This window comes from Faecalibacterium sp. OF04-11AC (assembly GCF_003460645.1).
GTDB lineage: Bacteria > Bacillota > Clostridia > Oscillospirales > Ruminococcaceae > Faecalibacterium > Faecalibacterium prausnitzii_I.
This window is the reverse complement of record NZ_QTVP01000003.1, coordinates 1-55,181: the sequence shown is the minus strand read 5'-3', so window position 1 is coordinate 55,181 and position 55,181 is coordinate 1. Positions and strand designations below refer to the sequence as shown.

The window sequence follows — 55,181 nt, the reverse complement described above, 5'->3', positions numbered from 1 at the left end:
CGGTCATGCCGGACAGCGTCCAGGCGAGGGTCAGGATCAGCATGGGGCTGACCATGGCCTTGAAGCCTCGGGGATGCAGGCGGCAAAGTCCTGGAACGTCATCACTCCCCGCACGCGGTAGAACACAAAGGTAAAGAACAGGGCAATGCTGCTGCCCATGACAAGGCCCATGGAAGCGTTGCAGTCCGCAAAGGCGGTAATGAAATCGGTGCCCTCAAAGAAGCCGCCGGTGTACACCATGCCAAAGATGCAGGCCGCAATGAGGACGATGACCGGGGCCACCAGGTCGATGACATGGCCCTTGGTGTCGGTGCCGTCGTCCACATCATCGCCGTAGGGGCGGTCCTCGGTGGTGAAGAGGTCGCCGTTCATGGCGTTGGTCTCATTCAGCTTCATGGGGCCGTAGTCCGTCCCGGTAAAGATGACGAACAGGCTCATGACCATGGTGAGGATGGCGTAATAGTTATACGGGATGGTGCGCAGGAACATGGTAAAGCCGTTGATGCCGGAGCCATCGGGCACCGAGGAAGTAACAGCAGCAGCCCAGCTGGACACCGGCGCAATGATGCAGACGGGGGCCGCCGTGGCGTCAATCAGGTAGGCCAGCTTGGCGCGGGAGACTTTCTGACGGTCAGTGACCGGGCGCATGACCGAGCCGACGGTCAGGCAGTTGAAGTAGTCGTCCACAAAGATCATGATCCCCAGCAGCAGGGTGGCAAACTGTGCCCCGGCCCGGGTGTGGATATGGGTGGAGGCCCACCGGCCAAAGGCCGCGCTGCCGCCGGCCTTGTTCATCAGGGCCACCAGAATGCCCAGCATGACCAGGAAGACCAGGATCCCCACATTGCTGCTGTCGGACAGTTTGGAGATCATGCCGCCGTCCTCATTGAAGAACAGGGTGGTCAGAGCCAGCTCCAGGTTGCCGTTGGCGTAAAGCAGGGCACCGGTGGCAATGCCCACCAGCAGGGAAGTGTAGACCTCCTTGGTGTTCAGGGCCAGCACGATGGCCACCACCGGAGGCAGCAGGGAAAGTGCCGTGCTGTACACGGCGCAGGTGTAAGTAGACGGGTCCGCGATCTTGCCCGGTGTGGCAGAAGTGCACCACAACAACAGGGCGAAGACGAGCAGAGCGCCCACCCAGGAGAGATTGTTCTTTTTCATAAAAATGATTCCTCTTGAAGATCAGGTTTGTTTTGGGGTGCGGCGGGGCAGACTATCCCCCAGAAAGGAAGAAAGGGGGTGTTTGCCGCGCCGGATTATAAAGCGTTGTATTTTGAGCTGTTCCGCGCCAGCGAGCAGGCCGCCCGCCTGTTGTGGGAGGCCCAGCAGAAAGCCGAGCAGGAGGCCCTGCGGGCCGACCCGCCGCCGCTGGAACTGGAACCTCTCCGTCATCGCTCACGCGATGCCACCTCCCCTGTCGAGGGGAGGCCTTGGCAGTCGGATGAAAGTTGATCTATTTGCCAAAGGCTCCCCTGTTAGGGGAGCTGGCGAGCGAAGTTCGACTGAGAGGTTTAATTCTTTTTGCTCTCGGCCTTGGCCGCAAACTTGGCGTTGTTGATGACAAAGCGCTCGTGGGTGCCGCCGCCAACGGGGCCTTTCTCGTCGTGGAGCGAGACCTTGAACACCAGCTTGCGGCCCTCCACGGCCACCAGCTCGCTCTCGCAGGTCACGGTCATGCCCACGGGAGTAGGGGCCGTGTGCTCCAGCTCCAGTTTTGTGCCCACGGTGCCGCAGCCCTCGTCCAGAGCCTCGGCCACGCTCATCCAGCAGGTCTTCTCGGCCAGTGCCACCAGAGCGGGAGTCGCAAACACGTCCAGCGTGCCGCTTCCCATGGTTTTCGCGGTGTTTTCGTTGGTCACAGCCACGGACTGCTCGCCGTGGATCCCAGTTGTCAGAGTCATAAAAATTCTCCTTTTCTTTGTGTGTGTGCAAGATGTCGAAACGACATGAATTTACAAACCAACAGTAGAATACCACATTTTGCGCCGCTGTGCACCTGTTTTGGAGATTTTTCCGCCAAAACACTTTCCTTTTGGATCGAACGAGCCCATAATAAAGGCAAAAAAGGCGGTGGAGCAGATGAGTGAGTTCTGGATGTCGTATGAAATGATCGCCCGGCGGTATGGCCCGGGGTATCAGGGCTATCCGCTGTTTGGAGCGGTGCACCTGGGAGAGCTGGAGGCAGTGGCGGTCTGCATCCTGCTGGCCGCCCGCTGGTACCGCCGCAGCCCGGAACGCACCCGGCGGCGCATCATGTGGGGCGTTACGGTTTTGCTGTTGACAGATGAAGCCGTGCTGGTCATTGCCATGCTGGCCACCGGGCAGTGGAACTGGAGCTACCTGCCTCTCCACCTGTGCAGCATCCATATTTTCCTCTGCACAACCTGCACCCTGACCGGAAAGGACTGGTGCAAAGAGGAGCTCTACGCCCTCTGCGCACCGGGGGCCGCCATTGCGCTGCTCTGCCCCGGTTGGCTGGGGACAAAGGCGTGGAGCCTCATCAACCTGCATTCTGTTACCCTCCATGGGCTGTTGGTGCTTTACCCGGTTCTGCTGGTAGCAGGCGGGTTCCGCCCGCAGGTGCGGCGGCTCCCGGCGGTGCTGGCATTCCTGTTTGGCTCGGCGCTGCCCATTTACTTTTTAAATAAAGTGCTGTACACAAACTTTTACTTTCTGAACGGCCCCACCAGCAGCCCGGTGACGGCGCTGTTTACCCAGTGGTTTGGGGAACAGTGGTATCTCCTGGGCTTTCTCCCCGCCGTGGCGCTGGTGCTGGCGGGGATGTATCTGCCGTGGGTTCTTCCCGGAAAAAGGCGGCCTTGAAACCGCACCCTTTTTGCAAAATAAAAATGCCACTTTTTTGCGTATTGGGGCAAAAAATATCTTTTTTGAAATTCCAGCAAAATTCTTCTCCAAACCCCTTGACAGGAGCCTTTCCCCATGCTATCATGAACACATGAACAAACGTTCATATAAAACCGACCCGAGAGGAGATGTCCAGATGCCGCAGCAGGAACCCGAAAAGAAAAGCGCCCCCGCCGCACAGCCCATTGATATGCCCGATGACGAGGTGCTCTACGAGCTGGCCGACCTGTTCCGGGTATTTGGCGACTCCACCCGCATCAAGATCCTGTACGCGCTCCACGATAACGAGCTGTGCGTGCAGGACATCGCCAACGCGGTGCAGCTGAGCCAGTCCGCCGTGAGCCATCAGCTCCGGGTGCTCAAGGACTGCAAACTGGTGCGGTTCCGCCGGGAGGGCAAAACTGTTTACTACGCACTGGACGATGACCATGTGCGCAGCATCCTCTCCATGGGGATGGATCATATTGAAGAATGAGAAAGGCTGGTACTTACGATGAAGAAGACCTATAAGATCGAAGTGGACTGCGCAAACTGCGCCGCCAAGATGGAAGACGCTGCCAACACCGTTTCCGGCGTGGCAAAGGCAACCGTCAGCTTTATGACCCAGAAGATGAACGTGGAGTTTGCTGAGGGTGCAGACCCCAAGGCCACCATGCAGGAAGTGCTGACCGCCTGCAAGAAAGTGGAGGACGACTGCGAGATTTTCGGCATCTGATCTTCCGGAACCTCGGAGCCCCTCCCCCGGGAGGGGCCTTTTTATACAACGGAACGCTTTTGTGGAAAAAGAAACAGGTTTTCCACAGTTTCCACCTGGTTTTCAACATTTCTTGCGGAAAAGTGCAAAAAGAGACGCCAAACAGCCTCTTTTTGTCGGGAAAAGTCTGTGGAAAAGGCGGAGGAAAACGTGGAAAAAACCACTTACTGTGGAAAACAGGTGGAATCGGACGAAAACTCCCCCCTGAAAACCCGTGCCGAGATCCGCACAAAAGGAGAGACTGAGATGAACAAAAAACAAAAGAAAATGCTCAAGCAGATCATCGCAGCGGTGATCCTTGTAGCCATTTTGAAACTGCTGCCCAGCTTCCCCACGCCGGTGGAGCTGGCGCTGTACTGCATCCCGTATCTGGTGGTCGGCTGGGACGTGCTCCGCAAGGCCATCAAGGGCATCAAGAACCGCCAGCCCTTTGACGAGTGCTTCCTGATGGCGGTTGCCACCGTGGGCGCCTTTGCCCTGGGCGATTATGTTGAGGGCTGCGCCGTTATCATCTTCTATCAGATCGGCGAGCTGTTCCAGAGCGTGGCCGTGGGCAAGAGCCGCCAGAGCATTTCCAGCCTGATGGACATCCGCCCGGACTACGCCAATATTGAGGGCGAGGACGGCAAGCTGGAACAGGTAGACCCGGATGAGGTCGAGATCGGCACCACCATCGTGGTCCAGCCCGGCGAGCGCATCCCCATTGACGGCATCATTCTGGAGGGCGCTTCGGCCCTGAACACCGCCGCCCTCACCGGCGAGAGCCTGCCCCGGGACGTCAAGGCCGGGGATGAGGTCATCAGCGGCTGTGTCAACGTCACCGGCCTGCTGAAGATTCAGACCACCAAGGAATTTGGCGAATCCACCGTCTCCAAAATTCTGGACCTCGTGGAAAACTCCAGCATGAAGAAAGCCCGGGCCGAGAACTTCATCACCCGCTTTGCCCGGGTGTACACCCCCGCTGTCTGCTACGGCGCTCTGGCACTGGCATTCCTGCCGCCCATCGTTCTGCTGTTGACGGGCCAGTCCGCCCGCTTTGGCGACTGGATCTACCGCGCCCTGACGTTCCTCGTCATCAGCTGCCCCTGCGCGCTGGTCATCTCCATCCCTCTGAGCTTCTTCGGCGGCATTGGCGGCGCTTCCGCCTGCGGCATCCTCGTCAAGGGCTCTACCTATCTGGAAGAGCTGGCCCGTACCGGTGTGGTGGTCTTTGATAAGACCGGCACCCTGACGCAGGGCACCTTTAAAGTCACCGGCATTTATCCCACGGAGGGCACCTCGCAAGACGCTCTGGTGGAGGCCGCGGCCCTGACCGAGAGCTGGTCCAAGCATCCCATCTCCCTGAGCGTCAAGGCCGCTTATGGCAAGGAGATCGACCAGAGCCGCGTCACCGACGTGGAGGAGCTTGGCGGCTACGGTGTTACGGCCAAGGTGGACGGCAAAGCCGTGGCCTGCGGCAATGCCCGCCTGATGGCAAAGCTGAACCTGACCGTCCCTGCTGTAACGGAGGCCGGCACCATCGTTCATGTGGCCATTGACGGCAAGTATGCAGGCTACCTGCTCATTGCCGATGTGGTCAAACCCCACAGCGCACAGGCCATCAAGGGCCTGAAACAGGCCGGTGTCCGCAAGACCGTCATGCTGACGGGCGACGCCGAGCCGGTGGCAAAAGCCGTTTCCGCCGAGCTGGGCCTGGACGAGTACCACGCTGGCCTGCTGCCGGGCGACAAGGTCGATCAGATCGAGAAGCTTCTGGCCTCCAAGCAGCCCAAAGAGAACCTCGCCTTTGTGGGCGACGGCGTCAACGACGCCCCTGTTCTGTCCCGCGCGGACATCGGCATTGCCATGGGTGCTCTGGGCTCCGACGCTGCCATTGAGGCCGCGGACGTTGTCCTGATGGACGACGACCCGGCCAAGATCGCTCTGGCCATGCGGATCGCGCGCCGCACCAACGGCATCGTGTATCAGAACATCGTCTTTGCGCTGGGCGTCAAGGGCATCTGCCTCATCCTCGGCGCGCTGGGCATCGCCAGCATGTGGACGGCCATCTTCGCCGACGTCGGCGTCATGGTCATCGCCGTCCTCAACGCCACCCGTGCCCTCTACACCAAAGACCTTGCCAAAAAGAACGAAGCCTAAGATCCCCTTTCTCATCAAAATACAACACCCCCGCCGGGAGCTTTCCAAAAGCTTTCAGCGGGGGTGTTTTGCATCCGGAAACCGCCTCTTGCAAAGCAGGATAAACCTGTTATAATACTAGATTGGAGGGTTGAATAAAATGCAACAGACGAATCAAACCGTTTTGACCCCGTCCCGCGATTCCTCCGGGGCGGTTTTGGCGGCGCTGAAAGCCGCGTTCCCCCAACCATTCCGGTGCTGACGGGGTATTTTGTGCTGGGGCTAGGCTACGGCATCTATGTGCAGTCGTTGGGCCTGCCCATCTGGCTGCCGCCCCTGATGGGCACCGTGGTGTACGGCGGAAGCCTGGAATTTGTGCTGGCCTCCCTGCTGCTGGGCAGCTTTTCGCCCCTCTCTGCCTTTTTGATGGCGCTCATGATCCAGGCCCGGCACCTGTTCTACGGCCTGACCATGCTGGAGCGCTATCAGGGTTACGGCCCGCGCGGCTTTTACATGATCTACGCCATGAGCGACGAGACGTTTTCCATCACCTGTTCGGCCGAGCCGCCCGAGGGGGTAGACCGTGGGTGGTTCATGTTCTTCATCACCCTGCTGGACCAGATCTATTGGGTGGCCAGCGCTTTTCTGGGGGCAGCGGTGGGCTCCATCCTGCCGTTCAGCACCGAGGGCGTGGATTTTGTCATGACCGCCATGTTCGTGGTCATCTTCCTCAACCAGTGGGAGAAAGAAAAGCAGCACTACTCCGGCTTCATCGGGCTGGCGGTGCCGTTTGTCTGCCTGCTGGTGTTTGGCTCCGGCAGTTTTCTGATCCCGTCCATGATCTGCATTCTGGTGCTGCTGCTCGTGCTGCGCAAGCCCATTGAGCAGGCTGATAAAACCGAGGAGGTGGCCCCATGAGCGGAGTCCAGTTTGGCATCACCATTGCCGCCTGCACGGCAGCCACCATGCTCACCCGGTTTCTGCCGTTCCTGATCTTCTCGTCCAAGGACCAGCAGCCGCCGGAAGTCGTCCGGTATCTGGGGCGGGTGCTGCCCGCCGCCATCTTCGGAATGCTCATCATCTACTGCCTCAAAGGCGTCAGCGTCTTTACGGGCAGCCACGGCATCCCGGAGGCCATCGCCATCGGCGTGACCATCGCGCTCCACAAGTGGAAGCACGAAACACTGGGATCCATTGCAGGCGGCACGCTTTGCTATGTGCTGCTGGTGCAGCTTGTATTTTAACGTTTGTACCGCAAAAAGGACACGGCGCGCTGCCGTGTCCTTTTTTGCTGCCAACCGATCAATGATAAAATGTGTCAAAATTGATCTGACGGTAGAACCGCTGCTGGAGCTGGTCGAAGCTCTCGCAGTTCTGGGCCAGCAGCCACATCACCTTGGTGATGACCGCCTCAATGGTCATGTCATGGGCTTCCAGGAAACGGAAGCGGTTCTTGACCCGTTTGCCCACCTCGTAAATGCCCACATCGCTGCCCTCGTAGGTGACCTGAGTGGTCAGGATCAGGATTTTGTGGGTCTGGTCGTAGTCGCCCAACCCCTCGGCAAAGGCGTCCATCAGCCGCTGCGGGATGCCGCCCACGCCAAAGCTTTCCACGATCACACAGTCGTAATGTTGAAAGATGGCCGGGATGAGCTCCGGCCCGAGGCCGGGAGTCAGCTTGAGCAGGAAGACTTTGGGGTTGAGCGCCCGGCCAAACTCCACCGGGCCGGTGGGCCAGGGAGAGGGGACATACCGCACCAGCCGGTCGCCCTGCACCAGGGCCAGCGCCGGGAAGTTGACCGACGCAAAGGCGTCATAGCTGATGGTCTTGTTCTTTTTGGCCCGGGTGCCCGCGATGACATGCCCGCCGAACACCACCATCACGCCCCGGCTCCCGGAGTCCAGCGCACAGATCACGCTGTCCCGCAGGTTTTTCTTGGCGTCGGTGATCTCGTTGGAGATGGGCTGCTGGGCACCCGTCAGGATGATGGGTTTGTCCGCGTTCTGAATGAGGTAAGAAAGGGCCGCCGCCGAGTAGGCCAGCGTATCGGTGCCATGGCAGATGATGAAGCCATCATAAAGGGCGTAGTTTTCCTGCACGGCCTTGGCCATCATGAGCCAGTGCTCGGGGCCGAGGTCGGTGCTGTCGATGCTGCACAGGGCCAGCGTTTCCGGGCAGCAGAGCTCCTGCAGCTCCGGCAGGTGAGCCAGCAGCTCCTCGCTGGAAAGGACGGGTTTGAGCCCCTGGGCCGTGCGTACACTGGCAATGGTGCCGCCCGTGGTGATGAAAAGCAGGCGTTGCTTGGACATAAAATGGAAGCCTCCAGAAAAAACACAAAAATCAGACAGGCTCAGTATAACACAATCGAAAACTTTTTGGAACTCAGTCACGGAAAACGGGCAGATTTTGTGTATAATAGAGGTGTAAGCAAACATCGGACCTGAAAAGGAGAATATAAATGTCGAACATTGTCATTATCGGTTCCGGCCCGGCGGGCGTATCGGCTGCACTGTACGCCGCGCGGGCAGGCGTGGACACCACCATCCTGACCAAGGGCCCGGGCGCCCTGGACCGCGCCGAGCTCATCCAGAATTACTACGGCTTTGCCGAGCCCATCTCCGGGGCAGAGCTGGAGCGCCGGGGCATGGAGGGTGCCAGGGCTGTAGGCGTGAAATTCGTCACCGCCGAGGCCGTTGGCCTGACCTACACGGATAAACTCACGGTCGAAACGCTGGACGGCGATTACCCGGCAGACGCTGTCATTCTGGCCACGGGGGCCTCCCGTGCCGTGCCCCGCATCCCCGGCCTGACCGGGCTGGAGGGCCACGGCGTGAGCTACTGCGCCACCTGCGACGCGTTTTTCTACCGTGGCAAAGATGTGGCTGTGCTGGGCAGCGGAGAATATGCCCTCCATGAGGCCCAGGCGCTGCTCCCGGTGGCGAAGCATGTCACCCTGCTGACCAACGGAATGCCTCTGACGGCAGAGTTTCCGCCGGAAGTGACCGTCCGCCCGGAAAAAGTGGAAGCCATCCTGGGAGAACAGCGGGTCTCCGGGGTCCAGCTGGCAGGCGGGGAGACGCTGGCGCTGGACGGTGTGTTCGTCGCATTGGGCGTGGCAGGCAGCACCGCTCTGGCCCGCAAGCTGGGGGCCGAAGTGGACGGGAACCGCATCGTCACCGATGAGCACATGATGACCACTCTGCCCGGCCTTTACGCGGCAGGCGACTGCACCGGCGGCCTGCTGCAGGTCGCCAAGGCCGTGTACGAGGGTGCCCTTGCGGGCAGCGAGGCCGCCAAGGCCCTGCGGAAAGGATGAATCATGCCGGAATTGGATAAAAAGTCCCCTGTCTGCCCGGACTGCCTGGCCTGCGGCTTCCCGTTCTGGGAGCAGCTGACCCCGGAGGAGCAGGAGTTTCTCTGCCGCACCACCCGGCCGGTCAAGTACAAAAAAGGGGAGCGGGTGCACAGCCCCGTGGAAAACTGCGTGGGCATCCTGCTCCTCCGCACCGGCCAGCTGCGAGCCTATCTCCTCTCCGAGGATGGCCGGGACGTGACCCTTTACCGCCTCTTCCCGGGGGAGGTCTGCATCCTCTCGGCCTCCTGTGTGCTGGATTCGGTCAATTTTGATCTGTACATCGACGCCGAGGAGGACACCGAGGCCTACTGCATCGGCGCTGGAACGTTCCGCCGCCTGATGCAGCAGAATGTTCACGTCCGCTGCTTTGCCTACCAGATGACCGCGGAGCGCTTCTCTGATACCATGTGGACGATGCAGCAAATTCTGTTTATGAGCGCCGATCGCCGCCTTGCCATCTTCCTCACCGACGAGCTGGCCAAGACCGGCGGCAGCAATGTCCGCATGACCCACGACCAGATGGCCCGCTATATGGGCTCCGCCCGCGAGGTGGTCAGCCGCCTGCTGAAATATTTCGCGCAGGAGGGCTGGGTGCGCCTCTACCGTGGCGGCGTGGAGGTGCTGGATCAGCAGAAGTTGCAGGAGATCGCGAGAGGGCAATAACATCAACGAAAACGAGCCATTTACAAGTACAGCTGTAAATGGCTCGTTTTTTCACTTTGCTACTGTGATCCGGACTCTTGCCGCAGCCTGTCCGGCGGGCTGTTCCGTTTCCAGATCGTATGCTGTAAACAGTGCTGTTGCCGTATAGCTGCCGCCGGGCAGGACTGTCTCCAGCGGCACCGCCTGAATGTGATATCCCGGTTCTATGAGGCCGGAGGCATACAGCACCTCCCCGGTATCATCCCGGCTCAGAGTGACGCTCATCAGATGGTGATTGGCCGGAATATTTTCCACCCGCAGCTCCGCTTCCGCTCTGCCGCTGGTCATTCGGATATCCGGGTTGATGGAGATGTTGAACATCCCTTCCTGCACGACTTTGTCCAGTTCTGCCTGAATCTCCGCCTCCGACTTTCCCTCGTACTGACCTACCGTTGCATTGGGGTCACGGGCTCCCGGAGCAGAGGCCTGCTTTGCGCTGTCCGGCGTCTTCAGCAGGAAAACGCCTGCCGCCGCGGCAGAAACCAGCACCAGCGGAAGCCCACGGGACAGGAGAAATTTCAGGCCAAGGAGGACTTGTTTGTGATACTCCCGCATCCAATGCACCCACTTTCTCAAACGATAAAAACACCGGGGCGGGCGAACCCCCGCTCCGGTGGAAACAGTTTATCCTTTTGGATTTGGCCCATATATCTCGCCTGGCTCTATGGTATACGCAATCGTGAAGAGTTCCTGCTTGTCGGCCCACTCCGCACTGATGCCATTCACTTTTCCTTTAAACTCAAATTCAATTTTTCCGCCCTGATAGACATTCCAGGTGTTATATGTATATTGTTCTGTGCCAAACGATTGTTTTGTATTATCACTCCCAGACACAAAGGTAACAGTATCCGAAATAGGACTCATACTGCCCGGATTTGTTCCAGTCATCGTCAGATAAATCTGCCGATCCTGCAAATTCTTATCACTCTCTACAAAAGAATATGCTGCATCGAGCATGGTTACGCGGATATCCGAAACATGAAAAATTTCAGAGCCCGTATTGGTAATTGCATAGCCCTTTGGACAAACAAAATCACCATTGCGTTTGACTGCAAAAGTGACATTGAGAGGAACTGTTGCAGAAAGATTTGCCGGTACTGCAACGACGCTGAATGTAGTTTGGGCTTCATTGTTCTGGAACAGATTGTCCTCCCCCGTAACTTCCTGCCCATAGCCTTCTTCTGCTAAGGCAGTCAGGCTGAGGCTCAACGCCAAAACAAATGCGAGGACAATGGTAACAAGCTTCTGCAAATGTTTCATAGGATAGCCCTCTCACAGCAAAGCAGCAGGCGAATATTTACAAAATTATTATACATTAACGCAAAATTATATGCAATACATTTTAACAAAATTTTTGTTCGCACTTTTAATTTTTTGAGAAAAACGCCGTCATGGCTGCGGTGGGTGATAATATCCGCACCCTGCACAGCCGGCTTGCAGAGCGTGGCGCAGACTGCATCCTTGAATGGAACAGCGGCGGGCATTTCAAAGAAGCCGCCCTGCGTACCGCAAGAGCATTTCAGTGGGCGAATGACATACCTGAAATGGATGATGCCGCTTGCAGACGGCTCAAACGGTGCAGAAGAATTTACCACCAAGCAGTTGGAAAAGGACTTCCGCAACGCTGCGTATGCCACCATTCGATTTGTAATGAAATTCCACGAAATGGGACTGTTGGCTGCACGGAAGGCTGGAAATCGGGTATTCTACAAAGTCCATTGATCATCCTGAACGAACGGGACTGCGCCACATCACTGTGAGGCAGTCCCGTTTGAAATGTTGGACTTTCCACCAGCAGATTCGCAGAAAATTCCGTTTTCGGCGCAAACAGCCTGAAAAAACTGGAACCCCGAATTGGAATCCTCTGTAATGATTGCCGTTGGTTTTAGTTTCTCCAGTCCCATCGGCTTTCCGTAAATTCGGAAAAACTCATTGTAGGTCTGTTTCAAGTATCCGAAGTGTTTGGATGCCCGGATGCCGTAAATTGTAAGCGTTTTTTCTGATGAATGTCAACCTGTTTTTCATTCATTTCGGAGGGATGGATAGTTTTCCACATGAACACACCCATGCAGTTGAAAATCCGAGGTCACACTAAATGATGCTGGACTACTTCTATGGTCAGTCGGGCGAATACCTCTCCGGTAAACATCGGAGCAGGTGCCTTTATTGCCCCCGGCGTCATCGCTGCGGGGGTGCCCTGCAAGGTGATCCGCCCCATTACCGAAAAAGATAAGTTCAAGCCGGAGGATATTCTGTTCTGAGAAATTCAGATCGGAAACGCTGGAAAAACATACGTACAAGCCCTCCGGAGACATTTTTGTTTTTCGCCATGCTTTTCTGCGGGGAGAAAGCATGGTATACTGAGAGCGACAACTCGGAATTTATAAAGGAGAATATTGATGAAACTATTTTTATGTTCGCACTTTTCAAGTGTAGGAAGTCTGATAAAGGAAGAAATTGAAAATAAGAAAGTCGCATTTATTCCAACAGCTTCACTGCGTGAAGGCTACACCGGTTATGTCGGCTCGGCTCGAAAATTATTCAAAAAGTTGGGAGCAATCGTAACTGAAATTGATATTTCAACGGAGGCTTATTCAACGATACAGTCTGTTTTTGAAGAAGCAGATGTGATATATTTTACCGGCGGAAATTCTTTCTTTCTTATGGACCAGCTCCGTAAAACGGGAACTGATGGGCTACTGAAAAAGGAATTGGCAAATGGAAAATTGATGATCGGCGAGTCGGCAGGCGCAATTATATGCGCTCCAAGCATCCAATATATCGAGCAAATGGATGAAAAGCCAGAGGACTACTCACAAGAAGATGATGCAGGGCTTGATTTGATTGATTTCTATGTTCTTCCGCATTATCTTACAGCACCATTTAAGAAAGTTACCGAGAAAATAATGACTGAGTTTTCGGATTTGAATCTATGCCCGATTAACAACCGTCAGGGAATTGTAATTGATGGTGAAGATTCAAAGGTTATTTGCAAAGGCTAATTTGAAAATTCGCGTTTGTGGAGCGAAGCGGAACAATGAAAGCCCCAGTGGGGCTTTTAAGTGACAGAACGGTCTTGCGGCAGCAAGATGGAGGGGCCTTGCCCCGACAAGTTCCAGTTTGTCGATGATTGTCAACTGGGATAATGTCATAGGGTATTGTTCCGAAATTTCTTGATTGTCAGTCATTGATTTGCTTGCCACTGCTATGAAAGCCTTTTGAATTGCAAAATAATTTTTCAGTTGCTATACTGAGCTTATCAAATCTTTTCGGGAGGCTGCTGCAATGACCGCACAGACAATGCAAATCGGGAGCAGACCTTGCCGCATTTATGGCGAAGCCCATGCAGAATACCTGCTGCTCCAAATGACCGGCGAACATGAGCTGCAAAGCATGGAAAGCGAGATTGCCGCTATCGCACAGAGTGCGCACCACTTTCTGTTTGCGGCCATCCCGGTGGAAAGCTGGAACGATGCACTTTCTCCGTGGAAGTCTCCTGCCGTGTGGGGAAAGCAAGGCTTTGGAGGCAAGGCTGCGGACACTTTGCGCTTCCTGACAGAGCAGGTCATTCCGTCACTGAAACAACAGTTTGATCTCCCGGAAAACGTCAAAATCATTCTGGGTGGCTACTCGCTGGCCGGGCTATTTGCGCTGTGGGCATCCACTCAGACAAAGCTGTTCTACGGTGTCGCCGCCGCATCCCCCTCTGTGTGGTTTCCGGACTGGATGGAGTTTGAACAGCAGCACCCGATGCAGGCACAGCGCGTTTATCTGAGCCTTGGCGACAAGGAAGAGCGCACGAAAAACGCCGTCATGGCTGCGGTAGGGGATAATATCCGCACCCTGCACAGCCGACTTGCAGAGCGTGGCGCAGACTGCACCCTTGAATGGAACAGCGGCGGGCATTTCAAAGACGCCGACCTGCGCACGGCGAAAGCCTTTCAGTGGGTGATGGAGGGACACGCATGACCATTTTGATTGATGCAGACGGCTGCCCGGTGGTGGACCTGACATTGCAGATCGCAAAGCGGTTCAGCGTTCCTGTCATCATCCTGTGCGACACCGCTCACCAGATTGAGCGGGAAGGTGCGCAGACGCTGGTGTTCGATAAAGGGACAGACAGCGTGGACTTTGCTCTCGTCAACCGGGTAAAACCGGGTGATATTGTCGTAACACAGGACTACGGGCTGGCGAGTATGTGTCTTGCCAAGTGCGCACGAGTGCTGAACCAGAACGGTTTGGAATACACCGCCGACAACATAGACGCTCTCATGCTGCGGCGTTATGAAAACAAAAAACTCCTCCGTGCCGGAAAGCATCCCAAGGGGAGCCCAAAGCGGACGAAGGAGCAGGATGTCAGGTTTGCGGACACGCTTGAGAAGATTCTGAGCAAAAATTATTGATACATCCTTTTGGAAGGCTGGAGAAATCCAGCTTTCTTTTTTGGCGAATATCGATAAGGCATACCGTGATGAAGCAAAAGCGGTCTTTCTCTGCTTGATGCAAAAGAAAAAGTCGCAGATTCGTTTGAATCTGCAACTTCTGGCGGAGATGGTGGGCATTCTCCCGCGGGCTAAGCAACAGCCCGCAGGGCTGATTGCTTGCGGTCTGCGGACCGCCGCCCTGTTCTCATCCGCACCATCTTGGCCGCAAAAAAGGCACCAGCCTGAGCTGATGCCTTTTGTTGGCGGAGATGGTGGGATTCGAACCCACGTGCCCGATTAAGGACAAAACGATTTCGAGTCGTTCTCGTTACGACCACTTCGATACATCTCCATATTCTGTTCTGCTCAAATCTCACGGGAAACTCATCTCCCGCACCATTCAAGCCTAATTATTATAACAAAAACTCCGCTTTCCGTCAACCGTTTTTCATCTGTCCCGCTCCACGCCGGAATGCACCGTGCTTTTCTATTTTGCATTATAACAAAACCGGCGTCTGCCGCTCGGATGAGTCTGGCAGACGCCGGTTTCTGTTTTTGAAAAGAACATTATTTTCCGCCCAGCAAGATGGCCAGAACGGCTTTCTGGACATGGAGGCGGTTCTCAGCCTCGTCAAAGATCTCATCCGCATGGCCTTCAAAAACGGCCGTGGAGATCTCCTCGCCGCGGTGGGCGGGCAGGCAGTGGAGCACCATGTGGTCGGGCTTGGCCGCTGCCAGCAGACTGCTGGTGAGCTGGTAGCCTGCGAAATCCCGCAGGCGCTGCTCGCTGTCCTGGGTGCCGGGGCGGGCCGTGTTCCAGACAGCCGTTACCACCACGTCGGCGTCCTTGACGCCCTCGGCGGGGTCGGTCGTCAGGTGGAATTTTTCGCCGTACTTGTGGGCGAACATCACCACATCGGCCGCCGGGCGGTAGTCCCGGGGACAGACACAGGTCACGCTCATTCCGGCCAGCAGGCCGCCCACGATGAGGCTGTTGGCCATACTGCTGCCGTCGCCCACAAAGCAGAGCTTCTGGCCCGCCAGCGTGCCCCGGCGCTCCCGAATGGTCATCAGGTCGGCCAGCACCTGGCAGGGGTGGGCGTAATCGGTCAGGCCGTTGATGACGGGCACGCCCGCCAGTTCAGCAAATTCTTCCAGATCGCACTGACGGTAAGTGCGCCAGACGACGCAATCGTAATAGCGGCCCAGCACCCGTGCGGTGTCCTTGAGGGGCTCGCCACGGCCGGACTGCTGCAGCTCGGTGGCCGCGTTCATGTAGTGGCCCAGACCGCCCAGCTGGTAGACGCCCACTTCAAAGCTGTTGCGGGTGCGGGTGGAGTTCTTGGAGAACATCAGCGCCACGCTTTTTCCCGCCAGCAGGGGAGGGGTGCCCCCGGCTTTCTGCTGGGCTTTGAGCTGGTCGGCCACATCCAGGATGTGGGTCACCTCGCCGGGGGTGAGGTCGCTCATTTTCAGCAGATGTTTCATGCTGTTTCCTCCACCGTCTTGGGCTGCATCCCGGTGAGCACCTCGCCCAGAATTTCCAGCGCCATGTCCACATCGTGGGCGGTGAGGGTCAGCGGGGGCAGCAGGCGGAGACGGGTCTTGGCCGTCAGCACCAGCAGGCCCTTTTCACGGCAGGCAGCCAGCACATCGGCGGCCTGGATGCCCTCCAGGAAATCAATGCCCACCATCAGGCCAATGCCCGAAAGGCTTTTGACCCGGGGCAGCTTGGCAAGGCCGGTGCGGAGCTGGACGGCCCGCTCATTGACATTGGAGAGGAACGCGGCGTCCATCCGGTCCACCACCACGTTGGCACCGGCGCAGACCACCGGGTTGCCGCCAAAGGTGGAGCCGTGGCTGCCGGGGCCCATGCCCTCGGCCACTTTTTCATTCATCAGCACCGCGCCAATGGGCAGGCCGCCGCCCAGGCCTTTGGCCAGCGTAACGATATCCGGCTTGAGGTTGTAGTGCTCACAGCAGAGGAATGTACCCGTGCGGCCCACACCGGTCTGCACCTCGTCCACAATGAGGATGAGGTCTTTTTCATCGCAGAGCGCGCGGACGGCCTGCACATATTCAGGGTCCAGCGCCATGACACCGCCCTCGCCCTGCACCAGCTCCAGCAGGATGGCGCAGGTGTGGCGGTCCACCAGCTCGGTCAGAGAGTTGATATCCCCCGCCGGGACATACTGGAAACCGTCGTTGAACGGGCCGAAGTACTGGTGGAAGACCTCCTGACCGGTGGCGGTCAGGGTGGCGATGGTACGGCCATGGAAGCTGTTGACCAGCGTGATGATCGTATCACGGCCCTTGCCGTAGTGGTCAAAGCTGTATTTGCGGGCCGCCTTGATGGCACCCTCGTTGGCCTCGGCACCCGAGTTGCCAAAGAAGACTTTGCTCATGCCGGTGCGCTTGCAGAGCTTTTTGGCCAGCTTGCCGCAGGGGGCAGTGTAATACAGGTTGGAGGTGTGCTGCAGCTTGTGGGCCTGCTCCGACACGGCCTCGGCCCAGGTCAGGTCGCAGTAGCCCAGACTGTTGACGCCGATGCCGCTGGTAAAATCAAGGTATTTCTGGCCCTCGGGGCCCTCGGCATAGAGGCCGTGGCCTTTTTCGAGGACAACAGGGTTGCGGCCATAGGTATGCAGGACATATTCGTTGTCCCGCTTGATGACTTTTTCGGAATCCATAATGTTACCTCCTGATCGTAGGGCTTCTCTTGCTCTCTATTATATCGCCCTACTGTGCTTTCCGCAATCCTTATTCCCGATGGCTGCGGCGGTAGAAACGGGTACCGGAGCCGCGGTCCGAGAACAGCTCCAGAAGGATGGAGTGGGGCACACGGCCATCAATGATGACAGCCTCGTGCACGCCCTGATAGATGGCATCGGCCATGCCGCCGATCTTGGGGATCATGCCGCCTGCAATGATGCCTGCGGATTTGTAGCCCTCGATCTCGGAGACTTCCACCTCGGGGATGAGGGTGGTCTCATCGTCCTTATCCCGCAGCAGGCCGGCAATATCGGTCATGGAGACCAGCTTCTCGGCCTTGAGGGCAATGGCGATCTGGGCTGCGGCCGTATCGGCGTTGACATTGTACGCCTGGCCCAGGTCGTCCATGCCAACAGTGGCGATGACCGGGATGAAGCCGCCGTCCAGCAGGCTGGAGATCAGGGTTGCGTCCACATGGACGATCTCGCCCACATGGCCCAGCTGGGGGTCCAGCTCGGTGCAGCGGAGCATCTGGCCGTCCATGCCGCACAGGCCCACGCCGCGGCCCCGGAGCTTGGCCACGAGGTCTTTATTCACCTTACCGGCCAGCACCTGCTGGACGATCTCCATGGTGGCGTCATCCGTCACCCGGAGGCCGTTGGCAAAATGGCTCTCGACGCCCACTTTTTTGAGCATCTCATTGATGGCCGGGCCGCCGCCATGCACCAGCACCACCCGGACGCCCAGCAGGGTCAGGGTGACGAGGTCGTTCATGACCGCATTTTTCAGCTCTTCGTTGATCATGGCGTTGCCGCCGTATTTTACCACCATGGTTTTGCCATGGTATTTCTGGATGTAAGGGGTGGCCTCTGAAAACAGGCGGGCCATTTCTTCATTTTTCATATACTCTCCTTGCCGCCAGCACACTTGCTCCGGCATTTGCTTCCCACCAGACAAACTCCTTCCGTCATCGCTGCGCGATGCCACCTCCCTCAAGGAGGGAGGCTTTCAGGCTCCCTCTGTGAGGGGGCTGTCGCCGCAGGCGACTGGGGGAGTTTCATTAAGTTCTATAATCGCCGTTGATCTTGACGTAATCGTAGGTCAGGTCGCAGCCCCAGGCTTTTGCGCTGGCGTCGCCCGTGCCCATATCCACCTTGACCAGCACATCGTGCTCGGCCAGCACCTTGGCAGCTTCTTCCTCGCTGTAGGGGTGGTAGGCGGCGTTCTCGCAGACATAGACCTCGCCTGCTTTGCTCGAAAGCCAGACGCAGACCTTATCGATGGAGAAATCGCCGGGGGTGTAGCCGATGGCGCAGAGGATGCGGCCCCAGTTGGCGTCACGGCCAAAGACCGCCGCCTTGAACAGGTTGGAGCAGACCACGCTGCGGGAAACGGCACGGGCTGTTTTGAGGTCGGGGGCGTGGGTCACTTCGCAGGTGATGAGGTGGGTCGCGCCCTCGCCGTCGCCTGCATGTTCGGCACACATGTGCTCCGCAATGGCGGTCAGGGCCGCCACAAAGGCGTCATAATCGGCGTTTTCCTCGGTGATCTCCGGGTTGCCCGCCAGACCGGAGGCCATGATGATCAGGGTGTCGTTGGTGGAAGTATCCAGATCCACGCTCATCTGGTTGTAAGTGCCCGGGACCACCGTCTTGAGGGCCTTTTCCAGCAGAGCGGGGGAGACGGCGGCATCCGTGGTGTAGAACGCCAGCATGGTGGCCATGTTGGGGGCGATCATGCCGCTGCCCTTGCCGATGGCACCCACGGTGCAGGTCTTGCCGCCCAGCTCGAACTGGATGGCGTACTCCTTTTTGTGGGTGTCGGTCGTCATGATGGCCGTTGCCGCGTCGGTGCTGCCCTGCTCGGTAGCGGCCAGCTTGGCGGCTGCCGCCGGGATGCCTCTGGCAAACGGGTCAATGACCATGGGCTGGCCGATGACGCCCGTGGAAGCCGGGAGCACGTCCTCGGCCGGGAGGTCCAGTGCCTTGCCCACCAGCTCACAGCACTCCTCGGCCAGGGCCACGCCGTTGGCGGCGCAGGTATTGGCGTTGCCGCTGTTGACGAGGATGGCCTGTGCATAGCCGTCTTTCAGGTGGGCGCGGTCCACCTTGATGGGAGCGCCGCAGACTTTATTGGTGGTGTAAACGCCCGCTGCCGCGCAGCGCACGTCCGCCTTAATGAGGGCCAGATCGTATTTCTCGGTGTGGCCCGCCCGGATGCCGCAGCAGACGCCTGCGGCTGCAAAACCCTTGGGCGCGCAGATGCCGCCCGCTACTTCCTTGTAACCCATTTTGTTTCCCCCTATTTTCGGAACATTACTCTAATCCAGCCACTTCATCCAGACCCAGCATCAGGTTCATGCACTGGATGGCAGCGCCCGAGGAACCCTTGCCGAGGTTATCGAACAGGGAGACCAGCATCATCTGGTCTCCCGCCGCGTTGACCGTCAGGTACAGCCCCATCCGGTCGCTGCCCGCCATGGCATTGGAGTACAGGCCGTTTTCCGGCAGGGTCTCATTGAGGCCGTGCACCTTGACCGTGGCACCGCCCTGATAGTACTCCGCCAGCCCTTTGGCCACGGCTTCGGCGGTGGTGCCTGCCAGCTTGAGGTCCAGCGGCACCAGCACCTGCATTCCGGAGTAATAATCGCACACGACCGGCACAAAGGCGGGCGTGCGGGCCAGGCCGCTGATCTTCTGCATTTCCGGCAGGTGCTTATGGCCCAGTGTCAGGCCGTAGCTCTTGGGTGCATCGATCTTGCTGTGGGCCGGGCGGTCCGGGCTTTCATACTCGGCGATCATCTTTTTGCCGCCGCCGGAGTAGCCCGAAATGCCCGTGCAGCTGAACGGATAATCCGCCGGGGCAAGGCCCAGCTCCACCAGAGGCCGGGCAATGCTGATGAAACCGCTGGCATAGCAGCCGGGCACAGCCACCCGGTAAGAATTTTGGATCTTCTCTTTCTGGCCGTTCAGCTCCGGGAAACCGTAATCCCAGGCCGGGTCGGTGCGGAACGCCGTAGAGGTATCCAGCACTTTCACATCCGGGCGGAGCAGAGGCATGACCTCTTTGGAAGCCGCGTCCGGCAGGCAGAGGAATGCCAGGTCGGCAGAATTGATGACCTTTGCCCGCTCGTTCACGTCCTTGCGGCCCTCGGCGGAGATGCTCAGCAGCTCGATCTCCGGCCGGGCGGCCAGACGGTCGGCGATGCGCAGGCCCGTGGTGCCTGAAGAGCCGTCAATAAATACTTTCACGCTCATGCGTTGTTCGCCTCCCATGCGGCCAGCTGGGCATTTGCCAGCTCGATCTGGTGGTTGACGCTGCCCTCGCTGGGGCCGCCGTAGCTGGTACGGCCCTCGCAGCACTTGATGAGGTCGATGGCGTCATAAATGTCGTTCTCAAACAGGGCGCTGTAACCCTTGAACTCGTCGAGGGTCAGCTCTTCCAGCGTCTGATCCTTGGCGATGCAGTCGGAGACCATGCAGCCCGTCAGCTTGTAAGCGTCACGGAACGGCATTCCCTTTTTGGTCAGGTAGTCGGCGCAGTCGGTGGCATTGATAAAGCCCTTGGCAGCGGCCCGGCGCATGTTGGCGGGCAGGGTCTTCATGGTGTCCAGCATGGGGGTCACCGTCTTGAGGCAGAGCTCCAGGGTATCCACCGCGTCAAAAACAGCCTCTTTGTCCTCCTGCATATCCTTGTTGTAGGCCAGCGGGATGCCTTTCATCATGACCAGCAGGGTGTTCAGATCGCCGTACACCCGGCCGGTCTTGCCGCGGATGAGCTCCGTGACGTCCGGGTTCTTCTTCTGGGGCATGATGGAGGAGCCTGTGGTAAAGGCGTCGTCCAGCTCAATGAACTTGAACTCCCAGCTGCACCAGAGGATGATCTCCTCGGACAGGCGGGAGAGGTGCATCATGCAGATGGAGATGGCGTTGGCCAGCTCGATGCAGAAATCACGGTCCGAAACGCCATCCAGGCTGTTGGGGCAGGGAGCTGCAAAGCCCAGCTTCTCGGCGGTGAACTGGCGGTCCAGCGGGTAGGTGGTGCCGGCCAGGGCGCCGGAACCCAGCGGGCACTGGGCGTTCATCCGGGCGGTGGCGTCCTCAAAGCGCTGCAGGTCCCGCAGGAGCATCCAGGCATAGGCCATCAGGCGTGGCCAAAGGTGATGGGCTGGGCCCGCTGCAGGTGGGTGTAGCCGGGCATGACGGCAGTGGTGTTCTCCGCCGCCTTTTTGCAGATGACCTTGACCAGCTCCACGATATAGCCCTGCAGCATGTGGCTGTAGTCCCGCAGGGTCAGGCGGATATCCAGCGCCACCTGGTCGTTCCGGCTGCGGCCCGTGTGCAGCCGCTTGCCGGCATCGCCGATGCGGGCGGTGAGGGTCTGTTCCACAAAGGTATGCACATCTTCGGCGTTGGGGTCGATCTCCAGCTTACCGGAAGCCAGATCGTCCGCAATGGAGGCCAGCCCGTTGAGGATGTCCTCACAGTCTTTCTCGGAGATGATGCCCTGCTTGGCCAGCATGGTGGCGTGCACGCCGCTGCCCCGCATATCCTGGGCGATCATCCGCTGATCAAAGCGGATGGAAGAGTTGAAATCGTTGACGCGAGAGTCCACCGCCTTGGAAAAGCGGCCTTTCCACAATTGTTCTGCCATAATGTTTTGTCCCTTCTGTACAAACCTCTCAGTCTCGCATTCGCTCGACAGCTCCCCTGTCAGGGGAGCCTTTGGCAAATAGGGAAAGCTTCAATCGACTGCCAAGGCCTCCCCTGCTAGGGGAGGTGGCATTGCGTCAGCAATGACGGAGAGGTTTTTCCTTATAAAACGGCAAAGCCGCCGCAGGGGAAAACGCTCCTGCGGCGGTGCCGCCGGCATCGAGCCGGTTGATGGAAACCTCAGTGTGAAAGTGTGAAAACACACGGAGGGGGAAGATTGGCCGGGTAAAATTACTTGATCTCGGGCCAGTTCTTGGAGAGCTTTGCGCGCTCCTTGATGGACAGGCCGAACAGGTTGATGAAGCCGGTAGCATCGGACTGGTCATAGTCCTTATCCACGCCGAACGAAGCAGTCTGCTCATCGTACAGGGTGAACGGAGAGGTGACGCCTGCGTTGATCATGTTGCCCTTGTAGAGCTTCAGCTTGACGTCGCCAGTGACGGTCTTCTCCAGGCTGTCGGCAAAGGCATCCAGAGCCTCACGCAGCGGGGTGAACCACTGGCCGTTGTAGACGATGTCGGCATACTTCTGGGCCAGCTGAGCCTTGAAGTGTGCGCTCTCCTTATCCAGCGTGATGGTCTCCAGCACGTTGATGGCCTTGTACAGGATGGCACCGCCGGGGGTCTCATAGACACCGCGGCTCTTCATGCCGACCAGACGGTTCTCCACGATGTCCAGCAGGCCGATGCCGTTCTCGCCGCCCACCTTGTTCAGGTACTCGACCAGCTCAACAGCGCCCATCTCCTTGCCGTCCACGGCAGTGGGGATGCCCTTTTCAAAGTGCAGGGTGATGTAGGTCGGGGTGTCGGGAGCCTGCTCGGGGCTGACACCCAGCTCCAGGAAGCCGGGCTTGTTGTACTGGGGCTCGTTGGCGGGGTTCTCCAGGTCCATGCCCTCGTGGCTCAGGTGCCACAGGTTCTTGTCCTTGGAGTAGTTGGTCTCACGGTTGATCTTCAGGGGGATATGATGAGCCTCGGCGTAGTCGATCTCCTCGTCACGGCTCTCGATATCCCACTCACGCCAGGGAGCAATGATGGCCATATCGGGGCAGAGGGCTTTCAGGGTCAGCTCAAAACGAACCTGATCGTTGCCCTTGCCGGTGCAGCCGTGGCAGATGGCGTCAGCACCCTCTTTGATGGCGATGTCGGCCAGAGCCTTGGCGATGCAGGGACGCGCGAAGCTGGTGCCCAGCAGGTAGTCCTCGTACTTTGCGCCAAACTTCAGGGTGGGGAAGATGTAATTCTCCACAAAGTCTTTCTTCAGGTCCAGAACGTACAGCTTGGAAGCACCCGTTGCCTTTGCCTTTTCTTCCAAGCCGTCCAGCTCGGTGCCCTGGCCCACATCGCCGGAAACAGCGATGACTTCGCAGTTGTTGTAGTTCTCTTTCAGCCAGGGAATGATGATGGAGGTATCGAGGCCACCGGAGTAGGCCAGAACAACTTTCTTGATGTCTTCCTTTTTCATGGTAATTGCTCCTTTGTTTTCACGTTTTACACTTTGTTTCGCGCGCCGGGCATCCCTCCCGGGCTTCTCGATCGCTCACTGTTCTTGAGTACGCTTTTATTATACGCCGTGCGGCTTTTCCGTCAATTCTCAAACCCGCCAAACCTTGGCCCCTTTTCCGGTGAGATTTGCGTCAGTTTGTATGTTTATTCAATATTTTATGTTTATATCCAAATTTTATGCAGTTCAAGCCTGTATATTTTCCCGTATTTTTTTAAAATTATACACGCAAAAGCGGCACCCGCTTCCACGGATGCCGCTGGTTTACCGCTTTGTTTCCGGGGCAAACGGGCAGCCCGCCGCGTTCCACGCCGTACAGAGCAGTTCTTTTTGTCCTTTGGGGAGTTTTTTCAGGGCGATCTCCCGGCGCAGGGCAGCGGATCTATCCGCGCAGCGCTCAAGGTACGCAAACCCCAGCGCCCCTTGTGCCCGGGTGTACTTGGCCCCCTTGCCGCTCTGGTGGGCCCGGAGCCGGGCGGCGGGGTCATTGGTCCAGCCCGTGTAGAGCTGCCCGCCCGCGCAGCGCACCATATAGACGAACGCGGGCTTTGGCCCGGATGCCGTCTCAGACGCGGCCATTGTTTTTCAGCACCTGGCGGCAGGCAGCAAGAGCCGTCTCCTTATCCTTGGCCGTAATGAGGAAGCGGCTGGCGTGGCAGAAGCTGATGCCCGGGATCCCGCTCTTCTGTTCAATGACCTCCTGCGGCTGGCCGCCCCAGGACTGAGGGAACGGGAGCTTGGGCTTTTTGGTCTTGTGGTCGGTCACGCACTGGGCGCTCCAGCCGCCCCGCTGGCTGGGGTAGACCACAAACAGGGCATCGGTCTTATACAGGCCGTTTTTCCAGGGCAGGTAGCAGGGCAGCACCACGATGCCATCCCGGGAGTTCTGGTAAGCCTGCTGGACTTTCTCATCGGCCCGGTTGACCGCATTGGCGCTGTCGATCTGGTGTTCCAAGATCTGCTTGGCCACGGCCACCGCCTTGAAGAAGCAGGCGTCTTGATCTTCCTTGGAGTCCCACACCGGGTTGAAGAAGCCGATGGCGTCGCACAGGCTGTTCTGCTCGCCGGTGTTGTCGTTCAGGTCCAGCGGCTGGATGAAGTTTTCGTCGATGAGCCGGGCCTGCCGCTCGCCCACCAGCCCCGGGCCAAGCACCCGCCACAGCAGGCCAAACGCCGCATAAGGCACACCGTTGGCGCGGTACTCCCGCGGCTCCTGGTGGTGGTCGAACATGCCAAAACCGATATCGTACACGATGCCGTCAAAATCGTCCGGCACCACAAAGCCGCGGGTGATTTTAATATCCGGGCGCAGGATCTGGAGCAGCGCCGTGGCAAACACGTCGTCCGCGTGGAACTTGCCGGCGTGCGTAAAGCCGTTTGCGGGAATTTTCATGGGTCGTTACCTCGTTCTTATTTGTTTGCAACCAGTATAACACATTCCGCGGCAGGGGACAATTAAAAAAGCAACCCTCCGCAAGCTTGACAGCCCCCCGGAGGATTGCTATAATACAAATAGAAAAGGCACTGCGACAAGCGGTTGGCCCAGGTTAGATTAGGATTCTACAAAGAGAACCGTCACCGGCCAGGGTGGCGGTTCTCGCTTTTTACCTTAATCGTAATAACACATCCGAACAGATGGAACGTTAAAGTAATCGGCATCAGTCTCACCCCCTTTGCGGGAGATGTGGCCAAACCGCCTGCCGTTGTTTGCAGTGCCCTGCCGCTTTTTGTCAAAACGGCAATTATAAGATATCATATTTTTTAACGCAAAACAAGCATTCACGTTAAAAACACAGCCGCTCTCCTTTCCAATCGGGAGAACGGCTGCATTATTTTACCGTATTGTTACTTTTTGCCTTTCCGGCTGGTCTTGGTCACGGCCTTGGTGGGCGTTTTGGTCACGGCTTTCGTGGGCTGGGTGGCGACGGCCTTGGTCGGCGTCTCTGTGACAGCCTTGGTCGGCTGGGTGGCAACGGCTTTTGTCGGGGTCTCGGTGACCGCCCTGGTGGGCACCTCTGCCACGGCTTTGGTCTTGGTTTCGGCCACGGCGGTGGTAGGCTTAATGGCAGGGGTCAGGTCGGGCTTCGGGGTGACAGCTTTGGTGGAAGCCGCGTCCGGCTCGCCCAGAGCCAGCACCTCGGTCAGCTCTTTCTGCACCTTGGCGTTGATGGGGTCGGTAACGGCCAGGACGTCGGAGTAGAACTGCTCCATCCCCTCGCGGGTGGAGAAGTTGGCCACATACATCTGGTTGCCCATGGCACCGGAGAGAGCGTCCGGGATACGATCCACCATCTTCATGTTCTTCTGGTACTTCTGCATGATCTGCTCATGGCTGTACACAAAGTGCTTGCCATCGCGGCGGCCCGCAAAGGCGCAGTAATAGTGCTCGCCCACGGGCATATCGGTGCCGCCAAAGGCGATCATGTCGGCCCAGATCTTATAGACGTTGGTGGAGCGGGCAAAGTCGATCATGTCCGGGGTAAAGCCGCCGCAGGGACGCATGTTGACTTCCAGCGCCACGATCTGGCCCTTTTTCCCCATGCTGGTCTGGTCTTCGGTCATCCGGAAGAACTCAAAGTGGACAAAGCGGCTCTTGACGCCAAAACTCTTGACAACGGCACGGCCAGCGGCGCGGGTGTCCTCGGGCAGGTCCTTGATGATGTAATAGATGGAGTTGTCGTTGTCGTTCACGATGTCCATGATGGACATGGGGCTGACATTGCCGGCCTCAAAGATGGGGTTGCCGCTGCCGTCGATGATGGCATCGTAGCTGTTGACCTCGGCGCGGACGAACTCCTCCATGATGTAGGAAACATCGGCGTGATTCTCCGCCTTGTAAGCCAGGAACTTTTTCAGCTCCTCCTCGCTGGAGAGCTTGTGGGTGTCGGAGGCCCCCACGCCGTTGTCCGGCTTGACCACAACGGGATAGCCCACTTCCTCGATGAACTTTTTGCAGCCCGCAAAATCGTCTACCATGTGGTAGCGGGCGGTGGCAATGCCCGCTTTCTGGTAGTATTCTTTCATCTTGCTCTTGTACTTGATGCGGGGCATATCCTCGGTCTGGAAGCCGGAGGTGATGTGGAAATCGGTGCGCAGGGCAGCGTCCCGCTCCAGCCAGTACTCGTTGTTGGATTCCAGCCAGTCGATGCGGCCGTACTTGAACGCAAAGAACGCCACCGCGCGGTAGACCTCATCATAATTTTCCAGGCTGCCGACTTTGTAGTACTCGTTCAGGCTCTCTTTCAGCTCCGGTTTCAGCTCGTCATAGGGCTGGTCGCCGATGCCCAGCACGTTCATCCCGTTGTTTTTCAGCTCCCGGCAGAACTGCCAGTAGTTGGTGGGGAAGTTGGGCGAAATGAAAATAAAGTTCTGCATGGTTTTTTCTTGATTCCTCTTTCCTCTGTATTCCTCTCTATAAAAGCGGCCTTGCCCTCTCCGTCACCTGCGGTGACACCTCTCCCAAAGGGAGAGGCAAGAAGCGCCTGTGCTTCTGAGTGGACAAAATCTGTGCGCAAACGCTCTCACTCTCCCAGCACATACGGCATGTAATAGGCCGCCTGCTTATACCACCAATCCCAGTCGTGCTTGACGTCGTGGCCCCACAGGTCCACCCAGACGGGGATGTGCTTGGCCTCAAAAATGCGCTTGAGATACCAGGTGGTGTCCGGCTGCTCCCAGGCGCCCTGGCCGCAGCAGATGACCGCTTTCTGGCTGCGGAACAGCTGCATGTAGGGGTGGTCCTCCGGGAAGTTGGCCATGTAATCCACGGGGGAGTTCATGTAGACCAGCTCGTCCATGTAATTGCCAAAGCCGTAAGCCGCCGTGTAGATGCCGCTGAGGGCCAGACAGCCGCAGAAGATGTCCGGGCGGCGGAGATACAGGTTGACGGCGTGGGTAGCGCCCAGGCTGCAGCCAAAGGCGATGACGCCGGGGTTGCCGTCCCAGCCGTTCCGCTCCCGGGCGATCTGCTGGAGCTTGGGCACGGCTTCCTCCACGATGTAGTGGAGCCACTGCTCATAGCGGCGGATCCGCCAGTAGGGGTTGCCGTTGGGGTCCGACCAAGTCTCTTTGTCCAGCGTGTCAATGGAGAGGACCATCACCTTGCCCGCATCGATCCAGGGCGCAAGGGTATCGGCCATGTGAAAATCCTCAAAGTCAAAGAAGCGGCCATCCTGGCAGGGGATGTAGAGGATGGGGCGGCCTGCATGGCCGTACACCTTGCACTCCATCTCCCGGCCCAGGGCGGGACTGTAATCCTTAAAATACTGCATTTCCATCGCGGATACCTCCTTTTGTGCCCTCTCCGTCTGTTTCGCAGACAGTTCTCCCAGAGGGAGAGCCAAGGGCATCTGTCTTATTCAAGCCCATACATCAGGGTATGGAACACAAACGGCAGCTGCTTTTCCCAGCTGGCTTCGCTGTGGGTGCCGCCGGGCACCACCCGGGCGGTCAGGTTGATGCCACGGGCAAAAATTTTACCGCACATCTCGCCAAAGCCTTTCCGCATCCCCTCGTGGTTGCCCATCTCCTTGGAGCCGTAGTCCATGTAGAGGACGGTGCCCGACGCCAGCTTTGTGCGGGCGGTCAGGTTCATGAGGGCCGCCGGGCCACCCAGAGGGAGGGCGAGAGTGCCGCTGCCCGGCCGAACACATCGTTGTAGGCCAGCAGGGCGTACAGGCTCATCAGGCCGCCCATGGAGCTGCCCCCGATGAACGTGTGAGCCCGGTCGGGCAGGGTGCGGTACTGGCTGTCGATGGATGGTTTGAACTCGTGGGCGAACCAGTTGAGGGTGTCCTTGCCTTTGCCGTCAAAGTGGCCGTAGTTGGGGTCGTCAAAACGGTAGGGGGAATACTCCACCAGCCGCTCGTTGTTGGGGCCCGCATTGCACTCAATGGCCGCCACGATCACCGGGGTGTCGGTGTAGTCCAGATAATCGGCCATCCCCCAGCTCTTGCCATAGGTGGCGTCGCTGTCAAAAAACACGTTCTGGCCGTCGAACATATAGAGCACCGGATACCGGCGGTCCGGGTCTGCCTCATACATGGTGGGCAGATATACATAAGCGCGCCGCTCCTCCTCGCCGTTGACGGCCGGGTAGCGCACAGTCCACTTTTTGATCATCGTTCCAAAATCCCTCTCGTTCCCTCAATTTCTTGTTCTGAGATTAGTTTAACACCGTAAAGCAGGAATTGCAATAAAAAGCATCCGGATACGGCAAACGCCGCCGGGGTCCTGTCCTGGCGGCGTTTACAAAAATTCTGAACAGAAGAATTCTGGAAAGCGGCTTAGTATTTCTTCTCCACCGGAACGATCCAGCCCTTGGTATCGGGGATCTTGCCCCACTGCATCCCGGTCATGGTGTCGTACAGCTTCTGGGTGACAGGGCCGATCTTACCGTCGCCGATGTAAGCGTGCTCGCCTTTCCAGACCAGCTCCTTGACGGGGGAGACGACAGCGGCGGTGCCGGTGCCGAAGACCTCTTCCAGCTTGCCGTCACGGGCAGCCTGCATGATGTCAGCGATGGCCAGCTTGCCCTCGATGACCTCATAGCCCCAGTCTTTCAGCAGCTCAATGCAGCTGCGGCGGGTGACGCCGGGCAGAACGGTGCCGACGGTAGCGGCGGTGTAGACCTTGCCGCCGATCTTGAACATAATGTTCATGCTGCCGACTTCCTCGACGTACTTCTTCTCCACGCCGTCCAGCCACAGCACCTGTGCGTAGCCCTGCTCCTCAGCCAGCTCGCCGGCCTTGATGGAAGCAGCGTAGTTGCCGCCGCACTTGGTAAAACCGGTCAGGCCGGGAGCGGCACGGATGTACTCGTCTTCGACGTAGATACGGACGGGGTTGATGCCCTCAGCGTAGTAAGCGCCCGACGGTGCGCAGATGATGCAGAAGATGTAGTGCTTGGAAGCGTGCACGCCCAGGCCCACGTCGTTCGCAAAGATGAACGGGCGGATGTACAGGGAAGCGCCATCGCTGTGGGGGACCCAGTCGCGGTCCACATCCACCAGAGCCTCAACGGCCTGAATGTAGTCCTCTACCGGGATCTTGGGGATGCACAGACGGTCGGCAGAATCCTGAAAACGCTTGGCGTTGCACTCGGGGCGGAACAGCTGCACGGTGTCGTCCGCGGTGCGGTAGGCTTTCATGCCCTCAAAGATCTCCTGCGCATAGTGGAACACGACGGTAGCCGGGTCCAGCGAGAACGGCGCGTAGGGGACGATGCGGGCGTCATGCCAGCCTTCGCCCTCCGTATAATCCATCACGAACATATGGTCAGTGAACTTTTTGCCAAAGCCCAGCTTGCTCTCGTCCTGCGGCTTCTCCTTGGGAGAAGTGGTGCGGGTGATCTTGATATCCAACATGATAATTTTCCCTCTTTTCTGATCTCACACAGCCAACGCGGGCAGCACGCCCCGCGCCAAAAATGCCGAATGTTGTTTTCTATTATAGTATGCTGAATCATTTTTTCAAGGAATCAAAAAATCTTTCATCTTTGAGGCGTGTAAGTTGTGGTAAAGTATGATAGAATAAAGCGTGGAGCATACAAAAGAAAGGACTTTTTTATGATAAACGGCGTGATTTTTGATATGGACGGCACCATGTTCGACACCGAGCGGATGTGGGCCACATTCTGGGACCCGGCCCTCAAGGCGCTGGGCCTGTCCTACAAAGAGGGCCTGGCCGAGGCCGCCCGGGGCACGGCGGGCGAGACCACCCGCAACGTGGTGCGGAGCTTTTACGGCCCGGACTGCGATGCCGATGGCATCGTGGAGAGTCTGCACCGGGTAGCGGATGAAGTCTTCCTCTCCGCCCCTGTCCCCAAAAAGCCGGGGCTGGACGCCCTGCTGGCCTGGCTAGACGAGCAGCGCCTCCCCATGGCCGTGGCTTCCTCCAGCCGGGAGGCCATGATCCGCAACAATCTGGACCAGTGGGGGATGACCCATTACTTCAAGGCTATCGTCTCGGGCCAGCATGTGGCTCACTCCAAGCCGGACCCGGAGATCTTCCTCCTGACCGCGGAAAAGCTGGGCGTGGAGCCCGCCCGCTGCCTGGTGCTGGAAGACAGCTACAACGGCGTCCGGGCCGGTGCCCGGGGTGGTTTCATCACCGTCATGGTGCCCGACCTCGTCCCCGCCGACGACGAGATGCGGAGCTTGTACACCATGGAGTGCGCCTCGCTGGACGAGGTGCTGGAGAAGCTGAAAAACGATCAGCTGTAAAACAAAAAGCGCTGTTGCAACACACAACAGCGCTTTTTGCTTTTCTTTATAGGGATAGAGAGCCTCAGCTTACAGCTCAGCGGTAGCCTCGATCTCGCACAGGACATTCTTGGGCAGGGTCTTGACGGCCACGCAGCTGCGGGCGGGCTTGGAGGTGAAGTACTTTGCGTACACCTCGTTGAAAGCAGCAAAATCGCCCATGTCCGCCAGGAAGCAGGTGGTCTTGACGACCTTGTCAAAGCTGCTGCCGGCAGCCTCGAGGATGGCGCCAACGTTCTTGCAGCTCTGCTCAGCCTGAGCAGCGATGCCCTCGCCGACGGAGCCGTCAGCGGGGTTCACCGGGATCTGACCGGAGGTAATGACCAGGTTGCCGACCACAAAACCCTGAGAGTAGGGGCCGATTGCGCCGGGAGCTTTTTCCGTGTTGATAACTTTCATGATGCTTCTCCTTTTTTCTTCTTTCTTATCGTTTGGGAGCTGTCTGCCGCGGACAACGCCGCCGCAACTTGTTACCCCCTATAACAAGCAGTCTACACCTCCGCGCCCCGCATGTCAACGGTTTTGGGGGATTCCGCGCCGTGCTGGTGTGTTTTTTTGATTCTCTTATTTATAATGTAGGCGGTCGGAGGTCACTCCTCTTTTTTGGCTTTGGCTGCACCGGATTTCTTCTGCATTCTCCACAATGTCGTCCGTCCGAGACCCAGCTTATCGGCAATGGTGTTGTCGTTGTACTTGAGCAGCCGCTTCATCTCCGCAACGCCCTCCACAATGGCCTCCGGGGTGCTGCCGGTGGGGTCCTGCAGGGCAGGGTATTCCTGCCGCAGCTGTTCCAGAAGCTCGTCCTCGCCAATGGCCTTGATGAGGAGCTGCCGCTTGACGCCGGGGGAGGGGTTCATGGCCTGCCGGTAGAGGTAGACATACCGCTTGACCACCGCCGAAAGGGTGATAATACGATATTTCCAACCCGTAGAGAAGTCTTGCGAACGTCACCTCATTACAAATCCGCCCCAATACGCTCGTTTTGTGATTTTGAACAAAGAGCCTCCTCCAAAAACCATCAAAAAGTAGAATTGCACAAAACCTCTTTACAAAGTTGTCGAGTTTTGCTATAGTTCACTTAGCGAACAACCGAACAGTTGAGTTGATATTTTCCCGCTGGCCATCAATATTGGTAAGAAGAGGCAGCTGCGTTTAAGCTGTCCTTGACGATAGAAAAAAGGAGGCAATTCTATGAAGATCACAAAGGTCGAGGTGTTCCGCCTGCCGACTGCAAACAGCAAGCAGAACAGCCCCATCGGATGCCGGATCCATACAGACGTTGGCATCTGCGGCGACGGTGAAGCCGGCATGGCCTACGGCGTTGGTGGTTCCGGCGCGTTTGGCATGGTCTGCGATCTGGCAGAGCTGATCATCGGTATGGATCCGCTTCGCACCGAGTTCATCTGGGAGACCATGTACAAGCGGACGTTCTGGGGCCAGAACGGCGGCCCGGTCGTCTTCTCGGGCATCGCAGCCATCGACGTGGCACTGTGGGACATCAAGGGCAAATACTTCAATGTTCCCTGCTACCAGCTGCTGGGCGGCAAAGTCCGCGATAAGCTCCGCACCTACGCAAGCCAGCTGCAGTTCGGCTGGGGCCAGGTGGGCGTTTCCGAGCATCTGTGGGCCGTCACGCCGGAAGATTATGCACACAACGTCAAGCTGGCGCTGGCCGAGGGCTTTGACGCCATCAAGATCGACTTCTTCGACCGTGATGAAGAGGGCAAGCCCCTCAACTTCCTGGACACCACCGGCCTGCTGACACCCAAGCAGCTGAAGATGGTGGAGTCCCGCATGAAAGCAGCCCGTGAGGCCGCCGGGGATGATGTGGACATCATCATGGAGAACCACTCTTATCCCGATGCACTGGGCGCTGTCCAGCTGGCAAAACTGGCCGAGAAATACCACATCATGGCCTTTGAGGAGCCCAACACTCCCACCACCCAGACAGTGGAATACATTGCCAAGTACAGCTCCGTGCCCATCGCAAACGGCGAGCGCCTGTACTCCCGCTGGCAGTACGCAGAGTACTTCAAGAAGAACCTGCTCCAGCTGGCTCAGCCCGATATCGGCAACTGCGGCGGCATCACCGAGGTCAAGAAGATCTCCGATATGGCACACGCCTATGATGTGGGCATCCAGGTCCATTGCGCAGGCAGCCCGCTGACCACCAATGCAGCCCTGCAGCTGGAGTGCACGCTGCCCAACTTCCTGATCCACGAGCATCACACCTGCAACCGCATGGATACCTCGGTCGGCCTGACCAAATACAACCTGCAGCCGGAGAACGGCTACTTCACCGTTCCCGATCTGCCCGGCATCGGCAATGAGTTCCTGCAGGAAGCCATTGACCGCGCTACCCTGTACAAAGTGATCGAGTGAGTGATCTTTCATCGATACAGATCAAGGAAAAGGAGATATTACCATGGCGATTCATGTTGTAAAAGAACCTGTCCCAAAACCAGGTACCCTTGGCAAAACTGAACTTTACGCACTGGCAATCGGCCAGGTCATCGGCGCGGGCGTTATCACTCTGATCGTCCCTGCCATCAAAATGACTGGTTACTCCGCATGGCTGGCATATTTCGTGGCGATCCTGATGGGCTTCGTCATGATCCTGCCGTTCGTCTTCATCTCTTCCACTCTCCGCCTGGGCGGCGGCAACTATTCCATGTTGTGCGACCTGTCCAGTCCGCGGACATCCGGCGTTTTCGCCTACATGTACCTTACCCAGTGTCTGTCGCTGTCCCTGTTCGGTGCTTCGGCAGCTGCTTACTTGGGCGACATCATCCCGGCGCTGAACTCCCACTGGGCAAAAGTCGTTGTCGGCGTCGTCCTGCTGACGTTCTTCTATGTTGTCAACCTGATGGGCGTTGATATCATGGCAAAAGCACAAAAAATGATGACCTGGCTTCTGATTGCAGCCTCATCCTCTTTGCGATCGTCGGTATCTTCAAGATGAAGCTGCCCATCTTCGATTTCAGCGACCCCAACTTTGCCATCAATGGCTGGGGCATCACCTTCAACAACGGCCAGATCAGCGGCGGCTTCCTCGGTGCAGTCCTGCTGTTCGTCTACTCCACCCAGGGCTACTACATGACCACCGCTTATGGCCGTGACTCCAAGAACGCCCGCAAGGATATCCCGTTCGTCCTGCTGCTCTGCGTGCCCACCCTTTGCATCCTGTATGTTGGCGTTGCATGGCAGGCGTTGGTGTCATGAGCGTGGAAGAGTACGGCAACTCCACCACCCTGGTGTTTGCAGCACAGCGCATCTTCCCCACCTGGCTGTTCTACTTCTTCATCATCGGCGGCCCCATCATGGCTCTGCTTTCCACCCTGAACTCCAGCTTTGCCTACAACTCCATCACCATCGGTCAGTCCTGTGATGACGGCTGGCTGCCCAAGAGCTTCGGCAAGAAAAACAAGAGCGGTGCCCGCCCCTACATCCTGACCTTCATGTATGTCGTCGGCATCATCCCCATCGTCTTCGGTCTGTCCATCACCACCATCACCAATATGGTGCAGCTGATCACCTCTGCATTCGCCATCCTGAATTTCACAGCTGAGATCAAGATGCCCAAGAAGTATCCGGAAGCCTGGAAGAAGTCCCGTTATCATGTGCCGGATGGCCTGTACTACACCATCTGCTGCGTTTCTCTGGCCCTGTTCCTGGTCGTTCTGTGGAAGAGCCTGCTCTCCATGAACATCGGTCTGGCAGCGATCAATGTCGTGGTCATCGTCATCGCCGGCCTCATCGGCTTCTGGCGCTCCAAGACGGGCAACATCGAGATCCACACCTCTGTGTGGGCTGAGGATTATCAGGAGACTTCAAACACCTGATCGTTCCCTGACACAGTTTCTCCTTTTACATTTTGCAATTTTCCCATCATACCAATCTTCCCTAGTAGCTTATCCGCACCCTCCCATTCAACAGGGTGCGGATAAGGGAGGGGAGGAACTTTCTCTGGAATCCTTTCGGAGGCCGACTCCGATCGAATAAAGAAACAACAATTTGAAATGGAGGTTCCACGTATGAAAATCACGAGCGTCGAATGTTATCTCGGCACTGGTGCCATTGGCGGTTTCGTCACCATGAAGATCAACACCGATTCCGGCATTTATGGCTGGGGTGAAGCAGGTCTGGCTTATGGCAAATCTGCAGAAGCCGCTTTTGGTCAGTGCCAGGACTTTGGCAAGCTGATCATCGGTATGGATTCGTTCAACACCGAGGAGATCTGGGAGCACCTGCACCGTCATACGTTCTGGGGTATGGGCGGCGGCGTCGTTATTACCTCCGCCATGGCTGCGATCGATATCGCCTGCTGGGATATCAAGGGTAAGGCTCTCGGTGTTCCCGTTTACAAGCTGCTGGGCGGCAAGACCAACGATAAGCTCCGCGCTTATGCTTCTCAGCTGCAGTTCGGCTGGCGCAAAGACATCGAGGCACGTGACGGTCTGACCCTGCTGTATGATCCCAAGGATTACTACCGTGTCGTCAAAGAAGCGGTTGACGAGGGCTACGACGCTGTCAAGATCGACCCCGTCTTTGCTCCCACCGAGCCCGCCGATATGGCCGATGTCATGGCAACCCAGGGCACTCAGATCCGCGGCTGCTACCGCGAGCATGACCTGAAGCGCTCGGTCGAGCGTATCGCTGCTGCCCGTGAGGCTGGCGGCCCCGATATGGACATCATCGTTGAGATCCATTCTCTGCTGGATGCCAACACCTCCGCTGAGCTGGGCAAGGCTCTGGAGCCCTACCGCATCATGTACTACGAAGAGCCCACCATGCCCTGCAACGCCGATATGTTCAAGCACATCAAAGAAAAATCCGGCCTGCCGCTGGCAACGGGCGAGCGCAGCTACACCCGCTGGGGCTTCCGTCAGTTCTTTGAGGACCGCACCCTGAATGTGATCCAGCCCGACCTGGCAAACACGGGCGGCATCACCGAGACCAAGAAGATCTGCGATATGGCTCAGGTCTACGACATCGGTGTTCAGATCCATGTCTGCGGCGGCCCCATCGCAACGGCAGCAGCCCTGCAGCTGGAAGCTACCATCCCCAACTTCGTCATCCACGAAGAGCACAACGCCAACCTGACCAGCGCATTCGTCAAGGGCGGCAAGTATTACTACGCTCCCAAGGACGGTTACTACACCGTGCCTGAGCTGCCCGGCATCGGCCAGGAGATGAGCGACTTCTACATTGCCAACGCAAAGAAAGTTGTTATCGAGTAATAAATGATCGAATGATCGGTTTTCACCGTCATCCACCATTTGGGAAGGAGCAATTTTTATGAAGATCACAAGTGTTGAATGCTATCTTGGCAAATTCATTACCATCAAGATCAACACCGACGAAGGTATTTATGGCTGGGGCGAAGCAGGTCTGGCTTACGGCAACAGCTTTGAGGCAGCATTCGGCCAGTGCCAGGATTTTGCCAAACTGATCATCGGCATGGACCCGTTTGACACCGAGAAGATCTGGGAGCACCTGCATCGCCACACGTTCTGGGGCATGGGCGGCGGCGTTGTCATCACCTCCGCTATGGCAGCCATCGACACCGCCTGCTGGGATATCAAGGGCAAGGCTCTGGGCGTTCCCGTCTACAAGCTGCTGGGCGGCAAGACCAACCCGAAGCTCCGCGCTTATGCTTCTCAGCTGCAGTTCGGCTGGAGCGACCTGATCCAGGTCAAGAACAAGGGCGCCGGCCTGGGCCTGCTGTTCGACCCGAAAGATTACTATGAAGTGACCAAGAACGCTGTCCGCGACGGCTATGATGCCATCAAGGTCGATCCCGTCTTTGCCGCTACCGACCCCAACACTCCGCTGGAGAAGATCTGGGGCAGCCAGGGCACTCAGATCCGCGGCTGCTACCGTCAGCACGACCTGCAGCGCTCGGTCGAGCGTATCGCTGCCTGCCGTGAGGCTGGCGGTCCGGACCTGGACATCATCGTAGAGATCCACTCTCTGCTGGATGCCAACACCGCTGCTGAGCTGGGCAAGGCTCTGGAGCCTCTGCACATCATGTACTTCGAGGAGCCCACCAGCCCCGAGAATCCCAGCAACTTCCGCCACATCAAGCAGAAGTGCAACCTGCCTCTGGCAACAGGCGAGCGCAGCTACACCCGCTGGGGCTTCCGTCAGTTCTTCGAGGACCGCACCCTGTCCGTGATCCAGCCCGACCTGTGCAACACCGGCGGCATCACCGAGACCAAGAAGATCTGCGATATGGCTCAGGTCTATGACATGGGCGTCCAGATCCACGTCTGCGGCGGCCCCATCGCAACCGCAGCCGCTCTGCAGGTGGAAGCAGCCATCCCCAACTTCACCATCCACGAAGAGCACAACGCAAACCTGCTGGACATCTTCATCAAGGCAGGCAAGTACTACTACAAGCCCGAGAACGGCTACTACACCGTTCCCGATCTGCCGGGCATCGGCCAGGAAATGACCGACGAGTTCCTGGCAACCTGCCGCAAGGTCGTCATTGGAGGCTAAACCCGTCTCCAATGCCCCAACGCAAAGATAAAATACAGATCCACCAAGTCCGTCATGGATCATAACCTCTAAACAATAGAAAATGCTGCACAGGGCGTTGCCTTGTGCAGCATTTTTTATTTATGAAAAAACTGTTCATTTTACAAATTTCACTTTAAATTCTTAGCTTGACGTCCACCCCCAAAAAACTTATACTTAGATTGTGAATGGAAAAAGTTGCATCTATAAGATTCAGCAATTAGTTTCGGGAATTATTTCGCCTGAGGAATATGGTTTTGGATTCTTTGGGATATAAAACGCGAAGCGGAAATGGAGAATAATCATGGCATTACAGAAACTCCGCAGCCCAAAGATCCGGCGGCTGTCCGTGGTGGACCAGGTCAGCGACTCTATCAAGCAGAGCCTGCTGGACCAGGTCTGGAAAGAGGGAGACAAGCTTCCGTCCGAAGGAGAACTTGCGGAATATTATGGCGTCAACCGCCTAAGTGTGCGGATGGCCTTGCAAAAACTCAGCACGCTGGGCCTCATTGAGACGCGCGTGGGCGAAGGCTCCTTTGTAGCTCACTTTTCCGTCCAGCCCATTTTCAGTGAATTGGCTCCTCTGTACGACAACAAGGAAGGCCGCCGGGATGTGGAGCAGCTGCGCAACCTGCTGGAAGGGGAGTGCACCAACATTGCCATCATTTCTTCCACGGAGGAGGACCGCCAGAAGCTGAAAGATCGTCTGGATGAATACAACCGCCTGGAAGCGATCTATAACAACGACATTGAAAACCAACAGAAGCTCCATGATATGGTCCAGGCCGACTTTGCGTTCCATTATGAGATCATCTGCATGAGCCACAACAAGCTTTATATGGATATTTACATGATGGTGCAGCAGCTCATTTCCTCCCACATCCGGCACCTGATTTATACCCGTGTTCATCGCCGTAAGGCGGCCGGGCTTTCACTGGGAAGTGTGGGTACAATGACGGAAGCTTCTCATGAGGCAATCTACCAGAGCATCATCAATGGTGATGCAGAAGCGGCTCGCAGCGCACGGGAACAGATCCTCGGCATCGTTCCTGCCCACGGTTTGGATTACTTTGAGGACTATGTAGACCCGAAAGATATTCATCTGTAAAAATGTTCTCAGTCCCATACTGCGCTAGTGCGCTGATATAGTGTTCAATACAGTTCTTCCATGCTCATTCCTCCCCGGCGGTATCCTCTGTGGGCACATACTCCAGCAGATCACCCGGCTGGCAGTCCAGTACAGTGCATATTTTGTCCAGCACTCCAATGGGAAGTTGCTTAACGCTTCCTACACAGATTGCCGAGATTGTAGGTGCTCGAATTTTTGTAACCTCAGCGAGTTCTTTTTGAGTCATATCCTTGTCGGCCAACATTGCTTTAAGATGATATCGAATAGCCATTTTTTCACCTCGTTCCTTGCTTTCATATCACTACGATATTCGTTCGCGGTCAATACGATTATCGAAATTTTTCACAGCAAATTACGCAAAACGTATTGACGAATCACGCAACTCGTAATGCAAGAAAGACACAGCAAGGGAAGCGTGACCGGAGGGCAAGGGGCGAAAGATGTACCGGGAGCGCAAGAGCAGAACGCCAGCTAAGACAGTAACCCACTTCCTGAAAGCTGTAGACGAGTACGGCAACACCCCCGCACAGCGGGCAGAACTGGACTGGCTGCTCTACAACAAGCCCTTGGAGTATGCACAGCTTGTGCTGGGTGGAGGGATTGAGCATTACCTATCACTGGGATGTGACCACGGCAGACTGGAAGATTGACTTTTTGAAAAGCCGTTGCCATTTGAGTACCAATCGAATATACTATAAACAGGAGAGCGGACGTCACTCCGCCGGTGTGGCTGACACCTAAAATCCGATCTGATGCAGGACATAGGAGCCTGAGGTTGGCGGACAACGATAAAATCAGTCACAAGGGACATCGGGCAGCACCACGGTGTTGTAGGTGTCCCTTTTATGTTATTTGCTATTCAGTTTACTGCCGAATGACAAAAAACACCCGCCCACCGATGGAGCTGAATCTCCACGGTGAGCGGGCATTTTGCGTTTTGGTTTGATTCGGGTGAATCTATTCGGCTTGTGGGTTCTCGCTTAACCCACGGTTTGGCTCCACAACAGGCTGATGCCGAACCAGTCCACTGCTTCATCGCCACCGATAGCTGGTCAACGCCGCTATCCTCTAAAGGTATTATATACCATTCGTGTGGCATTGCAAGGCAAAACTGGTTTACATACAATAAGACCCTTGATACATCTGGCTTATACTGGATGGAGAGATAGCGTGTTATTTTTCACTCAGCTGTGGCTATGGTATCATTTAAAAGACCAGCCCCATCCTCCGAGAGAAAAACGGAAGACAGGCTGATTCTTTAAGGAGAAATACTGTTTAGAGATTGCGTGGCAAGCGAAACAAAGTGTGAGGCAGACAATCAGGTAGGAGGTTTGGGTTTAGGTATCATTAGAAGGGATCAAAAGCAAGCAGGAAGTTACTTTACCGCGATGGCTTCAATCTCACACAGCACGTTCTTGGGGAGAGCTTTTACAGCAACACAACTGCGGGCGGGCTTGGACGTAAAATAATTCGCATAAATCTCGTTGAAAGCTGCAAAATCGCCCATATCTGCGAGGAAGCATGTCGTCTTGAGTACCTTGGTAAAATCGGTACCCGCTGCTTCGAGGATGGCACCAACATTCTTGCAGCTCTGCTCAGCCTGTGCAGCAATGCCTTCCGGCACTGTGCCATCTGCAGGGTTTACCGGAATCTGACCGGAAGTAATAACAAAGCCATTGGCTTCATAAGCCTGAGAATAGGGGCCAATGGCACCGGGTGCATTCTTGGTATCAATCACATTCATGAGTAAAAGCCTCCAATCAAAAGAGTTAACCGATGGGGTAGAACACACAGCCCAGCCCCACGGTGACGATCAGGCCTGCAAAAGAGAGCAGAGCCGTCAGGATGAAAATATAGCGGTACCATTCTTTTGCACTGAATCTACAGGTATCGGAAATGGTGATAAGGATTCCGTTGTGGGACAGGCAGTTGTATCCAGCCGTTGCAATGGCTACGACCACGTGGTGCAAAATTTCCGGCTGTACCCGTCTGTTTAGTGTTTGTTGTGGGCATTGATGGTATCCCGCATCCGCTCCAGACCGGTCTTAAGAATGGAGCGCGGCATTGCCAAATTCAGGCGGATATAACCCGCTGCATTGCCCACGAAGAGGCTGTTGCCGCCTTCCAGCAGAACGCCTGCCTTATTGGCAAAGAAGTCCGGCAGATCTTCCACATCAGGCAGGCACTTGGACAGATCCACCCAAGCCAGATAAGTAGCCTCCGGGATGTACATGACAGCATCCGGCAGGTTCTTGTCAAAGAAGTCCTTTACGAATGCAAAGTTTGCATCCAGATACTGTTTCAGTTCTTCATGCCATGCACCGCCTTTGTCGTAGGCCGCCTTGGCAGCGGTCAGAGACATGGGGTTGACCATGCCGAACAGCTTATCGCGTTCTTTGAAGCGCTCCCGGAGAACCGGATCGCGGATGATGATATTGGAGAAGGCCAGTCCTGCCAGATTGAATGTCTTGGAGGGAGCCATGCAGGTGATGAGCTTGGGGTAACTTGTCATGACTTTTGCCATAGGGATGTGCTTTCTGCCGCACCGGATCAGGTCGCAGTGGATCTCATCGGAGACAATCCAGAGATTGTACTTTTCCACGATGCCTGCAATACGGCGCAGCTCCTCTTCCGTCCACATCCGGCCCGTGGGGTTCTGGGGGTTGCACCAGAACACCATCTTGCACTGGGGATTTGCACATTGCTGCTCAAAGTTCTCATAGTCCAGCTCAAAGGTGCCGTCGGGCTTCTTTTTCAGGGGAGACTGCAGCACGTCCACTCCAGCATACTCCGCAGAGTGGAGGAAATAACCGTAGGCCGGAGTATTCATCAACACCTTCTCGTCCTTGTTGCAGAGTGTTTCCGTCAACTGATACAGTGCCGGAATGATGCCCGGGGTAAAGCAGAGCTCTTCTTCCGGGAAGCTCCAGTCATAGTGTTCCTTGCACCACTTGCTGAACGAGTTGTAATAATCGTGGGTATACACGCCCGTGTACCCAAAGATGCGGCGGTCAATGCGCTTGCGCAGCTCATCCAGGATTTCCGGGGCAACACCAAATTCCATGTCTGCCACCCACATACGGACAAACTCATCATCCTTGTAAGGAAAGACCTTTTCCGGGCCTGAATGGAAGATATAGCCACGGAAACCGTCAGTGTTCAGGGCGTTCGTGCCTTTACGATCAATAATTTCATCAAAGTTATACATCAGAATGCCTCCATGCTAGTATACTCTTTTTTATTACACAATTTATCGTACAATCAATCTTCTGCCTTCAGGGCAGCTGCCACAATCTCTGCACGACGCTGTTCCAGCACCTTAGTATCCACAGATTTTGTCTTAAGAGCAATCGCGGAGAGAACAATCGGGATGACGACGACACAGGTGGCCACGACCATATCACGAGCCGTCAGGTCTTTGAACAGGGTCACAGCGATGACCAAGGCACAAACCCCGCCCAAAATGCTGCACATGTTGTATAGCCACAGCGGGAACCGCACGGCACGCTTCTCAAACTGTTCGGGGTACTTCTTCGGGATGGTCATACAAGCTACATTCAGATAGGCGTTGATGAGCATGGTGGGAATCATTAGCATAGTGATGGCATTGTCCACACTCATATCGGTCAGGATAGGGATTAGCGCCACGATGTACACCAACAGGAAGCAGAAGTAGGGGTATCCATCCTTGTTCTTTTTACGGAATGCTACCGGAAACCATCCATCGTCTGCCATATGGGAAAGAGGCTCACGAATCATGGCCAGAACTGCTAAAAACGAAGAGATGATGGCGCAAACACCGCCGCCGATGACAAAAAATGCAAAGAGCGCATGATTGGGCATGATGGCGCTGGCCGTCACGCTCAGGTTTTGGCCCGCTATCTGCTCATAAGGCAGCACACCCGCAGCAACATAGGACATCAGGCCGTAGACCACAGAAACCACCACGCAGGTAACAATAATACCCATGGGGATCGTTCGCTTGGGGTTCTTGGTAATAGGCACCACACCCACAGGCCCCATAGTCGTGCCCTGGCAGGCCCAGCCCATAATAGCAATGGCGCTGAGGATGCCTGCAAAGCCACTGTGACAGAAGCCACCATCATAAGAAGCACTGAAGAAATTCTCTATATTGACATGGGAGAAACCGACCACCACAAACAGCACCAGTGCACCCACCAGAAGGATGGTTGCAATGTTCTGGAACAATGTGACCACACGGTTTCCCTTGATCGTCAGCAAGAAAAAGAGCGTCAGCAAAATTGCACTACTGAGCTGTCTGTGTTCTGCTAGCGCAGGCCATAAGCTGCTTAAATAACTTGTAAGGGAAAGTGCATAGCCTGTAAATCCAAAGGCCCATATTACATTGGACCAGCCGCCGTATCCTGTCAGCAATGGAGGCAACAGCATTCCTTTCATGCTGTAATCACCGCCCTCGATGATAAAGACGCCAGACATAGCCAGATTATACCAGTAGGCCAGTAACATATAGAAAACGCAGATAATCGTTATGGGCAAAATGGAACGTCCTGTTTTCGCAATGGCCGAACCCAGCGTGACAAAAATACCGGAACCGACCGCACCGCCAACACCAAGACCCACAATGTTCCACAAGCCGATCTTTTTGGTGGATTCCTTGTTCATTGTGTTTCTCCTTTAATAAAGAATTAAACGTATCTTTGCTTTTAACCTGCTGCGCAGCTCGGTTTTCTTGGTTTAAATTATACAAATTCTTTCCTGTCTGTCAAAGTCACTGATTGTTCTTGTGACGAGCATTTTGATCACAAAATGCTCGTCACAAGAACAATCTTGCGCGTTATTGTCTTCGTTTTTTAATCTTCAAAATTTGAGGCCCAATTTGATGATTTTTGCTATTTTGACGAACGGGATTGTATACCAGCATTTATCCAACCTGCGTTTCCTACTCGTTCTGATCATATTGAAATTGACATTCCCATCCAAATCCAGTAAACTTCCCTATAAGAAAGTTTCTGTTTTCCATCTTTACCGGGAGGGAAGTCTATGTCTAGAATCGATATTGAAGTGGGAAGCAAGATTCGCCAGATACGGCAGAGTCGGAGAATGACGCAGGACGAGCTAGCTACGGCCATCCACAAAAGCCGAGCCACCCTTTCCAAATATGAGAGCGGTGATATCTCCATTGATCTGAACACTCTCTATGACCTCTCCGATGCATTTGGCATCCACCCCGAACAACTACTTTATCTCCGTACCATAGAAATCAGCACTGCACAGCCTGAACTTCAGCCCGCATTTTTTAAGGGGCTTACCCGTTTTTACGGTTATTGTTACGATGGACGGAATGGCAAGCTAAACCGTTCTGTTTTCGACGTCTTTTCTCAGACTGACGTCGGCCAATACCGCATTGCGCTCTATATGAATTACTCGGAATTTGACCACTACCAACAAGCTGAAAACATCTACTGGGGCACCATGCAACATTTTGATTCTATGACTCTAATCACATTGAAACATCAGAATAACCCCATGGAACGGGCCAGTCTACAAGTACTGGCCTCATTCTTAGATGCCGACACCCGATGGGGACTCTGGAACGGGGTTTCATCCCGTCCATTGATGCCTGTTGCTTTAAAGCTTTTGCTCTCCAAAAGGCCACTACCGGAAAACGCAACTCTCCTTCATGAGCTAAAACTCTCCAAAGAGGATATCCGACGGATGAAGTATTACAATATGTTTTCGGTTGTGTGACCGAGTGAAAAACACGATATGAATAATCTCAGCTTATAAGTCCTACTATCACTGCTTTACTGCAATAAAATTTACAAAATCATCTTGACGTGCTCTGCAATCCATGATACTCTCTATCGAAAACCCCACCGAGCTTGTCGGGGCCTCGCCCCGACAAGCTTAATTTTTGTGCAGCGAAATACACGCCGTGCAAGCGATGCAAAGAGTTCATGGCTTTTTTGTAAAGTGTGCAAGTGTGTGCAGCCTCTGCCGCAAAAACAAAAAAGCCATGAAATCTTTCGATTCACAGCTTCCACGGTAGACATTCCTACGCGTTGGAACCCGCGGGCTAAGCAACAGCAACGGGTTGCGTTAGCTGATTTTTCCGCAGCCCCTTGGCAGGGCTTTGAAAAATCAGAACGCGGCCCCAACAACTCCTCCCTGTTTCAGCCGCAGGCTGCGGTCGTCGTTGTTGCACTGGCTGATTGCTTGCGGCGCTATGCGCCGCCGCCCTGTTCGAGCCCTTTCCATCGCGCAAACAAAAAAGAAAAACCAGTACACAATGTGTACTGGTTTTTCTTGGTGCAGTAAAGCAATCCAAATCCGAACCATTTCCCTCGGATGCAACTTCTGTCGCTTCTCCAAAGGTGACGGTCTGTGTTCCTTCTTTATAGTTGAAGGTTATCAAAACCTTATCGTCATACAGGTAAATCGCATTGATGAAGGTATCCACCAGTGCCTGCCGCTGGTCTTTCAGGCTCATGTCCAGCTTGCGAAACCGCAGCAGCCAGAACCGGATGAACTCCTCTGTGACCTTGGGCTTTGCCAGCTTTTCTTCCGCAATGCGGGCTTCAAGTTCACGCTTGGTTTCTTCCAGCTGCTCCAGCCGCTCCTTGGTGGAGCTGGTCAGGATACCGGCCTGAATCGCATTGAGCATATTCTGGATACCAGATTCCGCATCCCGAAGCTGCTTCTCGTAGAGGGGAATGTTGGTATTTTCCTTATTTTGCAGTTCCATCACCTTGGCAATGATGGATTCCATAGCGGCATCGTCTTTCACAAGCTGCATGGTCTGGTTGACCACCAAATCTTCCAGCCACTGCTTACGGACAGTCTTTTTCTTGCAGCCCCTGTGTTTTTTGGCGGTAGCACATTTATAGTAGCGGTGGACTTCTCCCGTCCGGCTCGTGCCGCTTTCGCCAAACATCAACGCCCCACAGTAGCCGCAGAACAGCTTGGTGGTGAGCAGATAGTCATCCTCTGCCTTTCTACGGGCAGGGGCTTTCTTGTTTTTGGCGATTTTTTCCTGAACATCATCGAACAGTTCCAGCGGCACGATGGGCGGAATGGCATCCGGCACGACCACGTCCCGGAATTTCAATTCTCCGATGTACCGCCGATTCTTGAGCATGTGTTCGACACTGTTATAAGTAAACGCACCGCCCACCGGGTTCTTGATGCCGTTTTCGTTCAGCCAGTCCCGAATCTCCTTCATAGTGGAGCCTTCATTGTACTTCTTGAACGATTCAAGCACAAAAGGCGAGGTGAGAGGGTCGATGTGGAACTTCCGCTCGGAATCCAGCGTGTACCCAAAGGTTCCACGGCCACCGTTGCAGCGGCCTTTCAGGATGTTCTCGGTCTGTCCACGCACGACCTTCTCGGCAAGGTCAGCGGAATAATACTCGGCATAACCTTCCAGCACAGATTCCAGAATAATGCCCTCCGGCCCCTCGGAGATGATCTCGGTGGCAGACATGAGCTTGACGCCGTTCTTCTTCAGTTGGGTCTTATACCGGGCACTGTCGTAGCGGTTCCGGGCAAAACGGTCCAGCTTCCAGACCAGCACAATATCAAACAGCTTCTTGTCGCTGTCCTTAATCATCCGCTGGAACTCCGGGCGGTTGTCCGTCTTGGCGGAGATAGCACGGTCAATATAGTGCTTGACGATGGTGATGCCGTTTTTCTCGGCATAAGCCGTGCATTCCCGGATCTGGCCTTCGATGGATTCTTCGCGCTGGTTGTCCGAGGAATAGCGAGCATAGATCACGGCGGTCATGGCGAGTACCTCCATTTTATACGTCATTGAACGGTAATACGTTCATTAAAGCAATGTTTCGTATAATGTATATACCACAGTTTTGCCCTGATTGCAAGCCCAATGATTTATTTTCATGATTCCAACAGACAAATTGTCTTAAGATTATATTCCGAGCAAAATGTGAAGTCCAAGCCCGGCCACGCCGCACAGGCACATGGTCAGGATGGGATTCCACTTGAGCTTCCGTAGCACAAAAAATGCCGATGCAAAACTGCCGATGCCGATCCAGTCTACGTTGGCGAGCGTCTTTGCACTCTCTCCGAACACCACCATAGACAGTATAGAAAGACCTGCACCAAAGATAAGCGCTACAATGACCGGACGCAGGCAGGCCAGAACACTTTGCAGCAGAGAAATATCCTTGTATTTACGATAGATGTAGGATAGAAGTGAAACAAAGAACAGCGCCGGTGTAATGCAACCTAGTGTTGCAATGATGGCTCCGGGTACCTGCGCGATACGCAAACCAACAAAAGTTGCCGAGTTGACCGCAATGGGACCAGGGGTCATTTCTGCAATCGTGATGAGGTCAGTAAACTCCTGCATCGTCAGCCAGCCATGTTGTTCCACCACTTGGCTCTGGATCAGCGGCATGGCCGCATAGCCGCCGCCTACGCTGAACATACCCACCTGCAAAAAGCTGAGAAAAAGCTGTAAGTAGATCATTTTGCACCACCTTTTTTCCACTGGACCAGAGCCAGCACCACGCCGAATACTGCAGCGGCAAGGATGACCACCACCACATTGACATCAAACACCGTATTTGCGACAAACGCTGCGACCATCAGGACAATATACACCCATGAGCGGGTCTTCAGCACCTTGCCGCCGAGGTCGAATACAACATCCAGAATGACCGCCGCCACACCAGCCTGCATTCCCTTGAGTAACAACGCGATATAGCGATTGGTGGCAAAAGCATTGTAGAACACAGAAATGACTGAAAGAATGGCCATAGGTGGGATGATGGTGCCCAACACTGCCACGATCATTCCAATCAAGCCTTCTACCTGCCAGCCTACCAGAATTGCAGCATTGACCGCGATTGCGCCCGGAGAGGACTGCGCCAACGCTGTCATATCCAGCATTTCCTGTTCATCGATCCAGTGCAGCTCATCTACAAATTTTTTCTTCATAAAGGTCACGATGACAAAGCCGCCGCCGAAGGTAAAGCTACTAATGTACAGCGTACTCAAAAACAGCTTCCAAAGCCGTGCTAACCGTGTACCGTATGTTTTATTTTCATCCATACAAGTTTTCTTCTCCTTTTTTGATTTTCGGACAACTATATTTGTTTTCTTACTATTTCAAACAGCTTTTAACTGTTACTGCTTGCGAAAGCCCGTATTTTCCGGTATCCTTGTTTTAAGAACTGCGAAGCACGGAGGGAATCTCTATGAAACATAATACATTTCTCGTCAAGCCAGCGTCCAGCCTGTGCAATCTGCGTTGCCGGTACTGCTTTTATGACGATGTTTCCAACAGCCGAGCCTGCAAAAATATGGGACTGCTTTCCCATGAAATGGCAGGAGAACTGGTTGAAAAGGCTTTTGCAACCACAGAGGAAGGCGGCAGCGTCCATTTTCTGTTTCAGGGCGGCGAACCGACTCTTGCTGGGTTGGATTTCTTCCGGTTCTTTCTGGAAACGGAGCGTTCCATGCAGCGCAATATCTCTGTGTTCCACAGCATCCAGACCAATGGCATTTGTCTGGATGAAGAGTGGGCTTCCTTTTTCAAAGCCAACTCTTTCCTCGTAGGCCTCTCTCTGGACGGCACACAGGAGAACCATGATCTCTATCGGCTGGACGCAGCTGGGCAGGGCACATGGGATAAAGTAACTCATGCGCTTGCGCTGCTGGATGCCTACAGGGTCGAAACGAATCTGCTTTGTGTTGTGACCGGACAGCTGGCCAGAAAGCCGCAGCGAGCCTTCAAAAGCCTCTGCGAGTTGGGACAGCACAATCTGCAATTCATCCCATGTCTTGACCCACTTGATACGATTGGAGGGCAGGCATATTCTCTAACGCCGGAACTTTATGGTCGTTTTCTGTGCGGCGTCTTTGATACTTGGTATCAGCAGCTGCAACGAGGCAATTATATCAGCGTTCGCAATTTTGAGGACTATCTGCGTATCCTGCTGGGAATGCCGCCTACCTCCTGCGCTTCTTCCGGTTCCTGTGGACATTATCTTACCGTAGAAGGTGACGGAAGCCTTTATCCCTGTGACTTTTATGTTCTGGATGAGTGGAAGCTGGGAAATCTGAGCCACTGTACCGTTGAAGATGCGCTTGATTCTCCCACAAGCCAGACATTTCTGGCACAGGGCCGCAAACGCCCGGCGGAATGCGCAGCATGTGCTTATCAGCTGCTCTGTCGGGGCGGATGCAAGCGAGATTGGGATGCCTCTGGAAGCAACCGCTTTTGCGCAGCGTATAAGCAGTTCTTTGCCTATGTGCTTCCGCGCCTGCATACTGCTGCACATTTTCTGGCACAACAAAACCGATAAAGAGATTCTCCCGGAGAGCAGTACTGCCTCCGGGAGAATCTTTATTTTACCTTTTTGATCTTCCGGATGGAATGGCCATCGTAGAGGATGGGCTTCATGACATAAGTGTAGTTCCGGTCATCGCATTCGCCGGTGGAAATCATCTCCATAAGCCGCAGCGCAAGCTGACGTCCCATCTCGAAGCCTTGCTCCACGGAGCAGGTAACATCCTCCTGCCGATAAGTTTCTTCCGAATAATCAAAACAGACCAGCGAATAATCTTCGGGTACAGTCTTCCCCATTTTCTGCAGGGTTTTCATGACCAGCCGATAGATGATGTAGTTGCAGCAGACGATAGCGGTGCATTTAGGGATGCTCTTCAGAAATCTTTCAATGGAACGGACATAGCTTTCGTTGTGGGCTTCGTCCGAAATACACCACTTGATGTAATCATCGTTCAGTTCCAAACCACGATTTCGCATCGCTTCCGCCATGCCTTGAAACTTTTCTACGCTCTGGTAGTTGTCGTACACGAAGATGCCTGCAATGTGGCTGTGTCCGGCATCCATCAGGCGTCCTATCAGCTGATGGGCACATTCGATGTCATTGATCGTTACGCGGGGGCAGCGCAAGTTCCGATAGAAGTTGTTGTAGAATATCACCGGGATCTTACGTCGGTAAAGCTCCTTGTAGCAGTCAAGATTTGGGCTGAGGATGCTCGATTTGACACCATCCACGATGAAACCGTGAAAATTCTGATGTACCACAGTCTCCAGACAGCGGCGTTCGTTGCAGAATTTGTTATCGGTCAGAAATACATGGAGGTCAACCTGCTCCTGCGTCAGAACACTGCGAACCCCTTCGATTAATCCCGAATTGGCACTTGTATCCTGTCCCTGCAGGACAAGGCCGATTTTATAAAGGGCATCATCTGTGTTCAAATCCCGCGTCATTACTTTTTCCCGGTGGAAATAAGTCCCACTTCCCTTGAGCTTGTACACGAGTCCTTCTGCTACCAACTGGTCGATGGCCACTCGTATCGTTTCTCGGCTGACACCCAGTTTCCGGCAGAGCGCATTTTCCGAAGGCAAACGCTGGTTCCCGGAAAATTTGTTTTCGTCAATATAAGCCAGAAGCCAGCGATAAACCTGATCGGATTTTTTCTCAACAGCCGAGAGCATGGGCAAGCGCTCCTTTTCAGTCGGTGATAGTGGGGCGGCTGCCTTCCGCGTGCTGAATCCAGTTCAGCAGACGTTCACGAAGTTCCGCCTTGACCGCAGCATATGCAGGATCTGCGACCACATTGTTCAGCTGCCACGGGTCTTTCTGCATATCGTAAAGGAAGTCGTCTGCATAAACATCGGATGCCGCAGCCTCGCCGCCGTTGACGCCGGGTGCATAGACAGAATACATATAATCTGCCGTGCGGATGCAACGGCCGCAGCGGCTCTCCGAGATTTGGGCGTAGACCTCATTAGCTCTATTATGATTTTTCTTTTCCACAACGTCAAGCAGATTTTCGCCGATCATCTTGTCGCCGACATCCACGCCCGCCAAAGCCAACAGAGTCTTGGGGATGCTCTCGGTGCTGACCAGCTCGGTGACTTCCTTGCCGCCCTTGAACGGGCCGCCGCAGATGACCAGCGGCACATGCAGGCAGCCGTCGTGGCACGAGCGCTTATAGTCATCGTATCCGTTCAGATGGGCGTCGCGGTTGCGGGTCTTGAAATGAGAGCCATGGTCGGAAGCGTAAAGGATAACAGTATTCTCATACAGACCCTTTTCTTTCAGTTTTTCCACCAGCTTGCCGAGGTTCTCGTCGAGGCTTGCGCACTGTCCCAGATAATCCGGATACTCTTCTGCTGCATTGCCGCCCAGAGCCTTCAAGTCTTCGGGGAGGACAAAATCCGCAAATCGCTGCTTCGAGCCGTTGGGGCCTTCGTAGTGGTTGTGGTCATTCTGATGGTGCGGCTCAATTTGGGATACGGTCATGAAGAAGGGCTTTTCGCCGGTGTACTGGTCGAGGTAGTCCAGCGCGAACTGGTTGATGCAGTCAGCACGGTAGCCCTTAAAATCGATGCGGTTGTTGTTCTCGTCGAACACATAGCCGTCGTAGCCGTGGGAGGTAAATTCCAGCACATCGGCTGCACGCCAGTAGCCGGTGTAGCCGCCGCGCAGCTCCAACGGAACGGCTGTAATGGTATGGTCAATGGTCGGCTTCTTTTCCAGCTCGCCATCCGAGGCCAGATGCCACTTGCCGACATAGGCAGTTTCGTAGCCGGCATCTTTTTCCATATACTCGCCCAGAGTCTTGATATTCGAGGGCAGCATCAGGTTATTGCGGAAACAGCCTGTCTCAGTGGGGTATTTTCCGGTCTGGAACAGGGCGCGGCAAGGGCCGCACACCGGCTGGGGAGAGAAAGCATTGTCAAATTTTACGCCCTCCTCTGCCAGCTTGTCCAGATTGGGTGTGACGTTGAGCGGCTGGCCGAAGCAACCGCAGGTATCCCAGCGCTGCTGGTCACTGAAGTAGAAAATAATGTTATATGCCACGGTCTTTACCTCCTTTTACTGTTCCACTTTCGCGTTCTTCGTTTCCTTCATCTTGCCGCGCAGGATGCCGATGATAACCACCACGATTAGCGCGATAAAAATCCAGCAATACACACTGCTGAAGAAGATTTTGGGATTTCCATCCGAGATGAGCAGGGCGCGGCGGAAGTTCGTCTCGGTCATATTGCCCAGCACCATGCCCAGCAGCACAGGGACAGCGGGCAGCTCCAGCTTGCGCATGAACCACGCCATCACGCCGAACACCAGCGCAACGCTCAAATCAAAATAGCTGCTGTTCACCGAGTAAGCACCGGCGAAACAGAAAATCACGATGATGGGGGTCAAGATCTGCTGAGGGATGGAGACGACCTTTGCAAACAGGCTAGTCAGGTATTTGCCCTGCAGGAACATGAAGATGTTCACGAGGATAAGGCCCAGCATGATGGCATACATGATAGCGCCGTCGGTGGTGAACAGCGAGAGACCGGGGTTCAGGCCATTTATCATCAGGGCCGATAACATGATGGCCACGCAGCCGTCGCCGGGGATGCCCAGCGTCAGCAAGGGAATCAGGGTCGCGCCACAGACGGCATTGTTGGCAGACTCAGCAGCCGCAACGCCCTCCACAGAACCGTGGCCGAATTCCTCGGGATGCTTGGACAGGTTCTTCGCAGTGTTGTAGGAGAACCACGAGGCCTCCGACGCACCCGTGCCAGGTACGATACCAACACAGGAACCGATGATAGAACCCATCAGAACTGGTCGGAACATCCGCTTGTATTCATCTTTTGTGATTTTGCCATCATCATTGCCGATTTTTCCGGCGTGAAGGTTCAACTCATTCCGCTTCAGCTCTGCCTTGCCAATGATTTCCACCAGTGCGAACAAACCGATGAGGGTAACGGCAAGGTCAAGACCCAGATACAGACGGGGAATACCAAATGTAAAGCGGTCATAGCTGGTCATGGGGTCTGCGCCCACACAGGAAATAAGCAAACCAAGGCAGGCGGCGATGATGCCCTTGACAAGGCTCTTACCCGAAACGCCTGCAATAATCGTCATGCCGAACAGGCAGACCATAAAGTACTCCGCCGTGCCGAGCTGTGCCGAAATTTTTGCGACCTGAGGGCCGAGGAAGAGCAGCACCAACGCAGAGAAGATACCGCCAAAGGTAGATGCATAAAGTGCAATTTTCAACGCCGCTTTAGTGCGGCCCATTTTGGACAGCGGATAGCCGTCCAGCATAGTAGCCGCCGCGTGGGGCGTACCCGGCGTGTTGATAAGGATAGCCGATACCGAGCCACCATAGCCACCTGCGCAGTAAATGCCCAACAGGAACATCATGCCGGGAATCGCACGCATGGTATAAGTGACAGGCAGGAATAGGATGATGCAGAGGATAACACTTAATCCCGGGATGGCCGCGAACACGCAGCCAATAAAGACACCGAGGTTTATCCAGATGATATTTTCGAGGGTGAAAAGCAGCCCGGAGGCCGGGCCGATAAAGTCAAACAAACCCATATTCTGCCTCCTCAGAAACTAACATTCAGCACAAAGTGGAATACGACCCAAATCAACACAGCCATTGAAACTGTGATGGCATAGTAAAGGGGTTTCTTGCAGCGGAAAAAGACCAGAAATGCCAGTGCGCAGAATACAGCGCCCACAACAAACAGATCCGTGACCTCTGCCAGCAGATAAGTGACCACCAGAATGAGGACGATGACGAGTGCTTTTGTTTCCACCAAAAGATTCAGCGTTTTAGTTTTGGTCGGGCGGTGCATCACCATGTTGTATGCCTCGCGGCCCACCAGAAGGGCGCTCATGGCCAGCATGAGCCAAATCAGCATCGTCGGGAAAGCGCGGCCATTCACAACGTCTTTTTCCGAGATCTGCACCTGCTGCGGCATGATGAGCAACAGCACGATGCCAATGACCAGAAACAGAATGCCGCAAATCAGGTCTACCGGGTACTCGATGTTCTTCTGTTCGAGCTTTGCGCCCCATTCATCCAGTTTTGCTTCGGCACGTTCTATCAGATTTTTCACTTGTTTCAACTCCTTTTGGAAACATAAAAGCAGGGAGAAGGGGATGTCCCCGTTCCCCCTGCTTCAGCTTTTTGTCGCTATGAGGGCTTTTTATCAGCCTGCCACGATGTCCTTATACTGCTCGACGATGCTCTTGACGTTCTCAATATGAGCTTTGACGTCATCTTCGCTCATCGTATCAACTTCCAACAGCATGGTATCGTTCAGCCACTCGACCATTTCCTGATCGGCAAGGATCTTATCGTACAGCTCTTTCAGCTCTGCAACCTTTGCAGCATCGGTACCCTTGCGTGCCATCACGAAGCAGCGGTTGCGGAAGTAAGGGTAGCCCTTGGAGCCAACGCCCTCAACACCAGCGAAGGGGCCGTTCTCGATGGCCTTATCGTCGAATGCGCAGACCACATCAACGCCGCCCTGCTGGTAGGTCTCAAGAATCTGAGACTGGTGAGAGACCGCGAAGTTCGTTTCACCCTTAGCTACAGCCTGTGCAGCCTCCGCAGCGGACTGGTACGGAGTCAGTTTCAGCTGGTCGCCGGCACCCATAGAGCCGAACAGAGCCGCTGCCAGGAAAGCCTCGGAGCCGGTAGCGCCGTTAACGGCCACGGATACGGGGTTGCCTGCCTTGACATAGGCCTCCAGATCGTCCAGATTCTTGAGGTTCAGTGAAGAATCAGCGGACAGGACGAAGACGGAGGAGTACAAGTTCTCCACGAACTCGAAATCGTCGTAGCTGAACTGCAGCTTGGCCGGATCCAGAGTCTCGGTAATGGCGAACAGACCCTCACCGGCGAAGACCAGTTCCTTATCATTTGCCTTAGTACTGGACACCCAAGTGTTGACAGTAGCAGCATCGCCCTTGACGGCTTCAGCAACCAGTGTGATTTTATTATCAGAATAATCAGGGGACTTGGCAGCAGCCTTTTGGCTGACCATCGCTGCTACACCAGACGGTGCCCACGGGCAGGTAACTTTCCAGCTCTCCTGTTTGCTTCCGCAGCCGGTAAGCATCGACAAAGCAAGGACACCGGCGGTGACCAACGCCGCAATACGCTTTTTCATCATTTTACTCTCCTTTTTTGTTTTGCCTTTTCGTGTGGTAGCAAGCACTTCACCGTGCTTTTGTTACCAACAAGATAACATTTCAAGCAATTTCAAGTCAACAAATTTTTCTATTTTACAAAAAAAGTTGTCTGGTAAAAGAGCTAAATGACCACATCTGTATTTTGCTGTAGAAAACTTATTGTGCATATTGCACATCAGCTTGAATCATCTTTGTGCAGCTTAAATTCTTTCATGATGTAAAGTGTATCATATTCATAATAGAAGTCTTACTATTGTCTCCATTCATAAATAATTTCTTCGGAATCATCTTGACGTACTCTACGAACCATGATATTCTCTATCACAAATCCCACTGAACTTGTAGATTGATTGCAAATCTTCTGCAAAAGTGGTTGGTTATCACCGTGAGACCCACCACTTCAGTGAAGGAAAAATCCACGAAAGAAGCTACCGCCCCGCAACACACCCGATTCATTTTGCCGCCGATTCACCCGACAAAATCATCGCTGCGCTGCGTGGGCGGTATTTTTCTTTTTCAGGGAAGATTGCACCTTGAAAATTTCATGAGCCGACCGGACGTGATACCGACTTTTCGTCAACGCCGCTGCAAAACAGGGGCAGGAACTGCGTTCGGTGTGAACGGTGACCCCATCATATGAGCAGAGCCCCGCTACTTATTTTTTGCGTCTTAACAATTCGGAAACATTTGTTGAAAATGCGTTTTGAGCGCAGCGGTAGAGGGCAAGAACCGTCCCGTGGCCACAAATTTTCAATTCTTGAAAATTTCCTGTCCATCCGGGACTTCACTTCTGCAATGCGTCTGCATTTCCGAAGTGATCTTGTTGGGGCGTGCCTGCCCCAAACCCTGCTCATGGTTCGCGCCTGACGGTGCGAACAGCAACGGCGTGTCGTGCTTACATAACTTCACCGAGGAGTTATCGAACAGACAGGAGGTACAATGACCAAAACGAATGTTCAATCGACCCCTAGCAATTCCCAGCGCCACGACACGCCGAACAACAAAACGCACGTCATCAAGTTCCGTGTGACAGCGGAGGAAAAAGCGTCACTGGAACTCACTTGCAAACTCCTGAATCTCTCCCTCTCCACTTTTATCCGCCGCGCCATCCACAACGTCAAGATCGAGAAAACGGTCATCGTTGC

59 protein-coding genes, 1 tRNA gene and 3 pseudogenes (1 of these 63 running past the window's edge) are annotated in these 55,181 nt (G+C 55.3%); 28 read left to right on the top strand and 35 right to left on the bottom strand.

What is annotated here, in order from left to right:
* Positions 1–1,161: pseudogene (locus DXA70_RS02365) on the bottom strand (Na+/H+ antiporter NhaC family protein); it reaches 509 nt to the left of the window's first position.
* Positions 1,162–1,188: 27 nt separating this feature from the next.
* Between DXA70_RS02365 and DXA70_RS02360 the strand changes: the two are divergent.
* Positions 1,189–1,452, top strand: a complete 264-nt coding sequence (locus DXA70_RS02360) for a hypothetical protein (protein ID WP_128117505.1) — start codon at positions 1,189–1,191, stop codon at positions 1,450–1,452.
* Positions 1,453–1,511: 59 nt separating this feature from the next.
* On the opposite strand, the gene DXA70_RS02355 is transcribed toward DXA70_RS02360, so the two are convergent.
* Positions 1,512–1,901, bottom strand: coding sequence for a thioesterase family protein (locus DXA70_RS02355; protein ID WP_022256606.1), 390 nt, complete (start codon positions 1,899–1,901; stop codon positions 1,512–1,514).
* Positions 1,902–1,946: 45 nt separating this feature from the next.
* On the opposite strand from DXA70_RS02355, the gene DXA70_RS13570 reads away from it, so the two are divergent.
* From DXA70_RS13570 to DXA70_RS02325, 7 genes are all read left to right on the top strand, one after another.
* Entirely contained in the window at positions 1,947–2,087 is a 141-nt protein-coding gene (locus DXA70_RS13570) for a hypothetical protein (RefSeq protein ID WP_158565126.1), read from the top strand.
* Positions 2,080–2,823 carry a YwaF family protein gene (locus DXA70_RS02350; RefSeq protein WP_128117504.1) on the top strand — a complete coding sequence of 248 codons (744 nt, stop codon included), beginning with the start codon at positions 2,080–2,082 and terminating at the stop codon, positions 2,821–2,823. Before DXA70_RS13570 ends, DXA70_RS02350 begins: the two co-directional genes overlap by 8 nt.
* 178 nt (positions 2,824–3,001) lie before the next feature.
* Entirely contained in the window at positions 3,002–3,340 is a 339-nt protein-coding gene (locus DXA70_RS02345; RefSeq protein WP_242980978.1) for a metalloregulator ArsR/SmtB family transcription factor, read from the top strand.
* 18 nt (positions 3,341–3,358) lie between these two features.
* Positions 3,359–3,580, top strand: coding sequence for a cation transporter (locus DXA70_RS02340; protein ID WP_022256609.1), 222 nt, complete (start codon positions 3,359–3,361; stop codon positions 3,578–3,580).
* A 285-nt stretch (positions 3,581–3,865) separates the two neighbouring features.
* Complete coding sequence (locus DXA70_RS02335; protein WP_128117503.1) at positions 3,866–5,758, top strand: heavy metal translocating P-type ATPase; 1,893 nt, start codon at positions 3,866–3,868, stop codon at positions 5,756–5,758.
* A gap of 252 nt (positions 5,759–6,010) precedes the next feature.
* The gene (locus DXA70_RS02330; RefSeq protein WP_243000988.1) at positions 6,011–6,655 is read left to right on the top strand and encodes an AzlC family ABC transporter permease; all 645 of its coding nucleotides are present in this window, start codon (positions 6,011–6,013) and stop codon (positions 6,653–6,655) included.
* On the top strand, positions 6,652–6,981 hold the full coding sequence (locus DXA70_RS02325) for a branched-chain amino acid transporter permease (RefSeq protein WP_128117502.1): 330 nt from the start codon (positions 6,652–6,654) through the stop codon (positions 6,979–6,981). Before DXA70_RS02330 ends, DXA70_RS02325 begins: the two co-directional genes overlap by 4 nt.
* Positions 6,982–7,039: 58 nt before the next feature.
* On the opposite strand, the gene DXA70_RS02320 is transcribed toward DXA70_RS02325, so the two are convergent.
* On the bottom strand, positions 7,040–8,047 hold the full coding sequence (locus tag DXA70_RS02320; protein WP_128117501.1) for an asparaginase: 1,008 nt from the start codon (positions 8,045–8,047) through the stop codon (positions 7,040–7,042).
* Between the two features lie 149 nt (positions 8,048–8,196).
* On the opposite strand from DXA70_RS02320, the gene DXA70_RS02315 reads away from it, so the two are divergent.
* On the top strand, positions 8,197–9,054 hold the full coding sequence (locus DXA70_RS02315) for an NAD(P)/FAD-dependent oxidoreductase (protein WP_128117500.1): 858 nt from the start codon (positions 8,197–8,199) through the stop codon (positions 9,052–9,054).
* A gap of 3 nt (positions 9,055–9,057) precedes the next feature.
* On the top strand, positions 9,058–9,756 hold the full coding sequence (locus DXA70_RS02310) for a Crp/Fnr family transcriptional regulator (protein ID WP_128117499.1): 699 nt from the start codon (positions 9,058–9,060) through the stop codon (positions 9,754–9,756).
* A 51-nt stretch (positions 9,757–9,807) separates the two neighbouring features.
* Here DXA70_RS02310 and DXA70_RS02305 read toward each other — a convergent pair whose 3' ends face one another.
* Both DXA70_RS02305 and DXA70_RS02300 read right to left on the bottom strand, forming a co-directional pair.
* Positions 9,808–10,350, bottom strand: coding sequence for a hypothetical protein (locus DXA70_RS02305; RefSeq protein WP_128117498.1), 543 nt, complete (start codon positions 10,348–10,350; stop codon positions 9,808–9,810).
* A gap of 69 nt (positions 10,351–10,419) precedes the next feature.
* Positions 10,420–11,055 (bottom strand): hypothetical protein, encoded by a 636-nt coding sequence (locus DXA70_RS02300; protein ID WP_128117497.1) that lies wholly within the window; start codon positions 11,053–11,055, stop codon positions 10,420–10,422.
* A gap of 183 nt (positions 11,056–11,238) precedes the next feature.
* Here DXA70_RS02300 and DXA70_RS13565 point away from each other — a divergent pair, with 183 nt between their 5' ends.
* From DXA70_RS13565 to DXA70_RS02265, 6 genes are all read left to right on the top strand, one after another.
* Positions 11,239–11,517, top strand: coding sequence for a hypothetical protein (locus DXA70_RS13565; protein ID WP_158565125.1), 279 nt, complete (start codon positions 11,239–11,241; stop codon positions 11,515–11,517).
* Between the two features lie 392 nt (positions 11,518–11,909).
* A complete protein-coding gene (locus DXA70_RS13560) occupies positions 11,910–12,056 on the top strand; it encodes a hypothetical protein (protein ID WP_158565124.1) in 147 nt (48 codons plus the stop codon).
* A gap of 138 nt (positions 12,057–12,194) precedes the next feature.
* Positions 12,195–12,797 carry a Type 1 glutamine amidotransferase-like domain-containing protein gene (locus DXA70_RS02285; RefSeq protein ID WP_128117496.1) on the top strand — a complete coding sequence of 201 codons (603 nt, stop codon included), beginning with the start codon at positions 12,195–12,197 and terminating at the stop codon, positions 12,795–12,797.
* 298 nt (positions 12,798–13,095) lie between these two features.
* Complete coding sequence (locus DXA70_RS02275) at positions 13,096–13,764, top strand: alpha/beta hydrolase-fold protein (protein ID WP_128117558.1); 669 nt, start codon at positions 13,096–13,098, stop codon at positions 13,762–13,764.
* Positions 13,761–14,198 carry a DUF188 domain-containing protein gene (locus DXA70_RS02270; RefSeq protein ID WP_128117495.1) on the top strand — a complete coding sequence of 146 codons (438 nt, stop codon included), beginning with the start codon at positions 13,761–13,763 and terminating at the stop codon, positions 14,196–14,198. The genes DXA70_RS02275 and DXA70_RS02270 overlap by 4 nt, the downstream gene beginning before the upstream one ends.
* Positions 14,199–14,238: 40 nt before the next feature.
* Positions 14,239–14,520 (top strand): hypothetical protein, encoded by a 282-nt coding sequence (locus tag DXA70_RS02265; RefSeq protein ID WP_128117494.1) that lies wholly within the window; start codon positions 14,239–14,241, stop codon positions 14,518–14,520.
* Here DXA70_RS02265 and DXA70_RS02260 read toward each other — a convergent pair.
* The 15 genes and pseudogenes from DXA70_RS02260 to DXA70_RS02195 form a co-directional block, all read right to left on the bottom strand.
* Positions 14,481–14,571: transfer RNA gene (locus tag DXA70_RS02260), tRNA-Ser, on the bottom strand. The two genes, DXA70_RS02265 and DXA70_RS02260, sit on opposite strands and share 40 nt — an antisense overlap.
* A 215-nt stretch (positions 14,572–14,786) precedes the next feature.
* Positions 14,787–15,707 carry an ornithine carbamoyltransferase gene (argF, locus tag DXA70_RS02255; RefSeq protein ID WP_128117493.1) on the bottom strand — a complete coding sequence of 307 codons (921 nt, stop codon included), beginning with the start codon at positions 15,705–15,707 and terminating at the stop codon, positions 14,787–14,789.
* Positions 15,704–16,909: an acetylornithine/succinylornithine family transaminase gene (locus DXA70_RS02250; protein ID WP_128117492.1), complete on the bottom strand. Its 1,206-nt coding sequence runs from the start codon at positions 16,907–16,909 to the stop codon at positions 15,704–15,706. The genes argF and DXA70_RS02250 overlap by 4 nt, the downstream gene beginning before the upstream one ends.
* A gap of 70 nt (positions 16,910–16,979) precedes the next feature.
* Entirely contained in the window at positions 16,980–17,834 is an 855-nt protein-coding gene (gene argB / locus DXA70_RS02245; RefSeq protein ID WP_022256577.1) for an acetylglutamate kinase, read from the bottom strand.
* Positions 17,835–17,991: 157 nt separating this feature from the next.
* Complete coding sequence (gene argJ, locus DXA70_RS02240) at positions 17,992–19,221, bottom strand: bifunctional glutamate N-acetyltransferase/amino-acid acetyltransferase ArgJ (protein ID WP_112148480.1); 1,230 nt, start codon at positions 19,219–19,221, stop codon at positions 17,992–17,994.
* Positions 19,222–19,246: 25 nt separating this feature from the next.
* Positions 19,247–20,188 (bottom strand): N-acetyl-gamma-glutamyl-phosphate reductase, encoded by a 942-nt coding sequence (gene argC, locus DXA70_RS02235; RefSeq protein ID WP_128117491.1) that lies wholly within the window; start codon positions 20,186–20,188, stop codon positions 19,247–19,249.
* Positions 20,185–21,584 (bottom strand): annotated as a pseudogene (gene argH / locus DXA70_RS02230) (argininosuccinate lyase). The gene argC and the pseudogene argH overlap by 4 nt, the downstream one beginning before the upstream one ends.
* Before the next feature lie 290 nt (positions 21,585–21,874).
* Positions 21,875–23,107 (bottom strand): argininosuccinate synthase, encoded by a 1,233-nt coding sequence (locus DXA70_RS02225; protein ID WP_128117490.1) that lies wholly within the window; start codon positions 23,105–23,107, stop codon positions 21,875–21,877.
* Between the two features lie 303 nt (positions 23,108–23,410).
* Positions 23,411–23,725, bottom strand: coding sequence for a GIY-YIG nuclease family protein (locus tag DXA70_RS02220; RefSeq protein ID WP_022256572.1), 315 nt, complete (start codon positions 23,723–23,725; stop codon positions 23,411–23,413).
* The gene (locus DXA70_RS02215) at positions 23,712–24,539 is read right to left on the bottom strand and encodes an MYG1 family protein (protein ID WP_128117489.1); all 828 of its coding nucleotides are present in this window, start codon (positions 24,537–24,539) and stop codon (positions 23,712–23,714) included. The genes DXA70_RS02220 and DXA70_RS02215 overlap by 14 nt, the downstream gene beginning before the upstream one ends.
* Positions 24,540–24,991: 452 nt before the next feature.
* The gene (locus tag DXA70_RS02210) at positions 24,992–26,521 is read right to left on the bottom strand and encodes an ATP-grasp domain-containing protein (RefSeq protein WP_243000986.1); all 1,530 of its coding nucleotides are present in this window, start codon (positions 26,519–26,521) and stop codon (positions 24,992–24,994) included.
* A gap of 146 nt (positions 26,522–26,667) precedes the next feature.
* Complete coding sequence (locus tag DXA70_RS02205) at positions 26,668–27,423, bottom strand: alpha/beta hydrolase-fold protein (protein ID WP_128117488.1); 756 nt, start codon at positions 27,421–27,423, stop codon at positions 26,668–26,670.
* A gap of 77 nt (positions 27,424–27,500) precedes the next feature.
* Positions 27,501–27,740 carry a hypothetical protein gene (locus DXA70_RS13995; protein WP_243000984.1) on the bottom strand — a complete coding sequence of 80 codons (240 nt, stop codon included), beginning with the start codon at positions 27,738–27,740 and terminating at the stop codon, positions 27,501–27,503.
* Positions 27,737–28,267, bottom strand: a complete 531-nt coding sequence (locus tag DXA70_RS02200) for an alpha/beta hydrolase-fold protein (protein ID WP_243000983.1) — start codon at positions 28,265–28,267, stop codon at positions 27,737–27,739. Before DXA70_RS02200 ends, DXA70_RS13995 begins: the two co-directional genes overlap by 4 nt.
* Positions 28,268–28,431: 164 nt before the next feature.
* Positions 28,432–29,511 carry a branched-chain amino acid aminotransferase gene (locus DXA70_RS02195; protein ID WP_128117487.1) on the bottom strand — a complete coding sequence of 360 codons (1,080 nt, stop codon included), beginning with the start codon at positions 29,509–29,511 and terminating at the stop codon, positions 28,432–28,434.
* A 201-nt stretch (positions 29,512–29,712) separates the two neighbouring features.
* On the opposite strand from DXA70_RS02195, the gene DXA70_RS02190 reads away from it, so the two are divergent.
* A complete protein-coding gene (locus DXA70_RS02190; RefSeq protein ID WP_128117486.1) occupies positions 29,713–30,369 on the top strand; it encodes an HAD family phosphatase in 657 nt (218 codons plus the stop codon).
* Positions 30,370–30,438: 69 nt separating this feature from the next.
* On the opposite strand, the gene DXA70_RS02185 is transcribed toward DXA70_RS02190, so the two are convergent.
* On the bottom strand, positions 30,439–30,807 hold the full coding sequence (locus tag DXA70_RS02185; RefSeq protein ID WP_022256564.1) for a RidA family protein: 369 nt from the start codon (positions 30,805–30,807) through the stop codon (positions 30,439–30,441).
* Positions 30,808–30,998: 191 nt separating this feature from the next.
* Complete coding sequence (locus DXA70_RS02180) at positions 30,999–31,301, bottom strand: hypothetical protein (protein WP_128117485.1); 303 nt, start codon at positions 31,299–31,301, stop codon at positions 30,999–31,001.
* Between the two features lie 298 nt (positions 31,302–31,599).
* Between DXA70_RS02180 and DXA70_RS02175 the strand changes: the two genes are divergently transcribed.
* From DXA70_RS02175 to DXA70_RS02155, 7 genes are all read left to right on the top strand, one after another.
* Positions 31,600–32,790 carry a mandelate racemase/muconate lactonizing enzyme family protein gene (locus tag DXA70_RS02175; protein ID WP_128117484.1) on the top strand — a complete coding sequence of 397 codons (1,191 nt, stop codon included), beginning with the start codon at positions 31,600–31,602 and terminating at the stop codon, positions 32,788–32,790.
* A 43-nt stretch (positions 32,791–32,833) separates the two neighbouring features.
* Positions 32,834–33,370, top strand: coding sequence for an amino acid permease (locus DXA70_RS13990; protein ID WP_278321302.1), 537 nt, complete (start codon positions 32,834–32,836; stop codon positions 33,368–33,370).
* Positions 33,367–33,630 carry a hypothetical protein gene (locus DXA70_RS15010; protein WP_278321301.1) on the top strand — a complete coding sequence of 88 codons (264 nt, stop codon included), beginning with the start codon at positions 33,367–33,369 and terminating at the stop codon, positions 33,628–33,630. The genes DXA70_RS13990 and DXA70_RS15010 overlap by 4 nt, the downstream gene beginning before the upstream one ends.
* Positions 33,609–34,250, top strand: a complete 642-nt coding sequence (locus DXA70_RS13985; RefSeq protein ID WP_243000982.1) for a hypothetical protein — start codon at positions 33,609–33,611, stop codon at positions 34,248–34,250. Before DXA70_RS15010 ends, DXA70_RS13985 begins: the two co-directional genes overlap by 22 nt.
* A gap of 192 nt (positions 34,251–34,442) precedes the next feature.
* Positions 34,443–35,648: a mandelate racemase/muconate lactonizing enzyme family protein gene (locus tag DXA70_RS02165; protein ID WP_128117483.1), complete on the top strand. Its 1,206-nt coding sequence runs from the start codon at positions 34,443–34,445 to the stop codon at positions 35,646–35,648.
* 58 nt (positions 35,649–35,706) lie between these two features.
* Positions 35,707–36,912 carry a mandelate racemase/muconate lactonizing enzyme family protein gene (locus DXA70_RS02160; RefSeq protein ID WP_128117482.1) on the top strand — a complete coding sequence of 402 codons (1,206 nt, stop codon included), beginning with the start codon at positions 35,707–35,709 and terminating at the stop codon, positions 36,910–36,912.
* Positions 36,913–37,234: 322 nt separating this feature from the next.
* A complete protein-coding gene (locus tag DXA70_RS02155; protein ID WP_128117481.1) occupies positions 37,235–38,038 on the top strand; it encodes a GntR family transcriptional regulator in 804 nt (267 codons plus the stop codon).
* A 64-nt stretch (positions 38,039–38,102) separates the two neighbouring features.
* Here DXA70_RS02155 and DXA70_RS02150 read toward each other — a convergent pair whose 3' ends face one another.
* Positions 38,103–38,330, bottom strand: coding sequence for a helix-turn-helix transcriptional regulator (locus DXA70_RS02150; RefSeq protein ID WP_128117480.1), 228 nt, complete (start codon positions 38,328–38,330; stop codon positions 38,103–38,105).
* 169 nt (positions 38,331–38,499) lie between these two features.
* On the opposite strand from DXA70_RS02150, the gene DXA70_RS02145 reads away from it, so the two are divergent.
* Positions 38,500–38,709, top strand: a complete 210-nt coding sequence (locus DXA70_RS02145) for a DUF6061 family protein (RefSeq protein ID WP_128117479.1) — start codon at positions 38,500–38,502, stop codon at positions 38,707–38,709.
* Positions 38,710–39,434: 725 nt separating this feature from the next.
* Here DXA70_RS02145 and DXA70_RS02140 read toward each other — a convergent pair.
* From DXA70_RS02140 to DXA70_RS02125, 4 genes are read right to left on the bottom strand one after another with little or no spacing between them, the layout of a single operon-like run.
* Positions 39,435–39,803 carry a RidA family protein gene (locus tag DXA70_RS02140; protein WP_128117478.1) on the bottom strand — a complete coding sequence of 123 codons (369 nt, stop codon included), beginning with the start codon at positions 39,801–39,803 and terminating at the stop codon, positions 39,435–39,437.
* A gap of 25 nt (positions 39,804–39,828) precedes the next feature.
* On the bottom strand, positions 39,829–40,020 hold the full coding sequence (locus DXA70_RS02135; RefSeq protein ID WP_128117477.1) for a hypothetical protein: 192 nt from the start codon (positions 40,018–40,020) through the stop codon (positions 39,829–39,831).
* A 32-nt stretch (positions 40,021–40,052) separates the two neighbouring features.
* Entirely contained in the window at positions 40,053–41,267 is a 1,215-nt protein-coding gene (locus DXA70_RS02130) for an aminotransferase class I/II-fold pyridoxal phosphate-dependent enzyme (protein WP_128117476.1), read from the bottom strand.
* A gap of 53 nt (positions 41,268–41,320) precedes the next feature.
* Positions 41,321–42,703 (bottom strand): APC family permease, encoded by a 1,383-nt coding sequence (locus tag DXA70_RS02125; protein ID WP_128117475.1) that lies wholly within the window; start codon positions 42,701–42,703, stop codon positions 41,321–41,323.
* 378 nt (positions 42,704–43,081) lie between these two features.
* Between DXA70_RS02125 and DXA70_RS02120 the strand changes: the two genes are divergently transcribed.
* Positions 43,082–43,789 (top strand): helix-turn-helix domain-containing protein, encoded by a 708-nt coding sequence (locus tag DXA70_RS02120; RefSeq protein ID WP_128117474.1) that lies wholly within the window; start codon positions 43,082–43,084, stop codon positions 43,787–43,789.
* 328 nt (positions 43,790–44,117) lie between these two features.
* Here the strand turns inward: DXA70_RS02120 and DXA70_RS02115 are convergent, their stop codons facing one another.
* The 3 genes from DXA70_RS02115 to DXA70_RS02105 form a co-directional block, all read right to left on the bottom strand.
* Positions 44,118–45,824: a recombinase family protein gene (locus DXA70_RS02115; RefSeq protein WP_243000981.1), complete on the bottom strand. Its 1,707-nt coding sequence runs from the start codon at positions 45,822–45,824 to the stop codon at positions 44,118–44,120.
* Between the two features lie 144 nt (positions 45,825–45,968).
* On the bottom strand, positions 45,969–46,532 hold the full coding sequence (locus DXA70_RS02110) for a chromate transporter (protein ID WP_015536709.1): 564 nt from the start codon (positions 46,530–46,532) through the stop codon (positions 45,969–45,971).
* Entirely contained in the window at positions 46,529–47,116 is a 588-nt protein-coding gene (locus DXA70_RS02105) for a chromate transporter (RefSeq protein ID WP_118659024.1), read from the bottom strand. Before DXA70_RS02105 ends, DXA70_RS02110 begins: the two co-directional genes overlap by 4 nt.
* Positions 47,117–47,262: 146 nt before the next feature.
* On the opposite strand from DXA70_RS02105, the gene DXA70_RS02100 reads away from it, so the two are divergent.
* Positions 47,263–48,372: an anaerobic sulfatase maturase gene (locus DXA70_RS02100; protein ID WP_128117473.1), complete on the top strand. Its 1,110-nt coding sequence runs from the start codon at positions 47,263–47,265 to the stop codon at positions 48,370–48,372.
* Between the two features lie 41 nt (positions 48,373–48,413).
* Here the strand turns inward: DXA70_RS02100 and DXA70_RS02095 are convergent, their stop codons facing one another.
* The 5 genes from DXA70_RS02095 to DXA70_RS02075 form a co-directional block, all read right to left on the bottom strand.
* Entirely contained in the window at positions 48,414–49,532 is a 1,119-nt protein-coding gene (locus DXA70_RS02095) for a GntR family transcriptional regulator (RefSeq protein WP_118529301.1), read from the bottom strand.
* 16 nt (positions 49,533–49,548) lie between these two features.
* A complete protein-coding gene (locus tag DXA70_RS02090; protein ID WP_097782794.1) occupies positions 49,549–50,904 on the bottom strand; it encodes a sulfatase-like hydrolase/transferase in 1,356 nt (451 codons plus the stop codon).
* Positions 50,905–50,919: 15 nt separating this feature from the next.
* Positions 50,920–52,428 (bottom strand): tripartite tricarboxylate transporter permease, encoded by a 1,509-nt coding sequence (locus DXA70_RS02085; RefSeq protein WP_118659022.1) that lies wholly within the window; start codon positions 52,426–52,428, stop codon positions 50,920–50,922.
* Between the two features lie 11 nt (positions 52,429–52,439).
* Positions 52,440–52,955 (bottom strand): tripartite tricarboxylate transporter TctB family protein, encoded by a 516-nt coding sequence (locus DXA70_RS02080; RefSeq protein ID WP_113991662.1) that lies wholly within the window; start codon positions 52,953–52,955, stop codon positions 52,440–52,442.
* Positions 52,956–53,048: 93 nt separating this feature from the next.
* Positions 53,049–54,014: a tripartite tricarboxylate transporter substrate-binding protein gene (locus DXA70_RS02075; RefSeq protein WP_128117557.1), complete on the bottom strand. Its 966-nt coding sequence runs from the start codon at positions 54,012–54,014 to the stop codon at positions 53,049–53,051.
* A gap of 961 nt (positions 54,015–54,975) precedes the next feature.
* On the opposite strand from DXA70_RS02075, the pseudogene DXA70_RS02065 reads away from it, so the two are divergent.
* Positions 54,976–55,181, top strand: a pseudogene (locus tag DXA70_RS02065) (mobilization protein); the annotation flags it as partial.

Bases quoted from the DNA above. Each gene is read 5' to 3' on its own strand.
- DXA70_RS02075 (WP_128117557.1), bottom strand. From the start codon at position 54,014: ATGAAAAAGCGTATTGCGGCGTTGGTCACCGCCGGTGTCCTTGCTTTG.
- DXA70_RS02275 (WP_128117558.1), top strand. From the start codon at position 13,096: ATGCAAATCGGGAGCAGACCTTGCCGCATTTATGGCGAAGCCCATGCA.
- DXA70_RS02340 (WP_022256609.1), top strand. From the start codon at position 3,359: ATGAAGAAGACCTATAAGATCGAAGTGGACTGCGCAAACTGCGCCGCC.
- DXA70_RS02140 (WP_128117478.1), bottom strand. From the start codon at position 39,803: ATGAATGTGATTGATACCAAGAATGCACCCGGTGCCATTGGCCCCTAT.
- DXA70_RS02270 (WP_128117495.1), top strand. From the start codon at position 13,761: ATGACCATTTTGATTGATGCAGACGGCTGCCCGGTGGTGGACCTGACA.
- DXA70_RS02225 (WP_128117490.1), bottom strand. From the start codon at position 23,107: ATGAAAAAGGAAGACATCAAGAAAGTTGTTCTGGCCTACTCCGGTGGC.
- DXA70_RS02315 (WP_128117500.1), top strand. From the start codon at position 8,197: ATGTCGAACATTGTCATTATCGGTTCCGGCCCGGCGGGCGTATCGGCT.
- DXA70_RS02145 (WP_128117479.1), top strand. From the start codon at position 38,500: ATGTACCGGGAGCGCAAGAGCAGAACGCCAGCTAAGACAGTAACCCAC.
- DXA70_RS02285 (WP_128117496.1), top strand. From the start codon at position 12,195: ATGAAACTATTTTTATGTTCGCACTTTTCAAGTGTAGGAAGTCTGATA.
- DXA70_RS02310 (WP_128117499.1), top strand. From the start codon at position 9,058: ATGCCGGAATTGGATAAAAAGTCCCCTGTCTGCCCGGACTGCCTGGCC.
- DXA70_RS02335 (WP_128117503.1), top strand. From the start codon at position 3,866: ATGAACAAAAAACAAAAGAAAATGCTCAAGCAGATCATCGCAGCGGTG.
- DXA70_RS02110 (WP_015536709.1), bottom strand. From the start codon at position 46,532: ATGATCTACTTACAGCTTTTTCTCAGCTTTTTGCAGGTGGGTATGTTC.
- DXA70_RS02220 (WP_022256572.1), bottom strand. From the start codon at position 23,725: ATGGCCGCGTCTGAGACGGCATCCGGGCCAAAGCCCGCGTTCGTCTAT.
- DXA70_RS02095 (WP_118529301.1), bottom strand. From the start codon at position 49,532: ATGCTCTCGGCTGTTGAGAAAAAATCCGATCAGGTTTATCGCTGGCTT.
- DXA70_RS02215 (WP_128117489.1), bottom strand. From the start codon at position 24,539: ATGAAAATTCCCGCAAACGGCTTTACGCACGCCGGCAAGTTCCACGCG.
- DXA70_RS15010 (WP_278321301.1), top strand. From the start codon at position 33,367: ATGAAGCTGCCCATCTTCGATTTCAGCGACCCCAACTTTGCCATCAAT.
- DXA70_RS13570 (WP_158565126.1), top strand. From the start codon at position 1,947: ATGAATTTACAAACCAACAGTAGAATACCACATTTTGCGCCGCTGTGC.
- DXA70_RS02185 (WP_022256564.1), bottom strand. From the start codon at position 30,807: ATGAAAGTTATCAACACGGAAAAAGCTCCCGGCGCAATCGGCCCCTAC.
- DXA70_RS02250 (WP_128117492.1), bottom strand. From the start codon at position 16,909: ATGGATTCCGAAAAAGTCATCAAGCGGGACAACGAATATGTCCTGCAT.
- DXA70_RS13560 (WP_158565124.1), top strand. From the start codon at position 11,910: ATGGTCAGTCGGGCGAATACCTCTCCGGTAAACATCGGAGCAGGTGCC.
- DXA70_RS02305 (WP_128117498.1), bottom strand. From the start codon at position 10,350: ATGCGGGAGTATCACAAACAAGTCCTCCTTGGCCTGAAATTTCTCCTG.
- DXA70_RS02175 (WP_128117484.1), top strand. From the start codon at position 31,600: ATGAAGATCACAAAGGTCGAGGTGTTCCGCCTGCCGACTGCAAACAGC.
- argB (WP_022256577.1), bottom strand. From the start codon at position 17,834: ATGAAAAATGAAGAAATGGCCCGCCTGTTTTCAGAGGCCACCCCTTAC.
- argJ (WP_112148480.1), bottom strand. From the start codon at position 19,221: ATGGGTTACAAGGAAGTAGCGGGCGGCATCTGCGCGCCCAAGGGTTTT.
- DXA70_RS13995 (WP_243000984.1), bottom strand. From the start codon at position 27,740: ATGAACCTGACCGCCCGCACAAAGCTGGCGTCGGGCACCGTCCTCTAC.
- DXA70_RS02205 (WP_128117488.1), bottom strand. From the start codon at position 27,423: ATGGAAATGCAGTATTTTAAGGATTACAGTCCCGCCCTGGGCCGGGAG.
- DXA70_RS02120 (WP_128117474.1), top strand. From the start codon at position 43,082: ATGTCTAGAATCGATATTGAAGTGGGAAGCAAGATTCGCCAGATACGG.
- DXA70_RS02345 (WP_242980978.1), top strand. From the start codon at position 3,002: ATGCCGCAGCAGGAACCCGAAAAGAAAAGCGCCCCCGCCGCACAGCCC.
- DXA70_RS02165 (WP_128117483.1), top strand. From the start codon at position 34,443: ATGAAAATCACGAGCGTCGAATGTTATCTCGGCACTGGTGCCATTGGC.
- DXA70_RS02150 (WP_128117480.1), bottom strand. From the start codon at position 38,330: ATGGCTATTCGATATCATCTTAAAGCAATGTTGGCCGACAAGGATATG.
- DXA70_RS13985 (WP_243000982.1), top strand. From the start codon at position 33,609: ATGGCAGGCGTTGGTGTCATGAGCGTGGAAGAGTACGGCAACTCCACC.
- DXA70_RS02155 (WP_128117481.1), top strand. From the start codon at position 37,235: ATGGCATTACAGAAACTCCGCAGCCCAAAGATCCGGCGGCTGTCCGTG.
- DXA70_RS02210 (WP_243000986.1), bottom strand. From the start codon at position 26,521: ATGCAGAACTTTATTTTCATTTCGCCCAACTTCCCCACCAACTACTGG.
- DXA70_RS02115 (WP_243000981.1), bottom strand. From the start codon at position 45,824: ATGACCGCCGTGATCTATGCTCGCTATTCCTCGGACAACCAGCGCGAA.
- DXA70_RS02300 (WP_128117497.1), bottom strand. From the start codon at position 11,055: ATGAAACATTTGCAGAAGCTTGTTACCATTGTCCTCGCATTTGTTTTG.
- DXA70_RS02355 (WP_022256606.1), bottom strand. From the start codon at position 1,901: ATGACTCTGACAACTGGGATCCACGGCGAGCAGTCCGTGGCTGTGACC.
- DXA70_RS02320 (WP_128117501.1), bottom strand. From the start codon at position 8,047: ATGTCCAAGCAACGCCTGCTTTTCATCACCACGGGCGGCACCATTGCC.
- DXA70_RS02125 (WP_128117475.1), bottom strand. From the start codon at position 42,703: ATGAACAAGGAATCCACCAAAAAGATCGGCTTGTGGAACATTGTGGGT.
- DXA70_RS02325 (WP_128117502.1), top strand. From the start codon at position 6,652: ATGAGCGGAGTCCAGTTTGGCATCACCATTGCCGCCTGCACGGCAGCC.
- DXA70_RS02130 (WP_128117476.1), bottom strand. From the start codon at position 41,267: ATGTATAACTTTGATGAAATTATTGATCGTAAAGGCACGAACGCCCTG.
- DXA70_RS02200 (WP_243000983.1), bottom strand. From the start codon at position 28,267: ATGATCAAAAAGTGGACTGTGCGCTACCCGGCCGTCAACGGCGAGGAG.
- DXA70_RS02190 (WP_128117486.1), top strand. From the start codon at position 29,713: ATGATAAACGGCGTGATTTTTGATATGGACGGCACCATGTTCGACACC.
- DXA70_RS13990 (WP_278321302.1), top strand. From the start codon at position 32,834: ATGGCGATTCATGTTGTAAAAGAACCTGTCCCAAAACCAGGTACCCTT.
- argC (WP_128117491.1), bottom strand. From the start codon at position 20,188: ATGAGCGTGAAAGTATTTATTGACGGCTCTTCAGGCACCACGGGCCTG.
- DXA70_RS02100 (WP_128117473.1), top strand. From the start codon at position 47,263: ATGAAACATAATACATTTCTCGTCAAGCCAGCGTCCAGCCTGTGCAAT.
- DXA70_RS02105 (WP_118659024.1), bottom strand. From the start codon at position 47,116: ATGGATGAAAATAAAACATACGGTACACGGTTAGCACGGCTTTGGAAG.
- DXA70_RS02350 (WP_128117504.1), top strand. From the start codon at position 2,080: ATGAGTGAGTTCTGGATGTCGTATGAAATGATCGCCCGGCGGTATGGC.
- argF (WP_128117493.1), bottom strand. From the start codon at position 15,707: ATGAAACATCTGCTGAAAATGAGCGACCTCACCCCCGGCGAGGTGACC.
- DXA70_RS02195 (WP_128117487.1), bottom strand. From the start codon at position 29,511: ATGTTGGATATCAAGATCACCCGCACCACTTCTCCCAAGGAGAAGCCG.
- DXA70_RS02160 (WP_128117482.1), top strand. From the start codon at position 35,707: ATGAAGATCACAAGTGTTGAATGCTATCTTGGCAAATTCATTACCATC.
- DXA70_RS02085 (WP_118659022.1), bottom strand. From the start codon at position 52,428: ATGGGTTTGTTTGACTTTATCGGCCCGGCCTCCGGGCTGCTTTTCACC.